The organism is Streptomyces sp. NPDC046727, assembly GCF_040645635.1.
Classification (GTDB): Bacteria; Actinomycetota; Actinomycetes; order Streptomycetales; family Streptomycetaceae; genus Streptomyces.
Genome location: NZ_JBEYYR010000053.1, coordinates 1 through 51,548, shown reverse-complemented (window position 1 = coordinate 51,548; position 51,548 = coordinate 1). Strand labels below are relative to the sequence as shown.

The following is a 51,548-nucleotide window of genomic DNA, read 5'->3' as shown; positions in this document are numbered from 1 at the left end:
GACTCCGCCACCACACCCGCGACGCCAACCGTCCACTGATCACCCTCGGCATCATGTGATCAACCAGGACACATCACCTGAACGACGCGGCCCTGGGGATCACCGCCCCCAGGAATCCCCACCGCCAAAAGCCGGCAGAAACCTTTCCGGGAAATACCCCGACTTCCGGGCATGGCGATCTCGGAACCCGCGCTGCTACGCTCGCGCCGTTGCCTGCGGTGACCTCATTCACGGCTCGGGGGGCGAGGGTCCATGAAGGTCGGCGTCACTCTGCCCTTGGCGGAATATCCCGGAAAACAGCCCTCGTACGAAGAGATAAGAGCCCTCGCCCGGCAGGCGGAAGCAGCCGGTTTCGACTCCCTCTGGTGCTTCGACCACCTGCTCTTCCGTGAGGACGGGGAGCCGGCCGAGGGCATCTGGGAATGCTGGACCACCCTCAGCGCGCTCGCCGAGGCCACCTCCCGTATTCAGCTCGGGACACTCGTCCTGTGCACCGCGTTCCGGAATCCCGCCGTCCTCGCGAAAATGGCGGTCACGCTCGACTCGATCAGCAATGGCCGGCTCATTCTCGGACTGGGCGCGGGCTGGCACCAACCGGAATTCGAGGCGTTCGGCCTCGATTTCGATCACCGGGTGGCCCGCTTCGAGGAAGCGGTGCACATCATCGCGTCACTGCTGCGCACCGGAAAGGCGGAATTCGACGGCCGCTACTCCTGGGTCCACGGCGGGGAACTCCGGCCACGCGGCGTACGCCCGGCCGGCCCGCCCCTGCTGATCGGCGGCTCAGGCCCCCGCATGCTGCGGGCGACCGCCCGCCACGCCGACCTGTGGAACGGCTGCTGGTTCGGGGACCCGGCCGGCTTCGCACCCGTGCTGCGCACCGTGCGCGAGTCCTGCACCGCCGCCGGCCGCGACCCGTCGACCCTGCGCATCACCGTCGGGGTGAACGTCGTACCCGCCGGCCGGCCGGAACCACCGGACCCCCGGCGCCCCGTCCTCAGCGGCACCCCCGCCGACCTCGCCGCAGGTCTCGCCGGCTACCGCGACCTCGGCGTCGACCACCTCGTCTGCAACCTGAACCCCCATCACGCGGCGGCGCAGCGCGCCCTGGCCGAAGCCCTGCGGTGCTACCGGCGCGAGCCGGACCCGACCGAGGAGGGACCCCTTCGATGACCTGGACGATCGACGAGGCGAGGGTGATGCCCTTCCTCAAGGCGGCCCACCGCCGGGATCTGCTCGCCGGGCTGCGCCGTGCCACGCCCGTCGCGCCTCCCGGCCCCGCACCGGAGCCGGAGCACATACCGGGCGCCGAGGCCAAGAGTTTCAAGGACGGGAAGGACTTCAAGGACGGCAAGGAATTCAAGGACTACAAAGATCGCAAGGATTTCAAGGACTACAAGGACCTGAAAGACCTGAAGGACCGCAAGGACGGCAAGGACCGTAAGGACACCAAGGACGGGAAGGACTTCAAGGACTCCAAGGACGTCACCGACGGCGCCTGGACGCCCACCGGGTCCGCCGCGCCGCTCGTCGCACGGCCCGTCGAGCAGACGGAGACGATGGCGTCCGGGTCCGCCGCCGGCGCCGAGGACAGCCTCCTGTCCGTCCTGCGCGCCTCCCGGGCCAGCCGGTTCCTCAGGGAGCGTGGCCTTGTCATCTGAAACGACACCTGAAGCAGCCTCCGAAGCCCCCGCCGACCTGGTCGTCGTGGCCGACCCGCAGGACCCCCTCGCCGTCGAACTCGCCGCCTACGTCACCGAGCAGGGCCGCTCCGTCGCCGTTCTCGACGTGTTCGACGCGGCCCAGCTGTTCACCGTCACCGTCCGAGCGGGCACGGCGACCGTCGATCCGGTGGTCCCGCTGGTCCTCCTGCTGCCCGCCCCGCCCGAACGCCGGACCGGCTTCGACGCCGAGTTCCACCTCGGCGAGTGCTTCGCCCAGCTGTGGGCGGTGGCCGCGCTCACCCCCGCCCCCGTGGTCAACCGCCCGGCGGGCACCCTCGTGGCCGGCCGCACCGCCCGCTCCGCCGCGGTGACCGCCCGGCGCGCCGGGGAGCACGGCAACGGCGAGCTGTTCTCCTGCGGTTACCCGCAGCCGGGCAGCCCCGAGGGCGAGGCCTTCTGGGTCGAGGACCTCGGCACCCTGCGCGCCCGCCGCTGGCCCGAACGGCCCCCCGGCACCGGCCCCTACCGGGCCCGCTGGACGGACACCGACCCCGCCACGGAGACGGTCGTCGTCCTCGGCGACCGCGCCTGGCACTGCACCACCGCCGACCTCGACCATCTCGACCTGGAATCGCGCAGCACGGCCGCCGCGACCGCCCTCGGCCTGGACCTGGCCGCCCTGGTGTGGCGGGTCACCGACGGCACGGCCACGGCGCGCCTGGTGCACGTCGAGCCGTTCCCCTCCCTGGAGCAGCTGCGCATGGTCTGGCTCGGCCTCGGCCCCCGGCTCATGGAGGTGCTGTTCCCGTGATCTACGCCCTCGGACTCGCCACGGACGGCACACTCGCCCACTTCGCCGACCGCGCCGCCGCGGACGTCACCCTCGTCGACCTCGGCGAACTGGCGGCCGACGGCGCCTGGCGCCTCGCGCTGCCCGACGACGGCGACAGCTGGCTGCTGGCCGGCGACCAGCGCCACGACCTCCGCCCGGGCGACGGCTACTACTGCCGGCTCGCGGACCTGTCCGCCCTGGAGGACGACGTCGTCCGCCGCGTCCGCTGGCGCGGCCTGATGGCCGCGCTCACCGCCTGGCTCGACACCGTGCCCGGCACCGTCGCCAACCGCCCCGGCACGGCCGGCGACAACGGCTCCAAACCGCTGCACGAAGTCACCCTGGCCCGCTGCGGTTTCACCGTCCCCGAGAGCCTGACCAGCTCGGACCCCGGCCGGCTGCGCGCGTTCGCCGCCGCGGGACCGGCCATCGTCAAGGCCCTGTCCGGCGTGCGCGCCGACAGCAGACTGGTCACCCCCGAGGAGTTCGACACGTTCGTACCGCACCAGGGGCCCGTGCACCTCCAGCGGTACGTGGCCGGCAGCGACGTCCGCGCGCACGTCTGCGGAGACGCCGTACACGCCGAGGAGGCCGTGTCCAGCGCGGTCGACTACCGCACGGCACCCCCCGAGGACGTCACCTTCCGCCCCCACGAGCTGCCCGCCGCCCTCGCCGCACAGCTCACCGCCTGCACCCGCGACCTCGGGCTCGCCTTCGCCGGCTGGGACTTCAAACGCGACGCGGACGGCACGTACTGGTGCCTGGAGGCCAACCCGATGCCCGGTTACGACTGGTACGACCGCCGGGCCGACGGCGCCATCACCGCCTCGCTGACGGACCTGCTGACGGGAGGCCCGGCGTGATCACGGAGCTGCCCCTGCTCTCCGCGGAGGACACCGAGGACGTACGCGGGCGTGTGCACGCGCTGCGCGAGCACTGGATCTCCCGCGGCGGCGAACCGCCCGCCTTCCTCACCCTCGGTACCCCGAGCTACCTGGACGTCGCCGAACGCCCCGAGACCGGCCACTACGAACGCCACGGCGTCGCCGCCCGCCCCCTGCTCCTGGAGCACTTCCAGGACCTGTACGACCTGATCGGCAAGGCCCTCACCGACCACCTGGACGCGCCCGTCCGCTACCCGGACCACCTCGCGCTGCCCGGCTTCCACATCTGGCTGGAGGCCGCCATCTTCACCCGGCCCCAGGCGCCCGTGCACTTCGACCTCCAGTACCAGGCGTTCGACTGGCCGCCGGGCACCGACACCGACCAGCTGCTGTCCTTCACCCTGCCCCTGCGGGTGCCCGCGGCCGGCGGCGGACTGAACCTGTGGGAGGCGACGTACCAGGACTTCCGCCGCTCCCTGGCACGCGGCTGGGTGGAGAGCGCCGCCGACCTGCAACGCTTCCACACCAAGCGGTACGTCCCCTACACACCCGGCCGGCTGTACGTCCACTCCGGTCACGTCCTGCACCAGGTCGCCCCGAGCGGCAGCGTCCAGCCCGGCGACGAGCGCCTCACCCTCCAGGGCCACGGCGTCCGGTGCGCGGACCACTGGCTGCTCTACTGGTGACCCCATGGCCGTTCTCACCGCCGCCGACCTGGACGACTTCACCGAGCGCGGCTACTGCGTGCTGCGCGGCGCGTTCGACGAGCGCCGTGCCGCCCCGGCCCGGGACGCCGTCTGGCGGCGCATGCGGGACAAGGCCGGCATCGACCGTGCCGACCCGCGCACCTGGCCCGCCGCGTACGACATCGAGGAGCGGCTCGACCTGCCCGAAGTCCGCGCCTGCTTCCCCGACGTCCTCGCGCGCGCCGTCGTGGAACTGGTCGGTCCGGGCCGCTGGCGCGGCGACCGGGACTGGGGGTTCTGGCCGGTGAACTTCGCCCACGGCGCGGACCGGCCGGCCGGGGCGGTGCCGGCGGAGGGCTGGCACGTCGACGGCAACTGGTTCCGGCACACGCTCGACGCGCCCCACCAGGGCCTGCTCCTGATCGGTCTGTTCTCCGACATCACCCCCGCCGGTGGCGGCACCCTGGTCGCCGCCGGCAGCCACCGCCGTACCGCCCACGTCCTCGCCCGCCACCCCGGAGGGCTCCGCCACCGTGAGCTGTTCGACCTGGTCCTGGCCGAACCGCTCGGCAATATCACCGAACTCACCGGCAGCGCCGGGGACGTGGTCCTCGCGCACCCCTTCCTCTTCCACACCCGCGGCTTCAAACACACCGGTCCGCCGCGGTTCATCAGCAACACCGAGGCGGGCCTGACCGCACCCCTGCGCCTGCACGGCGGCGACGGCTCGGCCTCCTCCGTCCTGGAGAGGTCCATCCGCTGGGCCCTCGCCGCACCCCCGCCGGTCTTCACCGACCCGGTGCGCTGCCGCTTCTGACCCGGTCCGGGCGCCGCGGGACGGCGTGCCCCTGTGGCGCCGCCCACCCTGTCAATGTGATGGTTTTCGCACATCGACCCGTGCGGGCACCCCCTAAGGTGGCCGCGAGTACGGCAGGGCGTGGCTGACACCAGGGTGTTCGTCGCCGGCAGGCAGCTGAAGGGAATCCAGGATGTTCCGCAAGGTGCTGGTCGCCAACCGTGGAGAGATCGCGATCCGCGCGTTCCGGGCGGGCTACGAACTCGGGGCGCGCACCGTCGCCGTGTTCCCGCACGAGGACCGCAACTCGCTGCACCGGCTGAAGGCCGACGAGGCGTACGAGATCGGGGAGCCGGGGCATCCGGTGCGGGCCTACCTCTCCGTCGAGGAGATCGTGGGCGCCGCCCGCCGGGCGGGCGCCGACGCCGTCTACCCGGGCTACGGCTTCCTGTCCGAGAACCCCGAACTGGCCCGCGCCTGCGAGGAGGCGGGCATCACCTTCGTCGGCCCCAGCGCGGCCACCCTGGAGCTGACCGGCAACAAGGCCCGCGCGGTCGCCGCCGCCCGAGCGGCCGGCGTGCCCGTGCTCGGCTCGTCCCAGCCCTCCACCGACGTGGACGAACTGGCGCGCGCCGCCGAGGAGATCGGCTTCCCCGTCTTCGTCAAGGCCGTCGCCGGCGGCGGCGGGCGCGGCATGCGCCGCGTGGCGGACCCGGCCCAGCTGCGCGAGTCCATCGAGGCCGCCTCCCGCGAGGCCGCGTCCGCGTTCGGCGACCCGACCGTCTTCCTGGAGAAGGCCGTCGTGGAGCCCCGCCACATCGAGGTGCAGATCCTCGCCGACGGCGCGGGCAACGTCATCCACCTCTACGAGCGCGACTGCTCGGTGCAGCGCCGCCACCAGAAGGTCATCGAGCTGGCCCCCGCCCCCAACCTGGACCCGGAGCTGCGCGACCGGATCTGCGCCGACGCCGTCCGCTTCGCCCGCGAGATCGGCTACCGCAACGCCGGCACCGTCGAGTTCCTCCTCGACCGCGACGGCAACCACGTGTTCATCGAGATGAACCCGCGCATCCAGGTCGAGCACACCGTGACCGAGGAGGTCACCGACGTCGACCTGGTCCAGGCCCAGCTCCGCATCGCCTCCGGCGAGACCCTCGCCGACCTCGGCCTCGCCCAGGACACGGTCACCCTGCGCGGTGCCGCCCTCCAGTGCCGTATCACCACCGAGGACCCCGCCAACGGCTTCCGCCCGGACACCGGCCGGATCAGCGCCTACCGTTCCCCGGGCGGCTCCGGCATCCGGCTCGACGGCGGCACCACCCACGCCGGTACGGAGATCAGCGCGCACTTCGACTCCATGCTGGTCAAGCTCACCTGCCGGGGCCGCGACTTCCACGCCGCGATCGGCCGGGCCCGGCGCGCGGTCGCCGAGTTCCGCATCCGCGGTGTGGCCACCAACATCCCGTTCCTGCAGGCGGTCCTGGACGACCCCGACTTCCAGGCCGGCCGGGTCACCACCTCCTTCATCGAGCAGCGCCCGCACCTGCTCACCGCCCGTCACTCCGCGGACCGCGGCACCAAGCTGCTCACCTACCTCGCCGACGTCACCGTCAACAGGCCGCACGGCGAGCGGCCCGACCTGCTCGACCCGCTGACCAAGCTGCCGCCGTTGCCCGCCGGCGAGCCGCCCGCCGGGTCCCGCCAACTCCTCGTGGAGCTCGGTCCCGAGGGCTTCGCCCGGCAGCTGCGCGAGTCGCCGACCATCGGCGTCACCGACACCACCTTCCGCGACGCCCACCAGTCCCTGCTCGCCACCCGCGTGCGCACGAAGGACCTGCTCGCCGTCGCCCCGGTCGTCGCCCGCACCCTGCCGCAGCTGCTGTCCCTGGAGTGCTGGGGCGGCGCCACCTACGACGTCGCGCTCCGCTTCCTCGCCGAGGACCCCTGGGAGCGGCTGGCCGCCCTGCGCGAGGCCGTCCCCAACATCTGCCTCCAGATGCTGCTGCGCGGCCGCAACACCGTCGGCTACACGCCGTACCCGACCGAGGTGACCGACGCCTTCGTGCAGGAGGCCGCCGCCACCGGCATCGACATCTTCCGCATCTTCGACGCCCTCAACGACGTCGGCCAGATGCGCCCCGCCATCGAGGCCGTACGGGAGACGGGCACGGCGCTCGCCGAGGTCGCCCTCTGCTACACCGGCGACCTCAACGACCCGGCGGAGCGGCTCTACACCCTCGACTACTACCTGCGCCTCGCCGAACAGATCGTCGAGGCGGGGGCCCACATCCTCGCGGTCAAGGACATGGCCGGCCTGCTGCGCGCCCCGGCCGCCGCCCGGCTCGTCTCGGCGCTGCGCCGCGAGTTCGACCTGCCGGTCCATCTGCACACGCACGACACCGCGGGCGGCCAGCTCGCCACCTACCTCGCCGCGATCCAGGCCGGCGCCGACGCGGTCGACGGCGCGGTGGCCTCCATGGCCGGGACGACCTCGCAGCCGTCGCTGTCCGCGATCGTCGCCGCCACCGACCACTCCGACCGACCCACCGGCCTGGACCTCCAGGCGGTCGGCGACCTGGAGCCGTACTGGGAGGGCGTCCGGAAGATCTACGCACCCTTCGAGGCGGGCCTCGCCTCGCCGACCGGCCGCGTCTACCACCACGAGATCCCCGGCGGCCAGCTGTCCAACCTGCGCACCCAGGCTGTCGCGCTCGGCCTCGGAGACCGCTTCGAGGACATCGAGGCCATGTACGCCGCCGCCGACCGCATCCTCGGCCGCCTGGTCAAGGTCACCCCGTCCTCCAAGGTGGTCGGTGACCTGGCCCTGCACCTGGTCGGCGCCGGCGTCTCCCCGGACGCCTTCGAGTCGACCCCCGACAAGTTCGACATCCCCGACTCGGTGATCGGCTTCCTGCGCGGCGAGCTGGGCACCCCGCCCGGCGGCTGGCCGGAGCCGTTCCGCACCAAGGCGCTCCAGGGCCGGGCCGCGCCCAAGCCGGCCCCCGAGCTGTCCGCCGAGGACCGGGACGGACTGCGGAAGGACCGCCGGGCCACCCTCAACCGGCTGCTGTTCCCCGGCCCGACCCGGGAGTTCGACACGCACCGGCAGAGCTTCGGCGACACCAGCGTGCTCGACAGCAAGGCGTTCTTCTACGGCCTGCGCCCGGGCAAGGAGTACGCCGTCGACCTGGACCCCGGCGTCCGGCTGCTGATCGAGCTGCAGGCGATCGGCGAGGCCGACGAGCGCGGTATGCGCACCGTGATGTCCACGCTCAACGGCCAGCTGCGGCCCATCCAGGTCCGCGACCGCGCCGCCGCCTCCGACCTCCCGGTGACGGAGAAGGCCGACCGCGCCAACCCGGGCCATGTGGCCGCGCCCTTCGCCGGTGTGGTGACCCTGGCCGTCGCCGAGGGCGACGAGGTGGCGGCCGGCGCCACGATCGCCACCATCGAGGCGATGAAGATGGAAGCGACGATCACGGCCCCGAAGGCGGGCCGCGTCTCCCGGCTGGCCATCAACCGGATCCAGCAGGTGGAGGGCGGCGACCTACTGGTCGAGCTGGGCTGACGGCCGGGCGAGGACGTCCTCGTACGTTGCCATGAGGCGTTGGCCGAGCTGCTGTACCGCTACGGAGTAGAGCATCTCGTGCGCGAAGCGGAACCGCGGCTCGGCCGACTCCTCGTCCTCCCGCGCGGTGAGGAGGCGTCCGACACTGCCCCGGAGCAGGGTCTCCAGCTGGTAGGGGGCCTGGCCCGTCAACAGAGCGAGGTCCGATTTGGTGAGCCCCGCGGGGCTGGCCGCGATCAGGCCGATCACGTTCTGATGGTCCGGCCCTGCTGTCAGTACGCTGTACAGCTCGCTGAAGGCGGCCTGGGAGATGTCCCGGGCCGACGGTGGCGGCTCAAGCGTGCGGATCCGGCAGTGGCGCAGCGGATGCCAGGGCGGAACGTCGTCCGGCAAGGGCATACGTCGGCCGGCCACGAGCACCCGAAGGCCCTCCTCCGGATTCTGCGGCAGCAGCGAGGCGATGCTGGTCGAACCGGTCCGTGGTCCACGGTCCTCGTCCAGGCCGTCCACCAGGAGGAGAAGCCGCCGGCCGTCGGCACGGGCCCGCGCCGCGGCGCGCGCGAGGAGCCGACGGCGCATCACGTCCCGTGCCTCGGAATGCATCGCCAGGGTCGCGGGGATCGTGTCATCGAGCCACCAGGCCAGTTGCTCGATGAGGGTGTCGGTGAAGGCCATGCTGTCGGCGGGCCCCGCGAGGCGATGAGCGGTGAAGAACGCCACGATGTCGACATCGGCGGGCGGGTGCAGCGCGAAGGACGAGAGCAGCGCGGTCTTGCCCGTCCACGGGGCGCCCTGCCACAGGGCGTACGGTTCGTCGCCGTGGCAGAAGGCCGCCAACTCGGTCAGCTCGGCGTCCCGGTCCAGCAGCCTGACAGGGGCCAGATCGCGCATACGGTCGAAGTAGGGGGCCACCGGCTCCGGTTCCGGACTGGGGACTTCCGCCAGCTCGTCGATCTGCCCGAGGCCCAGCAGCGCGGCCAGCTCTTCCTGATCCTTCGAACCGTTCAGGACGCGCTCGATCCGGACGGCTTCCAGGCGGCCGGTGCCATGCTCGGTGTCGTGTCGGTTGATGACACCCACGATGCGGCCTTCGGCCCACACGGGTGCGCCCCCGAATCCCGCCCAGGGGGAGGACACAAGACTGTTGGCGGGCCCGGCCGGCGCACCGGTCACGTTGATCTCCAGTGTGCCGCTGTGCAGGTTGGACAGGCTGGATGTGGTGCCGAAGAGGTGGGCCAGGTCCGTGACGGTCCGGGCGGCGGATGCGTCGTGGCGCGTCTTGAAACGGGGGAAGCCCGCCGCTTCCACGGACACCACCGCCGGCCGGCCCGTGATGCGGCCGTAGCGAACGGGAGGGACGACCGGCGCGTGGCTGGGCGGTTCGAAACGCAGGACGGCGACGTCGGCGGTTTCGTCCACCCACGCGACGGTCGCCGAGCCGGCCCACTCCTCGCCGCGGAAGCGGAGCCACACAGAAAACTCGGCCGTCTCCCGCACCACATGAGCCGCGGTCAGCACGCAGTCGTTCGTCACCCGATAGCCCGAGCCGGCGCGGTAGCCTCCCCCGTTTGAGCTCAGCCCCCGGACCTCGGCGATGCGCTCGGCGTCCAGATGCTGCGAGTAGTCGGGGCGGGCGGCTCCTGCTCGCGGCGGCGGCACGGCTTCCGCGGCCTCGGCCGCCGTCGGGAAGATGGTGACCGTGATCAGGCCGTGCCGGATGACGACCACGGGCTCCGGCGAGCCCACGGTCTGGCAGTCCGCGACCGAGCGGGGCAGCCCCGCTCCCACGGACTCGACCAGCTTCACCCAGGTGAGCAGCCGGGCCAGACGGAAGTTGCGCGGCTGGGACTGGCCTTCCAGCGCGCTGAGCCGCACCTGACCGTCGGGCACCTCCGACGGGCCGCCCCAACTGCCGGGACTGATCACCTCGATCCGGTCGTCGAAGACGTGGACCTGTACGCACGCGTCCTGTTCGGCGTAGTCACGGTGGACGACCGCGTTGGCGATGATCTCCCGTACCGCGATCATCGGGTAGCGGTAGGTCGTCTCGCTGTACGCACTGGTGGCGGTGGGCGACTCGCCGAGCTGGGACGACCTCGCCACGAAGTCCCGGGCCTTGACGATGAGTTCCGGAATCGTGCCGTGGAGATCGAGGCTCTCCACGGGGTCGGTCTTGTGGGTGCCGCGGAACCGGACGCACCGCACCATCGCGGAGGGCAGCAGCGCCGTCGGGTTCTGCCCGAACAGCAGCACCCCGGCGAGGGTGGGCTGGCCGTCCGTCAGGAGTCCCGCGCGCTGCAGGAACTCGTCGCACGTCAGCTGGTGAGGCAGGGTGGCCGCCATGTCGTCACGCAGGTCACGTCGGAACGCTTCGATCCGCTGCTGGCTGAGCGCCGCGCCTCGCGCGATGTCGTCCAGGGGAGCGGAGCGGGGTTCGGAACGGCGGACGGTGCCGGTGGTCCCGGGCCGCTCCTGCCGGGGCAGGGGGACGGCCGGCTCCTCGGCCGACGGTGCCGGACGGCGGGCGATGGGGACGGCCCCCGCGCCGTCGAACTTGCGGTGCGGCCGGTGACCGTCGAACTTGACCTGCACGAGGTGCGTGAAGAGGTCGTCCAGATCGACCCTCTGATCGGCGTTCCGGTCGACGGCTCGGGTGAGCAGGCCGTCGACCAGTGCGCGGGTGAAGGGGCTCGGTTCGCCCCGTGCCGCGGCGTCGGCCGCTTGATCCGTCGCCGAGGTGGCGGCGATCACGTAGCGCCCCTGGCCGGACAGCTCGTCGAGGACGTCGTCGCCGCCCTTGAAGCCTCCGCTGAAGCAGCAGTCCAGGATGACGATCTTCACCTGGGCGAAGCTGTCGGCGATCACCTCCGACAACAACGACCCGGGGAGCGTGGTGGCGGGCAGTCTGTCGGCTCTGGTGTTGCCCGCGCACAGATAGAGCCGCCGGTTGCGGTTGCGGCCGTGACCGCTGTAGTAGAACAACAGCGTGTCGTCCGGCTCCGCGGTGCTGAAGAACTCGTCGACGGTCTCGACGATCTCGGTGGAATCGGCCTCGGGCAGCAGGCGTACCTCGCTGCGGTCGAAGAGACCGGCCGACTGGTCCGTGAGTGCGTCGCGCAGCAGGATGCCGTCCGCCTTCGGGCCCTGCAGTTCGGGCAGGGCTCCCGGGTCCCGGGGATACCGTGAGTTGCATACGATCAAGGCCCGGTACATGCAATCCCCCGGTGCTGACAGCGTGGTTGGCGGCCGACAGCCAGCCTAGCCAGTGCCCGTCGGTGTTCACCACACACTCGCCGCCGGCCGCATCGGCCGGCGGCGAGCACGGGGTGAGGGTCACCCCCGCCCGATGAGATGGCGCAGGTGGGCGAGATGCAGGTTGGGGTCGCGCCGGGTGGAGGAGGCCGAGCTGGGCACGTAGACGGTCCGGCCGCGCACGGCCACGGACGTCGGGTTGGACAGGCCGTCCCGTGCGGTGAGCAGGTCCGAGAAGGTGCCGTCGGCCCGCACCAGGACGACCTTGCTGCCGGAGTTCAGCGCGGCCAGCACGCTTCTGCCGTGTCCGGGGAAGGCGAAGTCGTCGATGCCGTTGAGCCCCTCGGCTCGGGTCTCGACAGGGCCGGCGGCGCCGTCCGGGCCGACGGGGATGCGCAGCAGGGTGGCCCGGTCGGTGTTGGAGACCCACACGGCGTCCCGGCGGACCTTGATGCCGTTGGCGCCGTAGCCGGAGCCGGTCGGCGCCGGGAGCGGGGCCAGCTCCGCGCCCGTCGCCCAGGCCGTGGCCGTGCCGCCCGTCCGCGGGACGCGCCAGACGGTGCCGTGCACCGAGTCGGCCGCGTAGAGCATGCCGCGGCGCTCGTCGAGGGCCAGCCCGTTGGGCAGCCCGTCGGCGGGCAGCGCGGCGATCTGCTGCGGTGCGCCGCCGTCGGGGGCCAGGCGCCAGATGCCGGTCTCGCTGGTGCCGGTGGCGTAGTTGACGTACAGCGTGCCGTCGTCGGCGCGGGCGATGCCGGTGACGACGGGACTCTGGACGAGCGGGGTGGCCCGGTCCGTGACGGCGGGCAGGGTCGCGCGGATCCGGGTGCTGCCGTCGGGGGTGACATGGGCGACCTGCCGGGCGAAGGCGAAGGTCAGGTCGGCGGAGCCGTCGCGGTCGAGCGCGATGTTCTCGGGCGTCTGCCCGCCGGCCAGGTCGAAGTGGGCGACGATGCGCGCGTCGGTGACGAGCGGCTCGTCGCCGGTCGCGGGCGCGGCGGTGACCAGGCCGAGCGCGAGCGCGGCTGTGGCGGCGCCGGTCAGGCGGGGGAGTCGGGGCATGTGACCTCTCTTCGTGCGGCGCCGCGCGTGGCGCCGGCGTGCGGGGTCACACCAACATGACGGGGGTCGGGCCGCCGGTGGCGGGAGCCGGGCCGCGGGATCGCCCGCGCGGACCACCTTCCCGCACCGTACGAGGCATCTCCGGGGGGCGTCCGGCCGTGCGCCGTGCTGTGCGGCCGTGCCGTCCGGACCGGGCCGTCAGTCCCAGAGCGGGTAGGTCATGACCGGCTTGAAGCCGTCCGGACGGGCGCCCGGGTAGATGAGGCTCATCCGGCTGTAGCGCTGGAATTCCGGATGCTTCTTCCAGGTCTTCTGGCCGTCGAGCCGGACGGTCACCGGGTACGCGTGGAAGCTGCCGGCCGCGCAGTACGGCTTGCAGTCGTTGACCATGTTCACGCCGACGGCGGTCGCCCCGTGCGGACTCCACTTGTCCCAGTGGAGTCCGGTGAGGCGGCTGTTGCCGTCGCCGCAGGCCAGCATGAAGTCGTCGGGGCGGACGGTGCGATGCCACAGGCAGTCGACGAGGACGGGCTGCGACGCGGTGGTCCGGGGAGGCGCGGTGGCACTGGCCGGAGGGCTGGCCGTGGCCGTTGTCATGGCCGCTGTCAGCAGGGCCCCCGCCGCGAGGGTGACCGCCGTTCCCGTCACTGTTGCGCGCATGGTCGCTCCCGCCCGTCGTGCCGTGTCCGACCGCGTGCCCTCGACGCTACGACCGTCCCGCCGTTTGCACCAGTCGCGCAGGTCGGGCCGCGTGTCAGCCGTGGGAGACGGTCAGCCCGTGGAAGCCCACGCGGGCGCCGGCGGGGCCCTGGAGCCGAGCGGACCAGGATGCGTTCAGCATGGTGAACTCTGAACGCATCCTTGGGCGCTAGTGACCCGAGAAGCCAACGGTCTGAACCTGACACGTCGAGAGGGTCAGCAGGCGCCCTCGTCCTGCCACGGCCCCCACTCCGAGGCGCCGGGCGCCTCGTTCTGGGTCCACCACTTGGCCTTCCAGTTGTGCTTGTTGTACGAGACCTCGTTCCCGGCCGTGTACACCGACGAGGCGCTCCAGGCCGTCTTGCAGGAGGCCGGAGTCGGCGTCGGTGTCGGGGTGGGTGTGGTGGTGGGCGGGGTGACCCCGGCGAACTGCACCGAGTACCTGGCGAAGTCCCACGCGTTCTGGGTCACGCTGGAGCAGGTGCCCGACGTGCGGCCGCCGTTGTCGGCCGGGGTGCACTGCCGGTCGCGGTTCAGCGACCAGAACGTGAACCGGTCCATGTGGTGGCTCGTGGCGTAGTCGAGCACGGTCCGGAAGTCGGCCTGGGTGAAGTACTCGCCGGTGTCGCTGCGGCCGTTCATGCCGGAGAAGCCCTCGTGGGCGTAGGCGGTCGCCTCGTCCCAGCCGAAGGTGGACCGGAGGATCGCGTTGAAGTTGGTGAGCGCGCCGGTCTGGCTCGCCGCGCCGTTGAAGCCGCCGTCGAACGGCATGATGGAGAAGTTGTTCGGGGTGAATCCCTGCGACTTGGCCTCCAGCAGCATCTGCTTGCCGAACCAGCCGGTGCCGTCCGCCGTCCCGGCCGTGGTCACGGACACGTACAGCCCCGGGTTGTTCTGCTGGAGGATCTTCGCGGCGCCGATCTCGTTCTTGATGGCCGCGCTGTTCTCGTACTCCGGTTCTTCCAGGTCGAAGTCGATGGCGTGCAGCCCGTACTTGGTGATGACCTGCTGGTAGGCCGCCGCCGTGGACGCGGGGTCCGCGCAGGTCTGGCCGAGCTTGGTCCCGCCGTAGCCGCCGATGGAGACGGAGACGTCGCCGCCCTTGGCGCGGACGGTGTCGATCACCGACCGGACGGCGGTGTCCGAGGCGACCGGCGCCGTGCCGCCCCAGGTCGGGGTGCAGCCGCCGCCGTCGGGGGCGAGGACGAAGGCCAGCTGGAACGCCTTCAGGCCGGTGGCGTCCATGATGGCGGCCGGGTCCGGCGGGTCGTTGTCCAGCGGCATCAGATAGGGGGCGGCGGCGTACCAGCGGTTGCTGAGCGCGGTGGTCGCGCCCGAGGCGTTGCCCGCGACCAGCGCGGTGGTGCCGGCGGCGGCGAGGGTGACGGCCGCCGCCGCGCCCAGACATGCCCGAAGACGTCTCATGCGTGCCTCCAGAGGGTGGGGACCCCGGAACGGGGAGCCCCACCCTCTGGGAGCTGTTGCGGTCACGTCAATGAGTTGGACTAGACCAACTCACTCTTTGGACTAGACCATACGCTCTCTTTACTTCTCGTCGACCAGTCGCACGGTGAACCCGTGGCCCAGCGGCAGGCTCGGCGTGCTGACGGTCGTGACATGGGTGCCGGCGTTGTACGACCAAGCGGATTGCGGTAGTTGACGCCCGTCGAGCAGGACCCGCGCGGGTGCCGCGTCGCCGTGCACCGTGAACCGGTACGACCTGCTGTCCACCTTGCCCGCGTAGTCGCCCCTGCTCGCGCCGGCCGTCACGGTCGTGCCCCCGGCGTCGCCGCGCACCGACACCCGCTGGGTGGCCGCCGCGCCCTTGGCGAAGTCACGGGTCACGCCGTCGTCCTCGTACAGGGTGTAGTGGCTGGTGCCGTGCGCGGCCGGGTACAGGTCCCAGTCCAGCTCGTGCCGGTCGCGGGTCTGCCAACTCGTCGTCCCCTTCGGCCACATGGGTACGATCGCGCCCTCGCGCACGAACAGCGGAAGGGTGTCCAGCGGGGCGTGGTAGCCGTTGACCGTGGTCGGGCCCTGATAGGTGCGGCCGGTCCAGTAGTCGGTCCAGGTGCCCTTGGGCAGGTAGATGCCGTCGCGGGTGTCGGAGTTCTCGTACACCGGCGCGACCAGGAAGTCCGGGCCGGACAGGAACTCGTACTTCGCCTGTGTGCCCAGCGTGTTCGGGTCGTCCGGGTACTCCAGCCACAGCGGACGCACCGCGCCCACGCCGGTCTTCGCCGCCTGGGCGGACAGCGTGTACATGTACGGCAGCAGCCGCTCCTTCAGCTGCAGGTACTTGCGGTTGACCGAGGTGTACGGCTCGCCGTCCCGCCACGGCTGCTGGTCGGCGGGCTTGCCCGTGGTGATGTCGCTCGCCCAGCCGTCCATGGTCATGATGGCCGGCAGGAACGCCTTCCACTGCAGGTCCCGGGCGTACATCTTGGCGTCGTGGCGGTAGATGCTGCCCACGTCGCCGGTGTTGTAGGCGATGCCGGACATCGTCGCCCCGGCGTACGTCGGGATCTGCCAGCGGATGTAGTCCCAGGACAGCTTCTGGTCGCCGCTCCACAGCACCCCGCAGCGCTGGGCGCCCGCCCAGGACACCGGCAGCCAGACGAAGCCGCGCGCGTCGCTGTTGTCCTCGATTCCCTTCTTCGCCGCGTCGCAGGCGTCCAGCGCGAATCTGTAGCCGTTGCCCACCCAGGCCACGTCCAGTTTGGCCACCCGCTGGCCCGCCTTGACCTGGTCGGCGAGCTTGTCGATGCCGTCCTGGGTCCACAGGCCGAGCTGGGCGTGGTGGTCCTGGAGGCCCTTGGCGGTCTGCTCCAGGTTCTCGTACCCGCAGCCGTAGCCGTCGTTCACCAGCATCCAGCCGAGCGGCATCTGGTGCTCGGTGTACCCGTCGGCGATCTTCAGCGCGTCCAGCGTGTGCCGCTCGCCCCGGTTGGCGTTGTGCAGATAGCAGTCGGAGTCGCCCGGTTCGAGGCCGTACACCGGGGGCATGAACGGCTTGCCCACCAGCTGGGTGTACTTGCCGATGACCTGCTTGGCGTCACCCAGGAAGTAGTAGGCGTCCAGGCGTCGTTCCTGCTGCCCGGTCGTCACCGGCGAGCCGAAGGTGTACACGCCCGGCGCGAAGGTGTTGCGGAAGACGCCGTAGCCCGCGCTGGAGAGGTAGAACGGCTGGGAGTTGTTGTAGCCGCCCTCGTTCCAGTCGAAGCTGTTCGCGACGTACATGGTCCGATCGCGGTGCGAGAGACCGCCGTTCTGCTCGCCGCCGCCGAAGAACTGCTCGTCCGCGCCGCGCACGAGGCTCTGCCGCATGCCGCCGGTCGACCAGCGCAGCGGCTTGTCCTCCTGCCAGATCCGGGTGCGGTTGTCGGCCTTGTACAGCCCGAACCGCAGCGGCTTCTTGTACACGCGCAGCACGGCCTCGGGGGACCGGATGCCGTAGTAGTCGCCCGCGTCGAAGGACGAGGTGTGCCGCTGGAGCGCGGGCCGGCTGCGCACGATGGCGGTACCGGCCGGGTCGCTCAGGGAACCGGACGGGTCGGCCTGGAGTCGCAGCTGACCACCGGTCAGGAAGTCCGCCCGGGCGGTGAGCCGGCCGGCCTCGAAGGTGTAGCTGCCGTCGCCGCCCGAGAAGGACGTGAGATCACCGGCGTCCGTGGTCGCGGGCAGATAGGCGGTGCCGGTGAAGGAGTTGTCGTGCACGTCGTACGGCACGACGAGCACGTGGTACGTCCCCGAGGCCCGCGGGATCACCGTGGCCTCGGGGTCGGCGGTCCCCGCGCTGGACGCCACCTGCTTGCCGTGGTCGTCGTAGACGTACAGGTCGAAGTCGTCCGAGGGGTGCTGCCAGGTGATCGACAGCGGGACGCCGCCCTCGGGGTTGTCGTCCCAGTAGCCGTCCGGTACCGAGACGGTCAGGTCGAAGCGGTCGCAGACCTTGTTGTCGGGGTCGGCGGCGGCGTCGGGGCACTTCTCGGGGCCGCCGCCGGTGCCCTTGGCGTAGACCGGGCTCTGCCGGCTGACGCTGCTGTGGGCGGGGTCCAGTACGGCGCCTGCCGCGGTGGCGGCGGCCCGGGCCGGGGCCGGGGCGGCGAGCGCGGTCCCGGCCAGGACGCTCGCCAGCGCCAGCGGTATCCAGGCCGGCCACGGCACACGGTGGCGTGGTCTTCGTGGTCTTTGCACGGCGGAACAGCTCCCCTCGCACCCTTGCGGACTGACTGTTCTTGCGACTGAGCTGCCCGGTGATGCTCGGAACCGCTTGAAATGAGCGTCAATCGAGCAACTTCACGCACGAAGCCTCGGGGTTGACGCAGGTTCATGTCAATACCGCCGCCGGTGGCGGCCCGGTCAGTCCGCGCCGGGCGTCTGGAGCATGGCCAGGGTCAGCACGGTGCCGCCGATGCCCCAGCCGCCGTCGGTCACCTCCTCGACCAGGACCATCGTGTTCGCACGGGCACGCTCGCCGTAGATCTCGACGTACAGCTCCGTGGCGCGGGTGACGATCAGCTGCTTCTGCCGCTCGTCGAGGCTGCCCGCGGGGACCTTGAAGTTCGCGAAAGGCATGACGTTTCTCCTGGGTCGAGTGGGGGTCGGCGGGAACTGGCTCCAGCGGTTTCGGCGCGCTCAGACGATGCCGCCGTTGGCGCGGACCACCTGGCCGTTGACCCAGTGGCCGGCCGGGGAGGCGAGGAACGCCACCACCTCGGCGATGTCGGCGGGCGTGCCGAGGCGCTCCAGCGGCGGCTGGGCGGCCAGCCGCGCGACGGTCTCCTCGTCCTTGCCGTCCAGGAACATGTCGGTGGCCGTGGGTCCGGGCGCGACGGCGTTCACGGTGACGTCCCGGCCGCGCATCTCGCGCGCCAGCACCAGGGTCAGCGCCTCGACCGCGCCCTTGCTCGCGCTGTAGGCGCCGTACCCGGGGAACGCCAGGCCCACCACGGACGTCGAGAACGTGATGAGCGCCCCGCCGCGGCGCAGCGTGCGGGCGGCCTCCCGGGCCACCACGAAGGTGCCGCGGACGTTGACGCGGTGCAGCGCGTCCAGTTCCGCGAGGTCCAGCTCGGCCACCGGTGCCAGGTACATCCGGCCCGCCGTGTGGACGACGACGTCGACTCCGCCGAACTCGGCCGCGGCGGCCTCGAACAACGCGGCGACCTGCTGTTCGTCGGCCACGTCGGCACGGACGGCGATCGCGCTGCCGCCTGCCGCGGTGACGTCCTCGACGGCGGCCCCGGCGAGTTCACGGTTGCCCGCGTAGCCGACCACCACGGCGAAACCGTCGGCGGCGAGCCGCGTCACCGTCTCGCGGCCGATACCGCGCGAACCACCGGTGACGACGGCGACACGCGGCCGGGCGGGGGTCTCCCGAGCGGACGGCTGTGCGGTGCCGTTGTCCTGAGCGGGCATGGCGGACTCCTGCGGAAGAGCCGGACGATCAGTGCCCTCACAGCCTGCGGCGGGCGCCCGGCGGTAACCACGGCTGTCCTCACCCTGGGGTCGGCAACCCCTGGCTCCGGGCGCGCGCAGGCGTGACCATGGAGGGCGTGAACCATTCCGAGCTGGCCGCATTCCTGAAGTCCCGACGCGACCGGGTCCGCCCCGCCGACGCCGGCCTGCCCGTCGGGCCCCGCCGCCGGGTGCCGGGCCTCAGGCGCGAGGAGGTCGCCCAGCTCGCCGGGCTGTCCGCCGACTACTACACGGAGCTGGAGCGCGGCCGTGGCGCCCAGCCGTCCGCGCAGGTGCTGGCCGCACTCGCCCGCGCGCTCCGGCTGAGCGGCGACGAACGCGACCACCTCTTCCACCTCGCCGACCGCCCGCTCCCGGCCGCCGCGCACGGCGCCACCGCGCACGCCCAGCCCGCCCTGCTCGGCCTGCTGGACCGGCTCACCACCACCCCCGCCCGGGTCATCACCGACCTGCACGAAACCCTCGTGCAGAACCCCCTCGCCGTCGCCCTCCTCGGCCCGGCACCGGTCGGACGCGGGCTCGAAGCGAGCTTCGCCTACCGCTGGTTCACCGACCCCGCCGCCCGGGCGCTGCACCCGGCCGAGGACCACCCGCACCACTCCCGGGTGTTTACCGCCGACCTCCGGGCCGTCGCCGCCCGGCGCGCCAAGGACCCCGACGTCACCCGGCTGGTGACCGCGCTGCTCCGGCGCAGCGAGGAGTTCACCGCGCTCTGGGAGCAGCGGGACGTGGCCCTGCGCCGCACCGACCACAAGCGGATCGTCCACCCTTCGCTCGGCGTCATCGAACTGGACTGCCACAACCTGTTCAGCGAGGACGGCCGGCAGCGTCTCCTGTGGTTCAGCGCCCCGCCCGGCACCGAGGGGGCCGCCCAGCTGGAACTGCTGTCGGTGATCGGCACCCAGGACATGCAGCCGGACACAGGTCGCCTGGGGCACCCTTGACAGGGTGCGAGCTGTTTCGCGAGGTTTGAGCCTTGTCCTACGGTTCGGGACGCGCCCGGCGCGTCATGGGGGGAGGCCGATGTGGAGATCACCGTCCACAGACCCGGTGAGCTGACGGCCGGGCTGCGCGGGGCCTGGCACCGCGCGATGGACGAGTCGCCCGAGTACGCGAACCCCTTCCTGGCACCGGAGTTCGCGATCGGGGTCGGCCGCTTCCGGCCCGGGGTGCGGGTGGCGGTCCTCCGGGAGGGCGGGGAACCGGTGGGCTTCCTCCCCTACGAGCGGGGGCCGCTCGGCACCGGCCGGGCCGTCGGGCTGGGCCTGTCCGACTGCCAGGCCCTGGTGCACCGGCCCGGGGTCACCTGGGACACACAGGAGCTGCTGCGGGCCTGCGGGCTCGGCATCTTCGAGTTCGACCATCTGGTGCGGGAGCAGCGGCCGTTCGAGCCCCATGTCACCGGCACCTTCGCGTCCCCGGTGATCGATGTGAAACCGGGCGACGGGACGTACCCGGAGTGGCTGCGCGGCACCTACCCGGGGCTGGCCAAGACGACCCTGAAGAAGGAGCGCCGGCTCGGCCGGGACGTCGGCGAGGTGCGGTTCGCGTTCGACGAGCGCGATCCGCGGGTGCTGCGCACCCTCATGCGCTGGAAGTCCGCGCAGTACCGCAGGACCGGCCGCATGGACCGGTTCTCCCGGCCGTGGATCGTCGGCCTGGTCGACCACCTCTTCGGCGCCCGAGAGGAGCACCTCACCGGAGTGCTGTCCGTGCTCTACGCGGGCGACCGCCCGGTCGCGGCCCACTTCGGCCCCCGGTCGAGCACGGTCCTGGCGGCCTGGTTCACCGCCTACGACCCCGGACTGGCCGCCTACTCGCCGGGTCTGATGATGCACCTGCGGACCGCCGAGGCCGCCGCCCGGCACGGGGTGACCCTGGTGGACCTCGGTCGCGGCGACAAGGAGTACAAGGACTGGCTGAAGACCCGGGAACTCCGGGTCGGCGAGGGCTTCGCCGCCCGCCCGCACCCGGTGGCCCTGGCCCGGCGCCTGTGGCGCCGCCCGGTGCGCGGCCTGCGGAACACGGTGCTGGCCCACCCACGGCTGCGCGAACCGGCCGACCGGCTGCTGCGGACGGTGGGCACGCTGCGGACGCGCGGGCAGGAGCCCGCCGCCACGGTCCGCGCCCGGCCGCCACGGTCGGCCTGAGCGCGGGCCAGGCGCGCTCCGCCCGGACCGGTGAGGTCCGGCCGGGGTGCGCTCTCGCGGCGCGATCCGCGGTGACCGACACCTCCTGCCCGGCCGTCGACGGTGACCGGGCCGGGCGCCGGCGTCCCGGCCGACGATCACGGACATCGCCCTCTCCCGCACGCTGAGCCGTACGCAGTGCCCGTGCCTCGAACGGCGTACTCCTGCTCGCGCGTCCGCCCCGCTGCGGGTCGGCTGGCAGGCAGGGGGACCGGATCGGCCAGGAGGCACGGTGGCGGAAGGCAGCGCGCACGGGGACGACCGTAGGGAACGGTCCGACATGCAGGAACTGCGGGCCCGCGTGGCCGCCCTCGAAGGCGCGCGGGCCCGGCCCGCCCGGCACCACGTCAGGTCCTTCGTCGCCGCCGTACTCATCGTCATCGGCTGCGTCCTCGCCCCGCTCTCGGTCGTCGCGGCATGGGCGGCGGACGAGTTGGACGACACCGATCGCTACGTGGCCACGGTCGCCCCGCTCGCCTCGAACCCCGATGTGCAGAACGCCGTCGCCGGCCGGGCCACCGACGCGCTCATGACCCGCATCGACCTGCCCTCGCTGCTCGCCGAGGCGGCCCCCCAGGACCGGCCCCGCCTGCGGAAGGCGCTGGGCGGCAGGCTGGGTGACTCGCTCGAAGGGGCCGTGCGCAGCTTCGTCCACGACAAGGCCCGGGCCGTCGTCGCGTCGGACGCCTTCAAGACCGTCTGGACCGAGGCCAACCGCAGGATCCACAGCTCTCTCGACAAGGCCCTCACCGGCAAGGGCGGCGGCGCGGTGCAGCTGCAGAACGACGCGGTCACCCTCGACATCGGCCCGGTCCTGGACCGGGTCAAACAGCGGCTCGTCGACTCCGGCATGACCGTGGCCGCGCGCATCCCCGCGGTGCACACCGACTTCACCCTGGTCCGATCCGACCAGGTCGGCAAGGTCAAGACGTACGTGCGGTTGCTCCAGCTCGCCGGCAACTGGCTGCCGGTGCTGGCCGTCCTGCTGGTCACCGCCGGCGTACTGCTCTCGGTCCGGCGCCGCCGGGCCCTGGTCGCGGGCGCCCTCGGCATCGCCGTCGCCACCGCGCTCCTCGGCATCGCACTGCGCGTGTTCCGCGCGATCTACCTGGACCGGCTGCCCGCCGATGTCTCCCCGGCCGCGGCCGGCGCCGTCTACGACGCGCTGACCCACTTCCTGCGGACCACCGTGCGGATGGTCGTGGCCCTCGGCGTCATCGTGGCGCTGGGTGCCTGGCTCACCGGTCCGGGCCGGTACGCCGGGCTCGTACGGGGACTGTGGACCTCGGGCATCGGCGCGGTCCGCGCCACCGCCGACCGCGCCGGCCTGCGCACCGGGCCGGTCGGTCCCTTCGTACGCCGCCGCCGCGCCTGGCTCACCTGGATCCTGGTCGTCGCGTCCCTGCTGGCCTACCTGCTGTGGCCGTACCCCACCGGCTGGGTGGTGGTCGGCATCGCCCTGTGCCTGCTGTTCCTGCTGGCGGTGGTGGAATTCCTGGCGGCGAGGGCACCTTCCTGATGCCCGGAGCGCACCGGCGGGGCCGTCAGTACCGTACGGCGGTGCCGACCTCGGCCTTCACCGTTCCGGACAGCTTGTGCGTGCTGCGCGCCGTGGCGGTGCCGGACCTGCCCGCCGGCACGTCGCGGACCGTCACCACGACCACGTCCCGCAGGTTCCCGCCGGAGCCACGGAAGTCGACCTGAACGGCGAAGGACTTCTCGGTGTCCGTGGTGTTGTGCGCCGTCACGGTGACGGTGCCGCGCCCCCTGTCGTCCGTACCCGTGGCACCGAGCTTCACGTCGTCCTTCGCGTCGACGCCGCCCCTGATCGAGTCCAGCCTGCGGCGGGCCTCCGCGGTGGCCGAGGCCAGGGCGTCGGCCGCCCGGGAGCCCACGGACGCGGCGGCGGAGGCCGCCTTGCTCGCGGTGTCCGAAGCGGTGCCGCCGCCGTCCCCGCACCCGCTCGCGCCGACGGCGAGAACCGCCGTCAGCACGGCGACCGCCGTACGACGTCCCACGCGTCCGGTCATGGTCCGGCCTCCTTGCTCGCGCCTTCTTCCTGCCGTACACGCCGGTCTGTCCGGTCAGGCCGCCGACGTGACCGGCCCCTCCGCCCAGATCGTCTTGCCGCGGTCCTCGTAACGGGTCCCCCAGCGCTGCGCGAACTCCGAGACCAGCAGCAGACCCCGGCCGCCCTCGTCGGTCGTCCGGGCGTGCCGCACGTGCGGAGCGGCGCTGCTGCCGTCGGAGACCTCGATGCTCAGCGTCCGGTCGCGGATCAGGCGCAGCTGCACCGGCGGCTCCGCGTACCGGATGGCGTTGGTGACCAGCTCGCTGACGATGAGCTCCGTGGCGAACGCCTCGTCGTCCATGGCCCAGGTGCTCAGCTGGCGTGCGGTCAGCGAGCGGGCGGTGGCGACGGCCGCCGGATCGGCGGGCAGCACCCAGGTGGCCACGCGCGCGGGACCGAGCGGACGGGTACGGGCCACCAGGACCGCCGCGTCGTGCGCGGGATCGGGCGGAACCAGCGCCTCCGTGAGCCGCAGGCAGAGGCCCTGCGGGGTCCGCCGGGCCTCGCACAGCAGGCGCGCGAGTTCGCGGTGCCCGGCGCCGCCGGTGAAGGCCTGCAGCAGCCCCGGGGTGAACAGCACCAGCCGGCTCCCTTCGGGCAGCTGCATCGTGGTCTTCGCGAAGGGCGGCCCGGGCCGGCCGAGGGGCGGACCGGCCGGTACGTCCGGGAAGGACACGACGCCGTCCGGGTCCACCACCGCCAGCTCCGCGGGGCCGGCCGCGGCCGCCGTGCACCGGCAGCTGACCGGGTCGTAGACCAGGTAGAGGCAGGTGGCGTCGACGGGGCTGTGGGGCGTCGGGGCGGCGGTCTCGGCGTCCATCTGGCGGACGAGGTCCTCCAGCCGTGCCATGACCTCGTCGGGGGCCAGATCCAGGGCGGCCAGGGTGTGCACGGCCGTACGCAGCCGCCCCATCGCGGCGGCCGTCCGCACACCGCGACCGGGCGTACTGCCCGCCACCAGAGCCACGCGGGCCCCCGGCAGGGCGATGACGTCGGTCCAGTCGCCGCCCGCACCGGAGTGCACCCAGTGGTGGGCCGCCTGCACCGCGTCGGCGGTGGGCAGGACCTGGGGCAGCAGACCACGTTGCAGCGAGAGCACCGCGTTGCGCTCCCGCGCGTAGCGGCGCGCGTTGTCCAGGGCCATCGCGGCGCGGGCGGCGATGTCCTGGGCCAGGAGGAGGTCGTCGTCGTCGAACGCGCCGCGGTCGCTCCACCGGTAGAGGGCGACGAGTCCCAGCGCGCCGTCGCGGACGAGGAGAGGGACCACCATCAGCGAGTGGACCCGCTCCGCCAGCATCCGTGGGCCACGGACCCGGTCGGCGCGCACCCACGCGCTGTTCGCGTCGACCACGGGCACCAGCCGGGGTCTGTGGTCGGTGAGGACCTTGGCCGCGGGCGCCGCGGCGGGGTAGCTGCTGTCCTCGCCGATCCCGTACGCGGCGCCCTGGGCGGCGTCGGCGTGGACGGACCGGGAGGCGGCGCGCCGCAGGTCCCAGCCCGCCCGGCCCGGCCCCTCCGGTACGTCCTCACCGGCCAGCACCGGCTCCAGGAGGTCCACCGCCACGCGGTCCGCCAGCCCGGGAACCACCACGTCGGCCAGTTCACGCGCGGTGCGCAGCATGTCGAGGGTGGTCCCGATCCGGGCACCGGCCTCGGCGGTCAGCGCGAGCCGCTCCTGGGCGCGGTGCCGTTCGGTCACGTCGACCACCACGTCGGCCACGCCGAGGATCCGGCCCTCGTCGTCCTCCAGCCGGAAGGCGGACGCCGAATAGACGTGCTCCCGGCCGGGGTCGCCGGGCGGACGGCCCCGCTTCTCGAAGGAGAGGACCGGCTGCCCGGTCCGGAGCACTTCCGTCATCACCCGCTCGGCCGCCTCGGCGCTGAAGCCGGGCCATACCTCGGTGGGCCGCAGCCCGAGTCCCTCGGTCACCCGGGTGCCCTGCATGCCTTCCGCCGTGGCGTTGTACCGCATCAGACGCAGCTGGGGGTCGAGGACGAACAGGCCGACCGGGGAGCGGGTGAACAGCGCCTTCACCAGCGCCCGGTCGACGGCGGCGCACGCCGCTTCCTCGCTGGGCACCGCCTCGACCCTCCAGCGCAGCACCCTCTCCGCGTCGTGCTCGGCACTCACCCGCACCCGGCAGCCGACGCGCCGCCCGTCCCGGTGGCGGAGCACGACATCGGACGCGTCCCGGCCCGCCGTGGCGTCCTCGACCACCAGATCTCTGGCCGCCCGGCCGAGCATCTGGTGCGCCGGGTAGCCCAGCAGGGCCTCGGCGGCCGGGTGCCACGCGACCACGACGCCCTCGTCATCGACCACGAAGGACGCCGTCCCCTGGCTGCTGCCTGTCGACTCAGTCATGATCACCGACCGTTCTCGCGCCGGCCCGGTGCGGCCGTATTCCCCAGTCTGACCAAGGCGGCTCCGGTCGCCACTCCGCTCCCCAGAACCTCGCCGTCCGAGCCAGGGGATCAGCCGTCGCCCCGTACCGCCCGCCCCACCTCCGTGCGCAGCGCCACGAAGGCGGGCAGGCCGCGGGTGGTGATCTGGTCGCGCTCGGCGGGCAGGCCGACCGGCAGGTCGCGGACGATCCGGGAGCCGGGCCCGGGGGAGAGGACGACGACGCGGTCTCCGACGTAGACGCTCTCGTCGATGTCGTGGGTGACGAACACGATGGTCGTGCCGTCGCCGCGGTGCACCTCCAGGAGCAGGTCCTCCAGATCCTCGCGGGTGCGGGCGTCCAGGGAGCCGAACGGCTCGTCCATGAGCAGCAGGGACGGCCGGCTGACGAGGGCGCGGGCGATGGCGACGCGCTGCTGCATACCGCCGGAGAGTTCCCGGGGCCGGCGGCGGGCGACGCCGGGCAGGCCGACCCGGTCCAGGATGGCCTCGGCCGCTTCCCGGCGGGCCGCCCGGCCGAGGCCCCGGCGGCGCAGCGGCAGGGCCACGTTGTCGCGGACGGTGAGCCAGGGCAGCAGCGAGCGGCCGTACTCCTGGAAGACCACCGCGAGCCGGTCGGGCACGCCGGTCACCGACGTCCCGTCGACCGTGACCGTGCCCTGCTGCGCGGGCAGCAGCCCGGCGATGGTGCGCAGCAGTGTGGACTTGCCGCAGCCGGACGGCCCGACCACGCACAGCAGCTGGCCGTCGGGCACGGTGAGGCTGATCCGGTCCAGGACCTGATGGTCGCCGAAGTGCCGGCTGACGGAGTCGAGGCGCAGCATCCCTCACCCGGCCCAGGGCTCGTAGAGGGTGCCGGCGCTGCCGGCGACCCGCAGGTGCAGCAGGAAGGGGCCCGCGTCGTCGCCCCGGCCCAGGGCGTGGTCCAGGGCGGCCGGCAGCTCGCCGGGGTGCTCGGCGCGGGCCGCCGGACAGCCGAAGGACTCGGCGAGGGCCGCGAAGTCGATGCCGCCGATGCCGGTGCCGGGCACGGGCGCGATGCCGATCCGGTGGCCCAGCGCGCGGACGGCCGCGTAGCCGCCGTTGTCGAGGAGCACGAAGGTGACCGGTGCCGCGTGCCGGGCCGCGCTCCACAGCGCCTGCACCGAGTACAGCGCCGATCCGTCACCGGCGACGCACACCACCCGGCGCCGGTCGGCGAGTGCCCGGCCGACCGCGAGCGGCAGGCCCCAGCCGAGGGCCCCGCTGCCGGTGGTGAGGAAGCCGCCGGCGAGGTCGACGGGCACGCGCGCGTGCAGGGCGTCGCGGTGGCTCGGGGCCTCCTCGACGAGGACCCGGTCGCGCGGCAGCCGGGCGCGCAGCAGGTCGAAGAACAGCTCCGGGGTGAGGTGGGCCGTGGCGGGGGCCGCCGGGGGTGCCGGGCGGGGCGGCGGCGGGTCCCGGTCCGCTTCGGCCAGCAGCTCCGCGAGCCGGCGCAGGGCGGGGCGCAGTGTGGTCACGATGCTGGTGCCCGTCGGCAGCCAGGCGGCCTGGCCCGGATCGCAGTCCAGATGGAACAGCTCGGTGCCCGGCGCCAGCGGCGGGCTCTCGTCCGCCACGTGGTAGACGAACACCGGGGTGCCGAGGGCGACCACCACGTCGTACGGGGCCAGCCGCGCCGCCAGCTGCCCGGCGACCGGGGGCAGGAACCCCTGGAACAGCGGATGGGACTCCGGGAACCCGGAGCGGCCGGACAGCGGGCTGATCCACACCCCGGCCCGGATCCGCTCGGCCAGGGTCCGCGCCAGAGCCAGCGCGTCCTCGTCGTCCACGCCGGGACCGACCACCAGCGCCGGGCGCGCGCAGGCGGCCAGCCGGGCGGCGAGGGCCGCGAGGGCCTCCGGGGCCGCCGTGAACGCCGTGTGCACCGCGCGCGGAACGACGGGCTCCGCCGGCCGGTCCCAGTCGTCCTCGGGCACCGACACGAACACCGGGCCGCGAGGAGGCGTCATCGCGATCCGGTACGCCTCCGCGAGCACGGCCGGCACGTCCGCGGCCCGCTCCGGCTGGCGGGCGGACTTCACGTACGGGCGCGGGAACAGCGCCGGCTCGTCGGCGCCCAGGAAGGGCCGCAGCTGGACGAGCGAGCGTGCCTGCTGGCCGGCCACGATCACCAGCGGCACCCGGTCCCGGAAGGCGTTGAACACCGCGCCGAGCGCATGCCCCACTCCGCCGGCCGAGTGCAGACTCACGAAGGCCGCGCGCCGGGTGCCGAGCGCGTGACCCGCGGCCATGCCGACCGCGACGGACTCCTGCAGGCCCAGCACATAGGCGAAGTCCTCCGGCCAGTCCCGGAACATCCGCAGTTCCGTGGAGCCGGGATTGCCGAACACCGTGGTCATGCCGGTGTCCCGCAGGAACCTTACGACCGCCTCCCGCACCGTGACCGTCATGCCGCCCTCCCTCGGCCGACCAGCCGTCTCTCGGCCGCCAGCAGGCCCGTGTTGAGGAGATACCCGAGCGCACCGAGCAGCAGCAGCGCCGCCCATACGGTGAGCAGGTCCGAGCGGGTCTGGGCGTCGGTGAGAGCGAAGCCGATGCCGTTGTCGCTGCCCGGCAGCAGCTCCGAGAAGACCATGAGGATCAGGGACAGCGACAGGCTCAGCCGGAGCCCCGCGAAGATCCGGGGCAGCGCCGACGGCAGGATCAGGAACCACAGCCGTTCGGGCGCGGTCAGCCGCAGCACCGCGGCCACCTCCAGCCGCAGCGGATCCGTGGCGCGGGCGCCCTCCGCCGTGTTGACCAGCACCGGCCACACCGCGCTGAACACGATCGACGCCACCTGCATCGGCGTACCGAAGTCGAAGACGACCACGAACACCGGCACCAGCGCGGGCGGCGGCACGGCCCGCGCGAACTGCAGCACCGGGTTGCACAGCGCGTACGCCCGCCGGGAGCGGCCCACGGCGATCCCGAGGGCGGTCCCGGCCACGGCGGCCAGCCCGAACCCGGCCGCCATCCGGCCCAGGCTCGGCAGGATCGTGTCGACGGCCGCCCCGGTGAGGAACAGATGGCCGACGGGCCCGGAGAACCACAGGTCGTACGCGTGCCGGGCGATGCGCAGCGGCGGCGGGGCGTACACGCTGCCGCGCGCCCGCGCGCCCGCCTCCCAGAGGCCGACGGCGAGCAGCAGCACCGACCAGCGCAGCAGGAAGGGCACGGCGGCCGGACCGCGACCCGCCTCCGCGCTCATACCCGCTCCTCCTGCCGTCCCCGTGCCGACTGCCCATCGACGTCGGGACGTTCATGGGCCCAGGCGAACAACCGCCGTTCCGCGCCCACCAGTACGCCGTTGATCACCAGCCCCAGGGCCCCCGCCCACACCACCCCCGCCAGCACGTCCCGGGTGCCGTCCGTCGCCGTCTGCGCCTGGGCGATGAAGATGCCGAGCCCCTCGCCGAACCCGGAGAGCAACTCGGTGGCGACGGCCAGGATCAGGGCGACCGCGGCGGAGATCCGCACCCCGGCGGCGATGAACGGGGCGGTGCCCGGCAGCTCCACCCGCAGCAGCACCGCGAGCCGGCCGAAGCCGAAGGCGCGCAGGGTGTCCTTGGCCAGCGGATCGGTCTCGCCGAGGCCGTAGACGGTGTTGAACAGCACCGGCCACAGGCACGCGTACGCGATCAGCGTCACCTCCGTCCCGGTGCCCGACCCGAGCAGCAGCGACACCAGCGGGATCAGCGCCACGGACGGCAGGGGCCGCAGGAACTCGACGATCGCGCGGACGGCGGCCTCGACGACCGGCACCGCGCCCAGCAGCAGCCCGAGCGGTACGGCGATCAGACAGGCCAGGCCGAGGCCCAGCGCCCACGCCCGCAGCGTGACTCCGACGCCGTCCAGGAAGGCCCGGTCGCCCGCCAGCCGCACGGCCCGGACGAGGACTTCGGAGGCGGGCGGCAGGTAGCTCTGCCGGACGATCCGGGCGCGGGCGACCGCCTCACAGACGCCGAACGCCAGCAGCGCGCCCAGAAGTCCCAGCAGGAGTTCCTGACGTCGTGTCATCGACGTGGTCACTTCACCAGCAGCGGCGTCGGATCGACAGCCCTCTTCAGCATCCCCTGGTCACGCATGAGCCGGGTGAGCCGGCGCAGCTGGGCCGGGTCGGCGGTCACCGGGTAGGTGGGCAGGTGGAGCTTCTCGGCCTGCTCCGCGGTCACCTTGGAGTACTTCGGCAGCTCGGCGCGTACCGCGTCCGGGTTCTCGGCGGCGAGCCGGGAGGCCGCCTCGATGGCGCGCCGGAAGCCCGCCGCGGCCTTCGGGTGCTTCTCGACGAAGTCGCGCGTGGTGACGTACCCGCTGGCGGGCAGGCCGCGCGCCGGACCCGATCCGCCGTCCAGCAGCACCCGCGCACCCAACTCGCCCTGGATCGCGGTGCTGAAGGGCTCGACGGCGTGTACGGCGTCCACCTGCCCCTTCTCCAGAGCGGGGCCCATCTGGGGGAAGAGGATCTGCCGGTAGGCGGGCCGGCCGGCGCCCCGGCTGTCGAGGATCGCGTTCAGCGTCAGGGACTGGATGTTGTTGAGGACGGCGACCGCGACCTTCTTGCCCGCGAGGTCGGCGGGCGTCCTGAGCGCCGAGTCCCCGGGCACGAGGACGTCCATCATGTGCGGGGCGATCCGGACGCCCTCGGCGAGGATGCGGAGGTCCAGGGTGCCCTTCTCGTACGCCTGGAAGTAGGTCACGTAGTTCGCGCTCGCGATCACGCCGACCTGGCCCTTGAGCAGCGCGGGCAGCGCCTGGATGCTCTGCTGCACCTGCTGGACGCGGACGTCCAGGCCCTCCTTGGCGAACAGCCCCCGGTCCCGGGCGAGATAGAGGGCGGCCGAGTCGGTGAGCGGCAGCGCCGCCACGGTCAGCCGCTCCCGCCCGTCGTCGGACGACGATCCCGCGCTGTCGCAGCCCGCGAGGACCAGGGCCGCCGCGGCCAGGAGGGCGGCGAGGCGTTGCGTTCCCGATCGTGATGGTGATCGACGTAAGGCCATACCGGCATGCCTACCCTTGATTTGTCATGATCGCTACATGTTGGGCACCGTTTCGGAGGCCGGACGGCGCATCACGCGGGCGGACCGGCGATGCGCAGGGCCGCCGCGGGGGCCGGCGCCGCGTCGGCGGTCTCGCCGGTGGCGTCCGTCCACCAGTCGGCACCGTCCTCGATGTAGCGCAGCAGCACGCCCTCGCGGATCGCCCAGGGGCAGACGACGGCGCGGGGCAGGCCCATGAGCTTCAGCGCCGTGTACCCGACGACCGCTCCGGCCAGGCTCTGGGCGGCGCGCGGCGCGGAGATGCCGGGCAACTGGGCGCGTTCGGCGGCGGGCAGCGCGGCGAGCGCGCGCACCGCCTCACGCAGGTCCCCGCTGGCCAACTCCCGTGCCACGAACGGGCCGTACCGCCCCGGCGCCGCCCCGCACAGCCGGGCCAGCTGCTGGAACGTACGGGAGGTGACGGCCGCCGTGCGCGGACGCTCCCAGCGGATCCGCGCGGCCACGTCCCGCAGTTCATGACGGATGCGGCGGCGCAGCTCCTTCAGCTCGGCCGGACCGGGCGGGTCCTGGACGCCCAGATGCTCCTGGGTCAGCCGGTTCGCGCCGAGCGGCAGGGACACGGCGAAGCCGGGCAGCCGTCCCCGGCCGAAGGCCACCTCCAGCGAGCCACCGCCGATGTCGAGCAGCGCCAGGGGTCCCGCCTTCCAGCCCAGCCAGCGGCGGGCCGCCAGGAAGGTCAGCTCGGCCTCCGTCTCACCGGGCAGCGTGTACATGCGGATCCCGGTCCCGGACGCCACCCGCTGCAGCACCTCATGGCGGTTCGGGGCGGCACGGACCACCGCCGTGGCGAAGGCCAGCGGGCCCGCCGCATGCCATGTCCGGGCCGTGGCGCCCGCCGCGGCCACCGCCTTGACCAGTCGCTCCACCGCCTCGTCGGCGATGGTGCCGTCCGGGCCCACCTGTTCGGAAAGGCGCAGCTTCCACTTGACGGTGTGCACCGGCAGCGGAACGCCACCCTCCACATCTGCGATCACCAACCGGACCGTGTTCGACCCCGCATCCACCACGCTCACCCGCATGGCCGGGGGAGTACCCACTCCATCGGCGACCACCCTTCGCACGGGGGGCGTGCCGGTGCACGGCGCTCCCGGCACGCGCCCCGGGACCGGGTCGCGCGGCGGTCCGACGCGGAGGAGCTGCGCGGGGCGCACGGGCTGGGCGCGGGACGGCGCCTGCTCCTGCGGCGCTGCCTCGCGGCTCGGGCGGGTGGCTGCTCTTGCGGTGGTGGGTGCGTGTGGCGTCCGTCTTGGCCCCGGTGGGTGGCTGTTCCTCCGGCGGTGCGCGCACACGACGTCCGCCTCGGCTCCGGCCGGCACCTGTCGCTGCGGTGGCGCGCACATCACTTCCTCCTGGGCGCGGGGGAGGAGCGCCCGTTCCTCCGGCAGGTATCTGGCCCCCACACCGCACCCACTCCGGCGCCGGCCCGCGCAGCCGCGCCGCGGTGAGCCCATGGCAGCGGCTCCTCCGGGCATCCGGGGCTGACCGTCCGCCCTGTCCGGATCTCGGTCCTCGCAGTCCCGCCGGCCCCCACGCTGCCGTTAGATGGTCTTGACGACTGCCGGCGCGGAGAGGCGGCTGATGACCGGAGCGGATGCGATGAGGGTGCTGGTGATCGGCGGTGGCATCGCGGGGACCGCGGCCGCGCTGGGGCTGCACAAGGCCGGTTTCGACGTCACCGTGTTCGAGGCACACCCGGACACGGCAGAGGACATCGGCGCCTTCCTGACCCTGGCGAGCAACGGCATGCGCGCGCTGGCCGAGCTGGACGCCACGGACGCGGTCACCGCCATCGGTTTTCCGCTGACTTCGCTGCGGCTGCTCGACAGCGAGGGTGCCGAGGTGATGCACGGACCGCTCGGCGAAAGCGAGGACCCCGCCCTGCGCTACCGCTGCCTGCGCCGCGGCGAGCTGAACGCGGCCCTGCAGGGCGAGGCGGTCCGGCGCGGCATCCGACTGCGCCACGGAGCCCGTCTGGTGTCGGTGACGGACGGCCCGGACGAGGTCACCGCCCGCTTCGCCGACGGTACGACGGCCACCGGAGACCTGCTCATCGGCGCCGACGGACTGAACTCGACCGTACGCCGCCTGGTCCTGCCCGAGGTACGGCCCGTGTACGCCGGACAGCGGGTCTACTACGGGTACACCGGCACCGCGCCCGTGTCCGGCCCGGACGGCGCCATCACCATGGTGCGGGGCAGCGGCACCGCCTTCGGCTACGCGGTGTCGCCGGCGGGCGAGACGTACTGGTTCGCCCGCGCCGGTGGCGACCCGCTGCCCGTCGGGGCGCCCGCCGAGCCGTCGGCCGTGCTGCGCGAGCAACTGCTGACGCTGCTACGGAAGGACGCCACCCCGGCCGCAGGCCTGGTCGAGGCATCCGCCGGCGCCATCATGGTCACCAACGCCACGGAGCTGCCGCTCGGCACCGGTTGGCACGCCGGGCGGGTCCTGCTCGTCGGCGACGCGGCCCACGCGGCCTCCCCGGCGACCGGCCAGGGTGCCTCGATGGCCCTGGAGGACGCCGTCGTCCTGGCCAAGGCGCTGCGCGACCTGCCCGGCCCGGCGGCTGCGTTCGCCGGGTACGAGCGGCACCGCCGGCCTCGGGTGGAGCACAACATCAGCGTCAGCGGCGGCCTCTCCCGCGGCACCCGAACCCCGTCCCGCCCGGCCCCCGTCATGGCCCGGCCCGCCGAGCCGGACGAGCGGCTCATCGGCCAACTCGCCTGGGACGTCCCGCTGTCCGCCGCCCCACCCGAGCCACGCTGAACCGGGACCTGCTCGCAGACCGATCGCACCGGCGGTCGCCGAGACGCCTCAACCGCCGGGCCGACATGTACAGTTCTGCTCCGCGGTCGCACGGACGGTTGCCGGAGGGGATGGGTCATGTTCGCCGTGATCTACAGGTGGCGGTTGCACGAAGGCAAGGAGCAGCAGTTCGCAGCCGGCTGGCATCGCGTGACCGAGGCGATGCACCAGCACTGCGGCAGCTACGGATCACGCCTGCACCAAGCCGATGACGGCACCTGGGTGGCCTACGCACGGTGGCCGGACGCCGAAACGCGCGACGGGTGCCCGGACGTCGATCCCGAGGGAGAAGCCATGATGCGTGAGGCGATCGCCGAACACCTCCCCTCGATCCGGTGCCAAGTGATGGACGACCTTCTCGCGGAACCGCGCGCTCAGGTCACGTCCGAAGTCATGACTCCGTCGCCGGGGACTCCCACCTGATCTCGCCTTCGTGCCAGTGACCGGTGGGAGCCAGGCCGGCAGCGGTGGCCACGGCAGCGGACGCGTGGTGCTCCGGGTGAATGTGGGCGCGGATCAGCCGCACATCGTGCTCCCGCAGCCAGGCAGCCAGTCCCCGTGCCGCCTCGGCGGCGATCCCGCGCCGTTGCCACGGAGTCCCGACCACCCAGGCGACCTCCGCCGCACACCCGCGTTCCGCGGCAGTGAGCGTCGCCTGCACCGTCCCGGCGAGGCAGTTCTCCCCGCGGACCCGGATCACCCAGTTCCACCATGTCTGCGAGGGGTCGGGGGAGCCGGCCACCAGGCGTTCGTAGCGTGAACGCAACGCCGGTGCGGAGAGCGGGACACCGCCGATGAAGGCATGGAGAGCCGGGTCGGAGAGCACCTCGGCCATCTCGCCCGCGTGCTCCACGGCGAGCGGCACGAGGCTCAGCCTCTCGGTCTCGATGGCTTCGATCTTCATGGCGTCCATGCTGCCACCTGTGCTGTGGTGCATGCGCGCGCGAAAGTGCAAGAGGCGGAGCACGGGAGTCCATTGCCGGGGCCGCGCCGGGGCCGGATCGTTCCGTGGAACCGGCCCTTCGGCAACTAGGAGCACCCGTGCGACTGTTGAGCAGAGCGGGCGGCGCCGTGGTCGCGGCTGCCGCCCTGGTCCTGGGCAGCGGCACCGCGTCCCCCGCCCGGTCGGCCTCCCCCGGCGACGCCGGCTACACGGTGACCGTGGGGACCCCGGTACCGTTCACCCACCCCACGGACACCCCCGCCACCCCGTACCTCGACCGGGACGGCACCTTCCACTACCAGCAGTCCGCCGCGCTCTACGGCGCCGGCGACCCGCGGGTCTGGGACTTCTACACCGGCAAGGACTTCGACACCGCCACCTACGACCGGACGCTGAGCGAGGCGGTCGACCCGGCCAACCCCGCCGACCGCAACGACGACACCACCTGGCGGTGCAACAACAGCCCCACCGGACGGGAGGCGACGTACGCGCCGAGCGGCTCGGGCTACGCGCAGAAGAACTACTGCGACCTGTCCGGGGTGTGGGTCGACCCCGACACCGGTGACTGGTACGGCCTGGTGCACAACGAGTTCACCCCGCGGCCCTTCGGCGACGGACTGCACTACGACGCCATCGACTACGCCGTCTCCACCGACCGGGGCCGCACCTGGACCATAAGAGACCATGTGATCACCTCGCCGTACAGCACTGAGCGAGGGGACACCACGGCCTTCCCGCACCAGACGTACTCCTACGGCGACGGCGACCAGCGCCTGTTCGTCGACACCGCCTCCGGCTACTTCTACGTCTATTACGGCTCCCGGATCATCGACAAGAGCGGTGGCTGGAAGGCGTTCTACGAACACGTGGCACGCGCCCCGATCTCCGCCAAGATGGACCCCGGCTCCTGGCGCAAGTGGTACGACGGCGCCTGGTCCCAGCCCGGCGCCGGTGGCCGGGAGAGCAACATCGTCCCCGTCGACGCGAGCCACCCCACCGGCTATACCCCCGTCTCCGCCGAGTACGACCCGGCCAACACCGGTACTGCCGCCGAGCAGATCGCGGCCGGCACGATGCCCCCGACCTCGCCGCTGTTCGTCATGAACATCGCCTACGACGCCCATCTGGGCCGCTACATCGGCACACCGCAGGCCGTCGACCAGAGCGGCGACTCACCGCAGTACCTGTACGCCACCGACGATCTGGCCACGCAGAAGTGGGAACTCATCGGTGACACCGGTGACTACACCACCGCCTCCTGGTACCGCTGGTTCCTGGACCGCGCCGGCCGCACCGGCTCCGCGGTCGTCGGCAGGACCTTCCGCGCCTACTGCTCCTTCGGCTGCTCCCACGACGCCTCCGGCGAGTACGTCGACCTCACCGTCGACTCCGCCCGGCCCGCCGCCCCGCCCGTGGACACCGGCCGCGACTACCGCGTCGCCGCCGGCTCGGGCCGGATCCTCGCCCAGGCGTCCAGTGGCTCCACCGTCACCTCGGTGGCACGATCCACCCGCTCCGCCCGCGCGTCCTGGTCCTTCGCGCCCATGGGCGACGGCGCCTTCACCCTCACCAACGCGGCGACCGGCCGGCTGCTCGGCGTCGACTCCGCGAGGACGGCCGGCCGCGCCTGGGGCGCCAAGCCCGCGGCCACCACGGCCCGGGCCGGCGGACCGACCGTCGGACAGCAGTGGTTCGTGATCCCGAGCGCCTCCGGCGACGGCACCTACCGCCTGGTCAACCGCTACAGCGGCCTCGCCCTCGCCCTCTCCGTGACCTCCGGCCGGCTCGCCGAGACCACACCGCCGCGGACCTGGACCGACACCGGCCGCAGTCCCGTCGGCGACGGACGCACCGCGGCCGAACAGACCCTGACCTTCACCCCGGCCGTGGCCTAGCAGGACGCGGCCGGGCCCTGGCAGGCCCGATCGCCGCCGGTCGGGCGACCTCCCCTATCCTGCGGTCATGTCGATCACCAACGGGGAGTCCGACGCCCAGCTGGCCGTGACCGCGGCCCAGGCGGGTGCGGCTGTGGTGCGTGAGCTGTACGGACGGCGGCTGGACCGCTACGAGAAGACCGCCGGCGACTTCGCTACGGCAGCGGACCTCGCCGCCGAGCGAGCCATCCTGGACGTCCTGCGCGCCGCCCGCCCCGAGGACGCGGTGACGGCCGAGGAGAGCGGACGCACCGGCGCCGCCGGAGCCCGCCGCCGCTGGCTGGTCGACCCGCTGTGCGGCACCCTCAACTACGCGGTGCACACCATGCTCGTCGGCGTGAACGTCGCGCTGCGGGTGGGCCCGGAGGTGACCGCGGCGGCGACGGCCGATCCGTTCAGCGGCGAGGTGTTCTGGACCGACGGCGAGCGGGCCCGGGTCCGCCGGGACGGCGACGACGAGGAGCTGACGCCCGCGGCCGGGTCCGCGCTGGTGGACGTCAACCTCGACCCGCCGTTCCCGAACGCGCCCGGTTTCCAGGCGGTCCGCCTGCTCGCCGACCCGGGCTTCGCGGAGCGGTTCCGGCCCCGGGTGATCTCCAGCACCCTCGCGGTGGCCTGGGTCGCCGCCGGGCGCCGGGCCGCCTATGTCACCGACGGCCACCTGGCCGACAGCGTGCACTTCGCCGCGGGCATCGCACTGTGCCGGGCGGCCGGCTGTACGGTGACCGGCCTGTACGGCGAGCCGCTGCACACCGGCGCCGGCGGGCTGATCGCGGCGGCCGACGCCGAGACACACGCCGCCCTGCTGGAACTGGTCAAGAACCGGACGCCACCGGCGCGTTGACCCGAGGCGGTTGAAGGAACTGATGTCCGAAGGCTTGTGGCCCGCTTGGTTCATCACTTAAATCAAAACATGAACTAAGCCGTGGGGTCAGGAGTTTCGATGCCCCACTGTCCTCTGGAGCCGCCGCATGAGACTGAGATCCCTGGGCGTCGCGCTGGCCGCCACAGCCGCGTTGATCGCCCTGCCCACCGCACACCCCTCGGCCACCGCGGCCGAAACCCCCTTGTCCCAGGGGAAGACGGCCACCGCGTCGTCACAGGAGAACGGCGGCACCGCCGCCGCCCAGGCCGTCGACGGCGACACCGGGACCCGCTGGTCCTCCGCCGCGAGCGACGACCAGTGGCTCCGGGTCGACCTGGGCAGCACCGCCACCGTCACGCAGGTGGTCCTGAACTGGGAGACCGCCTACGGCAAGGACTACAAGGTCCAGATATCCGCGGACGGGACCACCTGGACCGACCTCAAGTCCGTCACCGGCTCCGACGGCGGCGTCGACACGCTCGACGTGTCCGGCCAGGGCCGCTATGTCCGGATGCTCGGCGTGCACCGGGCCACCTCATGGGGCTACTCCCTCTGGGAGTTCCAGGTGTTCGGCAGCACGGACGGCGGTCGGACGGGCTGCGGAACGGCCAACGCCGCCCAGGGCAGGCCCGCCACCGCCTCCTCCATCGAGAACGCCGACACGCCCGCCTCCGCCGCGTTCGACGGCAACACCGCGACCCGCTGGTCCAGCCGGGCCGCCGACCCGCAGTGGCTCCAGGTGGACCTCGGCGCCGTCCGGCACCTGTGCGAGGTCGACCTGAACTGGGAGGCCGCCTACGCCAAGGACTTCCAGATCCAGGCATCCTCCGACGGGCAGAGCTGGAGCACCCTGAAGAGCATCACCGGGGCGAGCGGCGGCACGGCGTCGTACGACGTCAGCGGCTCCGGCCGGTACGTCCGGATCAACGGCACCGCCCGCGGCACCGGCTACGGCTACTCCCTGTGGGAGGTCGCCGTGCACACCGGCAGCACCGGCGAACCGCCGATCGAGGGCGGCGGCGACCTCGGCCCGAACGTCATCGTCGTCGACCCCTCCACGCCCGACCTCCAGCAGAAGTTCGACGACGTCTTCGCCCGGCAGGAATCCGCCCAGTTCGGCACCGGCCGCTACCAGTTCCTCCTCAAGCCCGGCACCTACAACGGCATCAACGCCCAGCTCGGCTTCTACACCTCGATCTCCGGCCTCGGCCTGAACCCCGACGACACCCGGATCAACGGCGACATCACCGTGGACGCGGGCTGGTTCAACGGCAACGCCACCCAGAACTTCTGGCGTTCGGCGGAGAACCTCGCCCTCAAGCCCGTCAGCGGCACCGACCGCTGGGCCGTCGCCCAGGCCGCGCCGTTCCGCCGCATCCATGTCCAAGGCGGCCTCGACCTGGCCCCCAACGGCTACGGCTGGGCCTCCGGCGGCTACATCGCGGACTCGAAGATCGACGGCACGGTGGGCCCGTACTCCCAGCAGCAGTGGTACACCCGGGACAGCTCGGTCGGCGGATGGACCAACGGCGTGTGGAACATGACCTTCTCCGGCGTCCAGGGCGCCCCGGCCACCGACTTCGACACCGGCCCGTACACCACCCTGGACAACACCCCCGTCTCCCGCGAGAAGCCGTTCCTCTACCTGGACGGCTCGACCTACAAGGTGTTCGTCCCCGCCAAGCGCACGAACGCCCGGGGCGTCTCCTGGCCCGCGAACGCGGGTACGTCCATCCCGCTCGACCGGTTCTACGTCGTCAAGCCGGGCGCCACGGCCGCCACCATCAACGCGGCCCTCGACCAGGGCCTCAACCTGTTGTTCACCCCCGGCGTCCACCACCTCGACCAGACCATCGACGTCACCCGGGCCGACACCGTCGTCCTGGGCCTCGGCCTCGCCACACTGGTACCGGACAACGGCATCGACGCCATGCACGTCGCCGACGTCGACGGCGTGCGGCTCGCCGGGTTCCTGATCGACGCGGGCCCGGTCAACTCCGACACACTGCTGCGCATCGGCACCCCCGGCTCCTCCGCCGACCACTCCGCCGACCCCACCACCATGCAGGACGTGTTCGTCCGCATCGGCGGCGCCGGACCCGGCCTCGCCACCAACTCCGTGGTCGTGAACAGCGACGACGTCGTCATCGACCACACCTGGATCTGGCGCGCCGACCACGGCGACGGGGTCGGCTGGGACACCAACCGCGCCGACCACGGCCTGCGCGTCAACGGCGACGACGTCCTGGCCACCGGCCTGTTCGTCGAGCACTTCAACAAGTACGACGTGTACTGGAGCGGAGAACGCGGCCGGACGATCTTCTTCCAGAACGAGAAGGCGTACGACGCCCCGAACGCCGCGGCCGTCACGCACGACGGCATCGTCGGCTACGCGGCCTACAAGGTCGCCGACACCGTCACCACCCACGAGGCGTGGGGCCTGGGCAGCTACTGCAACTACACGGCCGATCCGTCGATCGTCCAGGCACACGGCTTCCAGGTGCCGGAGACCAGCGGCATCAAGATGCACGACCTGCTGGTGATCTCCCTCGGCGGCAAGGGCCAGTACGCGCACGTCGTGAACAACACCGGCGCACCCACCTCCGGGACCAGCACGGTCCCGTCCAAGGTGACGTCCTTCCCGTAGCCGACCCCGCGTCCCGTACGGAGCCCCGCTCCGCACGGGACGCGGCCCAGTCGCCTGCCAGGGTCTCGTGTCAGGCCCGGCGGTGGGTGTCCCGGACGGGTCAGGTGGCGCACCGCCGCTGCGGAGCGCGGCCGCTGGCGGAGCGGTCGCACCACCCGCGAGTCGCCAGGGCCCGAGGCAACGTGGTGCTGTCCGCGCTCAGGCCCCGGGCCGGGCGCGCCGTGCCGGGCCGGGGTGCCACCCGAACGGCCCCCTGCCCCGGCACCGCGTGTTTGCGCGCGCGGGCGGTCAGGAGGGGGGGTGCGGCGCCGATCGGAGAGGGCGGTGGGCCTGGACGGCTTCGGTCGCTGCCTGCCGGGCGTGCCCATGACCGGTCCGTTCCGAACTGCGTCGGCCGGTGCCAGCGCCTAGGGTGGCCTGTGCGGGCGGCCGGGTGTGCGCCTGTTCCGGGTCAAGAAGCCGGCCCTGCTGACGAAAGGGTCCTCGGTAGGGGGCGCTTGGCCCGGCCGGCGGTCCCCGGGTCCGGACCAGTGCGTCCGGCGGGCCTGCCGTCCCGGCAACTCGATACGAGACGGCCCGACTTCACCCCGACCGGGAAATCCCCGTGATGACCGGTTTCGGACGCCCCGGCCCGGGGACCCCGGTACGGAAGCCGCCGACCCCACCCGCCCGTGCCGGAACCGCCCCGTGACCAGCTAAGGAATTGGTATCGATGAGCGAGACGAACCCTCTGAAGCGCGCGGCGGACAAGGTGGCGGACGCCCTGCAGGGCGGACCCGCGGGCCCGGAGGACGGCATCCCCGGCAAGCCGGGGCCGAAGTCACCGCCGGTCGCCGAGCCGACCGACCCCCATGAGCCGTATCCGCCCAAGCCCGACCAGACCGGCCCGGACACCGTCTCGCCGACCGGGCAGCCGACCGGCGCCGACCAGGCGCGGATGGCACAGAGCGGCAGCTATCTGACCAACGCCCAGGGCACCCGGCTCCCCGACACCGACCACTCCCTCAAGGCGGGACCGCGCGGCCCGGTGCTCCTGCAGGACCACCATCTGCGCGAGAAGGTGATGCACTTCGACCACGAGCGCATCCCCGAACGGGTGGTGCACGCTCGCGGCGCCGGAGCGCACGGCGTGTTCCGCAGCTACGGCACCGCGGCGAACGTGACGAAGGCCGCGTTCCTCGCCGAGGACATCGAGACACCGGTCTTCGTCCGCTTCTCCACCGTGCTCGGCTCCCGGGGCTCCGCCGACACGGTCCGCGACACCCGGGGCTTCGCGACGAAGTTCTACACCAGCGAGGGCGTCTTCGACCTGGTCGGCAACAACATCCCGGTGTTCTTCATCCAGGACGCGATCAAGTTCCCGGACGTCATCCACGCCGGCAAACCGCACCCGGACCGCGAGATCCCCCAGGCGCAGAGCGCCCACGACACCTTCTGGGACTTCGTGACCCTGCACACCGAGGCCACCCACCACACCCTCTGGAACATGTCCGACCGGGGCATCCCGCGCTCGTTCCGCACGATGGAGGGCTTCGGCATCCACACCTTCCGCCTGGTCAACGCCGCCGGCGAGACGACCCTGGTGAAGTTCCACTGGAAGCCGAAGCTGGGCGTGCACTCCCTGGTGTGGGAGGAGGCGCAGATCATCAACGGCGTCGACCCGGACTTCCACCGCCGGGACCTCGCCGACGCCATCGAGGCGGGCGCCTACCCGGAGTGGGAGTTCGGCATCCAGACCTTCCCCGACACCCCCGACCAGACCTTCGAGGGCATCGACCTGCTGGACCCGACGAACATCGTCCCCGAGGAGCTGGCCCCCGTGCAGCGGATCGGGCTGCTCACCCTCGACCGCAACCCGTCGAACTTCTTCGCCGAGACCGAGCAGGTCGCCTTCCACCCCGGCCACCTCGTCCCCGGCATCGACATCACCGACGACCCGCTGCTCGCCGGGCGCCTGTTCTCCTACCTGGACACCCAGATCACCAGGCTGGCCGGACCCAACTTCGCGCAGATCCCGATCAACCGCCCGCACGCACCCGTCAACGACATGACGCGCGACGGCTTCCACCAGTCGGCCGTGCACCGGGGCGTGGCCCCCTACCGCCCCAACTCCCTCGACGGCGGCTGCCCGTTCACCGCCGGTGCCGACGCCGGCGCCTTCGTGGAAGTGCCCCTACGGGTGCCGGAGGCGACCAAGGTGCGCGAGGCACCCGCGTCGTTCGACGACCACTTCAGCCAGCCGCGCCGGTTCTGGCTCAGCATGAGCCCGCCCGAGCGCGAGCACATCATCGGCGCCTACACCTTCGAACTCGCCAAGTGCTACGAGCAGGCCGTCCGGGAGCGGGCGCTGCGGGTCCTGGCGAACATCGACCCGGAGCTGTGCGCGGGCGTCGCCGCCGGCCTCGGCCTGCCCGCCCCCGAGGCCACCGTGCCCCTCGCCGACGTGGCGCCCAGCCCCGCCCTCTCCCAGATCGGGCGCACCTGGCCCACCGAGGGCCGGGTCATCGGCATCGTCACCGGCCCCGACGGCGACCTCGACGGCGTACGGGCCGTACGCCAGGAGATACTCGACGGCGGCATGGTCCCGCTCGTCGTCGCCCCGGCCGCCGGCACCCTCGGCGACGGCTCCGACGCCCTGGCCGTGCAGCGGACCTACGCCACCGCACGCTCCGTGGAGTTCGACGCGCTGCTGGTGGCCGGCACCCCCGGGGTCGGTACCGACGCGTACGGCGCCCGCGACGCCAAGGCGGGCCAGCCCAGCGTCCACCAGGCCACCCCGGACCCACGGGTGGGGCTGCTGCTGACCGAGGCGTACCGGCACGGGAAGGCCATCGGCGCCGCCAAGGGCGGAGAGGCCGCGCTGGAGGCGGCCGGCATCCCGCTCGACGTGCCCGGTGTGATCGCCGGCGACACCGCCACCACCGTCCTGGAGGAGCTCACCCGGCTGCTCGGCGCCCACCGGGTCTGGGAACGCTTCCCGTCCGCCGCCTGAACAGCCGACCGAGGGAAGCCGGGCCGGGGTGCTGTCCGAACGGCCTACCCGGAGAGGCGGACCACGCATGCCCCCGCTCTGATGGAAGCGTTCCGACGCCTACCAGTGAGGGCAGCTCATGCGACTTCGCAGCATCACCACGACAACCGTACTCACCGGGGTTCTCGCACTGACCGGCGCGGCGAGCGCCTTCGCGGCAGACCCGGCCCCAGCCGTCGCCGTGGCCGTCCCGGGTGTCGTCTCCGGCAACGTCATCGAGGTACCGATCGGGATCCTGTCCCATGTGTGCGGCAACAACATCAACGTCGTCGGAGTGCTGAACGTGACCCTCGGCAACACCTGCGTCTCGTAGTGACGCCCCTCGTGCGCCGGCCCCCGCGACCGGGACCGGCGCACGGCCGTTCACACGATGGAGGCCCCGGACGGGGCTCAGCCGCTCGTCGGAGCCGGGGCCGGCCGGCGGCGGCGCAGCAGCAGTCGGCGTGCCGGGCGCTCCACACCCTCGTACAGGGCCCAGGACAGGGCGAGCGACACGGTGAACGCGGCCGTGGTGACGGCGGCCCCCGCGAGCAGGCCGAAGTGCGGCTTCCTGCCCAGCAGGTCCGTCGCGGCGCGCAGCACCAGCAGGTGGATCATGTAGAAGGCGAAGGACAGCTCGCCGAGCCGCACCATCCGGCGGTGCCGCCACAGCGACGGCAGCCCGTGCAGGTCGGCGACCGCCGCCGCGGGGATGAGCAGGGCGAACCCGGCGAGCGTGCACACGGTGGCGGAGTAGCCGGGCGTGACCTGCGGAACCAGGAAGTAGCCGATGATCGCCAGGGCGAGCGACGCCTCCAGGCCGGGTCCGCGCCAGCGGCCGAGCAGCACCAGCCGCGCGGTGACGGCGCCGAGCACGAACTCGGGCAGCCGCGCGGCGGGGAACGAGTAGATCGACTGGGTCCACCAGTGATGGGCATCGGTCCAGGCCAGCACCAGGACCGCCGCCGCCGACAGCCCGCCCAGCGCGGTCGAGCCGCGCGCCCCGAGCCGGCGCAGCACCAGGATCAGCAGCGGGAAGGCGGCGTAGAAGAAGGCCTCACAGGCCAGGGACCAGCTGACCGGGTTCAGCGTCTGCCACCACGGGTGCCACCAGGAGTGCAGCAGCATGGTGTTCGCCACGGCCTGTTTCGCCGTCGGCCGCGCCTGGTGCGCCAGCGTGTACGACATGACGAACGCGACGGCGAGGGTGACCAGGTGCACCGGGTAGATCCGCGCGATGCGCCGCCGCCAGAAGGCGAGGGCGCGGTCGTGGGGCCGGGCCGACCAGGTCAGGACGAATCCGGACAGCACGAAGAAGAACGACACTCCGGTGGCGCCGGCGCCGAAGCCCCAGAACATGAGGCGGCCACCTCTGCCACCGAAGTAGCCGAAGTTGTTCACATGCAGTCCGAACACCAGCAGCGCCGCCATCCAGCGCAGCCCGGTGAGGGACGGCAGGGAGGGCAGGGCGCCCGGTGGGGAGACCCCGGTGGCAGCCGCGCCGGTCCGGGTGGGCGGCGTCCGGAGCGCCCGGGTCGTCGCCGTGGTCATCACATCACCTGCCGCAGGAGGGTCGCGTGGGGCATGACGGGGAACGTTGCCCGTCCACCCCCGGTCCATCACGTCGCGTGGCAAACATCACACTGCTGCCGAACGACGGACCGCCGCCTATGCCACGGACGGCGGGACCGGGTGCACCCGCACGAGTGATGACGCTCACCGCGGTGACGGGCGCACCCGGCGCTCCGCCGGCGGGCCGGCTCCTTGCGGATCCGGTCCAGCATGGACGCCGAGGACTCGCGGGCCCGCTCCTCCCGGGCGAACACGCAGGCGGTGGCCACACCGCCGAGGGCGAGGGCGTACGGCAGGTCATGCGGTACCTCGTGGAACTCGGCCACCGCAGGATCGTGCACCTCGACGGCGGACGCGGCCCCGGCTCGGCCGAGCGCCGGCGCGCCTGCCGGGCCGCGATGCGCCGCAACGGACTGCAGGCCGAGCAGCGGGTCGTCCCCGGCGACCGCACCGAGCGGTCCGGCGTCGAGGCGGGCCGGCTCCTGCTCGCCGAACGGGACGCCGGCACGCCCCTGCCGGCGGCCGTCCTCGCGGGCAACGACCGCAGTGCCATGGGCCTGTTGATGGCGGTCCGCTTCGCCGTCCAGCGCCCGGAGAAACCGGAACTGGAGCCCAGGGAGGTGGAGTTGGATCCCAAGCAGGTGGTCCGCGGGACGACGGGACCGCCGCCGGCCTGACCCGGTCAGGCCGCGGCGCCCTGGCGCTCCAGGGCCTCGATCAGCTCCTCGCGCGTCATCTTCGAACGGCCCGGCACGCCCGCGTCGCTCGCCCGCTCGTACAGCTCCGCCTTCGACAGGGACGCCAGGTCCTCGGCCTCCTTCCGGCGCGCGGGCCGCTTCCCGCCGCCGCCCTTACGGCCCCGGGACCGGCTCTCCTCGACGCTGCGGTTGAGCACCTCCATGAGGTCGATGACGTTGGTCGCCTCCGGCGGCTCCGGCTCGCCGACGACCTCCTCGCCCTTCCGCTTCGCGGCGACGAGCCGCTTGACCCGTTCCTCGTAGGTGTCGCGGTAGTCGCGGGGATCCCAGTCGATGGTGAGGGCGTCGATCAGCTGCTCGGCCGTCCGCAGCTCCTTGCTGTCCGTCCGGGTGCGCCGCTCCGGCAGCTGGTCGACCACCCTGGCGGGGTCGCGTACCTCGTCGGCCCAGTGCAGGGTGTGCAGGACGAGGACGCCCGGTTGCGCGCGCAACGCGGTCAGGTACTCCTTGCCGCGCATGGTGAGCGTGGCGATCCCGGCCTTGTCCGCACGCTCCAGTGCCGCCCGCATCAGCTCGTACACCTTCACGTACTCCTTGCCGCGCGGGCCGACGTAGTACGTGCGGTCGAAGTAGACGGGCTCGACCTGGTGGAGGTCGACGAACCCGGCCAGGTCGATCACCTTCGACCGCCCGGGCGCGATCTCCTCCAGCTCCTCCGGTTCCACGACCACGTACTCGCCCTCCTCCAGCTCGTAGCCCTTGACGATGCGGTCGCTGTCGACCTCCTTGCCGGTGCGCTCGTTGACCCGCTTGTTGCGGATCCGGTCCGAGGTGCCGCGCTGGAGCTGGTGGAAGTGCACGGTGTGGTCCTCGGTGGCGGTGTACAGCCCCACGGGCAGGGTGACCAGCCCGAAGGTCAGGACCCCGGTCCAGATCGGTCTCGCCATGGCTCCTCGCCTCCTGTCCCGCCGCTAACCGGCGGCCTGCCGTTCCAGCCGCGCGGCGGCCGTCTCCGCCCGGCGCCGGGCCTCCCGGACGGCCCGGTCGGCCCGCCGGGCCCGCTCCCGCGCGTCCTGTTCGGCGGACCGTGCCCGCCGCTGCTCCTCCTCCGCGTGCCGCAGCCGCTTGTGCAGGTCACGGACCTGCTCCTCCGTCTCGGTCAGCCGGGCGCCGGCCTCCTGTGCCGCCCGTCGGGCGTCGTCGGCCTCCGCGTCCCGCGCGCGCAGCTCCCGCTCGGCCTCCGCCTTCCGTGCGCGCAGCTCCCGCTCGGCCTCGCGGGCCTCGGCCAGGCGCCGGCGGTGTTCCTCGTCCCGCCTGCGGTCCTTGCCGTCCTCGGAGCCTCTGCGGTCTTCGCGGCTCTTGCCTTCTTCGCGGTCCTTGCCGTTCTCGCGGTCCTTGCGCCGGGCAGGTCTCTTCGGCGCGGCCGGGGGCCGACGGCTTAGCAGGGCCTCGTCGGCCACCGGGAAGCCGGCCGTCGAGCCGAGCGGTTTCACCAGCCGGCCCGCCGCCCACTCCCGGGCGGCCTCCGGATCGGCGAGCACGGCGTGCAGGGTCTCCTCGACCTCGCGCTGGACGCCGTCGCCCACCTGATGCCCGGCCTGTGCGGCCAGCTTCCGGGCCTGCCGGCCCAGGGTGCCGATCACCTCGTTCTGCCGCCGGGCCAGCTTGCGCAGCTGCGCCCCGTCCAGTTCCCGGTGCGCGCGGCGCAGCTCCTCGCCGAGGCCGAGCAGCGGCTCGACCTCCTCCGGCCGGTGGCGTACCAGCAGATTGCTGACCCAGGCGGCCAGGCTCGGCCGCCGCAGCGCGCCGATCTGCTTCGCGAGGGCCTGATCTCCGGCCTCGCGGGCGTCCAGGGCACGGCGGTCGCGGGCGGCCACGAACTCCTCCGGCCGCAGCCCGTACAGCTCGTCGGCGACGGCGTCCAGGTCCACCAGGGTCCCTCTCTCGACGGCCACCTCGATGACGGAGTCCGAGTTTCTCACTCCGGGGGGTTCATGTGCCTTTTGTGGCTGTTCGAGAAGGGGGTGTGCCGCGACTTTCGGCGGCGGATTCCCGCCCTTCGGGCCCGCCTTCTAGACCGTCGGCGGACGGCGCCGGTGCGGCCGGCACCGGCAGGGTGATCGTATGCAGAGGACCAAGGGGATCAAACGCGCACAGTTCCTGGCCGGCATGGCGTCCGCGGGGCTGGCCGCCGCAGCGCTGCCGGCGGGCCGTGCCCGGGCGGCGGAAGGCGGTGCGGGGCAGGCCCGCACCGCGGGGCGCGGACTGCGCCACCACGGGGTCGTGTACACCGTGGGCGAGGGGGAGACGCCGGGTACGGCCTTCAGCACGGCCCGGATGCGGAAGGACATCCGGGTCATCCGTGACGAGCTGTACGCCGACACCGTCGACGTGACGGGTGACGGCGTGGAGCGCCTCACGGCCACCGCCGCCGAGGCGGCCGAACGGGGGCTGCGGGTCTGGCTCCAGCCGACCCTCGGCGACGTCCCGGAGCGGGACATCCTGGAGCACCTCGCCGAGACCGGCCGGTTCGCGGAGCGACTGCGCCGGCAGGGCGCCGCCGTGGACCTCGGCGTGGGCTGCGAGTTCTGGCTGTTCGTACCCGGCATCGTCCCGGGCGACGACGTCTTCGAGCGCATCCGGAACCTGCTCGCCGGCACGGTGGACCCCGTCGCGATGCAGCGCCGCCTGGACCGTTTCACGGCGAAGGCCGCCGCGGTCGGCCGGTCCGTCTTCCACGGCCGGCTGAGCTACGCCGCCGCCCAGGACGACCACGTCGACTGGCGCCTCTTCGACATCGTGGGCATCGACTACTACTCGTACTTCCCCCACAAGGCCGACTACGTACGGCAGTTGAACCGCTACCTGCGGTGGGGCAAGCCACTGGCCATCACCGAGTTCGGCACCTGCGCCTACGTCGGGGCGCCCGAGACCGCCGGCATGGGCTGGGACGTCGTCGACCGTGACAAGCAGGAGATCAAGGGCGACCTGGTCCGCAGCGAACGCACCCAGGCGACGTACCTCACCCAGCTCCTCGACGCGTTCTCCTCGATGGACCTGTACGCGGCGATGGCCTTCGAGTTCGTCACCCCCGACGCCCCGCACCGGCCGGGCGACCCGCGCCACGACCTCGACCTGGCGAGCTACGCCCTCACCAAGACGATCAAGGACCGCCCGGACGACCCCGCCTCCGGCTGGCACTGGGAGCCGAAGGAGGCATTCCACGCCCTGGCCCGCCGCTACCGGTCCGCGCGAACGGGCCGCCCGCACGCCCACTGACCCGGACCCGGGCGGCGGGCCCCGGGGGAGGGTGACCTCCCGGCTCGCCGCCGTGAGGGGGCGCGCAACCGTCACCGCAGCCGGCGTGCACACGCACGCCGGCTCACCCGTTCGGAGGGCGGTCCGGCTCGCCGTGTAACTGTCGCCGATCCATGGCCGGATGATGCGGGCGGGCCGGACCGCCCCGACAGCCGGCGCAAACCCGGGAGCAAACGCTCGGGCGGACCGGCAGACGGATCCGCACCGGCGCGCGCAGCTGGACGCCGGGCGACGACACACGGCCAAAATTGCATCCTTCGTTTTCTTGAACCACTCGTGTTTCTGACGGTAGGTTCGCCCTCATGACCGCCTCCCCGACCCCGACCACCGCCGAGGAGCTCCGCGGTGCCGGCCTGCGCGTGACGGCGGCCCGCGTCGCGCTGCTGGAGACCGTCCGGGACGGCGACCACCTCGGCGTCGAGGCGATCGCCTCCGGAGTCCGCGATCGCGTAGGCCATATCTCCCTGCAAGCCGTCTACGAGGCGCTTCACGCGCTGACCGCCGCGGGTCTCGTGCGCCGCATCGAGCCGGCCGGTCACCCGGCCCGGTTCGAGGGGCGCGTGGGCGACAACCACCATCACATCGTGTGCCGGTCGTGCGGTGCCGTTGCCGACGTCGACTGCGCCGTCGGCGACGCGCCCTGCCTGACCGCCTCCGACGACCGCGGCTTCGCCATCGACGAGGCCGAGGTCGTGTATTGGGGCCTGTGCCCCGACTGTTCCACCGGCCACAGTTCCTGAGCACCGAGTTCCGCACAGTTCGGAAGGATTGCCATGACTGAGAACCATGACGCGAACGTCGCAGACGCGAATGCGGAGGGAGCCGGCGGCTGCCCCGTCGCCCATGGCCGCGCCGCGCACCCGACCCAGGGCGGGGGCAACCGCCAGTGGTGGCCGGAGCGGCTCAACCTGAAGATCCTTGCCAAGAACCCGGCCGTGGCCAACCCGCTCGGCGAGGACTTCGACTACACCGAGGCCTTCAACTCCCTTGACCTCGCCGCGGTGAAGCGCGACATCGCCGAGGTGCTCACCACCTCGCAGGACTGGTGGCCCGCCGACTTCGGCAACTACGGCCCGCTCATGATCCGTATGGCCTGGCACAGCGCCGGTACGTACCGCATCAGCGACGGTCGCGGTGGCGCAGGCGGCGGACAGCAGCGCTTCGCCCCGCTGAACAGCTGGCCGGACAACGTGAGCCTGGACAAGGCCCGCCGTCTGCTGTGGCCGGTGAAGAAGAAATACGGCCAGAGCATCTCCTGGGCCGACCTGCTGGTCCTCACGGGCAATGTGGCGCTGGAGACGATGGGCTTCAAGACCTTCGGCTTCGCCGGCGGCCGGGTCGACGAGTGGGAGCCCGACGAGGACGTCTACTGGGGCCCCGAGACCGTCTGGCTGGACGACCAGCGCTACACCGGTGAGCGCGAGCTGGAGAACCCGCTGGCCGCGGTCCAGATGGGTCTGATCTACGTCAACCCCGAGGGCCCGAACGGCAACCCGGACCCGATCGCCGCGGCCCGCGACATCCGCGAGACGTTCCGCCGCATGGCGATGAACGACGAGGAGACCGTCGCCCTCATCGCCGGTGGCCACACCTTCGGCAAGACCCACGGCGCCGGCCCGGCGGACAGCGTCGGCGCGGACCCCGAGGCCGCCCCGCTGGAGCAGATGGGCCTCGGCTGGAAGAGCACCCACGGCACGGGCGTCGGCAAGGACGCCATCACCAGCGGCCTGGAGGTCATCTGGACCGACACGCCGACCCAGTGGGGCAACGGGTTCTTCAAGAACCTCTTCGAGTACGAGTACGAGCTGACCAAGAGCCCGGCCGGCGCCCACCAGTGGGTGGCCAAGGACGCTCCGGAGATCATCCCGGACGCGTTCGACCCGGAGAAGAAGCACCGCCCGCGGATGCTCACCACCGACCTCTCGCTGCGCTTCGACCCGATTTACGAGCCGATCTCCCGGCGCTTCTACGAGCACCCCGAGGAGTTCGCGGACGCGTTCGCCCGCGCCTGGTACAAGCTGACGCACCGTGACATGGGCCCGATCGCCCGCTACCTCGGCCCGGAGGTCCCCAGCGAGGAGCTGCTCTGGCAGGACCCGCTGCCGCAGCGCACCGGTGAGCTGATCGACGCCGCGGACGTCGCCTCCCTCAAGGAGGAGATCCTCGGCTCGGGCCTCACGGTCCCGCAGCTCGTCTCCGCCGCGTGGGCCGCGGCCTCCTCCTACCGCAACAGCGACAAGCGGGGCGGCGCCAACGGCGGCCGTATCCGCCTGGAGCCGCAGCGGAACTGGGAGGTCAACAACCCGGACCAGCTGGCTCAGGTGCTGCGCACCCTGGAGGGCATCCAGGAGTCCTTCAACGCCAAGGGCGCCAAGCAGGTCTCGCTGGCCGACCTGGTCGTGCTCGCGGGCTCCGCGGCCGTCGAGAAGGCGGCCGAGGACGGCGGCGTCGCGGTCGAGGTGCCGTTCACGCCGGGCCGTGTCGACGCCTCGCAGGAGCAGACGGACGTCGAGTCGTTCGCCGCGCTGGAGCCGACCGCCGACGGCTTCCGCAACTACGTCGGCAAGGGCAACCGCCTGCCGGCCGAGTTCCTGCTGGTCGACAAGGCGAACCTGCTCAACCTGAGCGCGCCCGAGCTGACCGTCCTCGTCGGTGGCCTGCGCGTCCTCGGCGCCAACTACAACGGCTCCAAGCACGGCGTCCTCACCGACCGGCCGGGCACGCTGACGAACGACTTCTTCGTCAACCTGCTCGACCTGGACACGGAGTGGAAGTCGACGTCCCCCGCGCAGGACGAGTTCGAGGCCCGTGACGCCTCCGGTGCCGTCAAGTGGACCGGTACCCGTGCCGACCTGGTCTTCGGCTCGAACTCCGAGCTGCGTGCCGTCGCCGAGGTGTACGCCAGCGACGACGCGAAGGAGAAGTTCGTGAAGGACTTCGTCGCCGCGTGGGTCAAGATCATGAACGCGGACCGGTTCGACCTCGTCTGATCCGGCTCGCCCGCACCACGGACCTCCGCCGCCGGCGGCCTCCAGCTGCCCGCCGTGGACCGGGTGCACCGCACCATCGACGGCTATCTGCGCTACGCCGAAC

General features: G+C 72.8%; 38 protein-coding genes and 4 pseudogenes. 22 read left to right on the top strand and 20 right to left on the bottom strand.

The genetic code is table 11. From position 1 onward, the window contains the following. The first annotated feature begins 252 nt into the window (after positions 1-252). From ABZ937_RS39785 to ABZ937_RS39755, 7 genes are all read left to right on the top strand, one after another. A complete protein-coding gene (locus tag ABZ937_RS39785) occupies positions 253-1,173 on the top strand; it encodes an LLM class flavin-dependent oxidoreductase (RefSeq protein WP_361699742.1) in 921 nt (306 codons plus the stop codon). Further along, a complete protein-coding gene (locus ABZ937_RS39780) occupies positions 1,170-1,661 on the top strand; it encodes a hypothetical protein (RefSeq protein WP_361699740.1) in 492 nt (163 codons plus the stop codon). Before ABZ937_RS39785 ends, ABZ937_RS39780 begins: the two co-directional genes overlap by 4 nt. Continuing rightward, entirely contained in the window at positions 1,651-2,475 is an 825-nt protein-coding gene (locus ABZ937_RS39775; RefSeq protein ID WP_361699738.1) for a hypothetical protein, read from the top strand. Before ABZ937_RS39780 ends, ABZ937_RS39775 begins: the two co-directional genes overlap by 11 nt. Then, positions 2,472-3,359, top strand: coding sequence for a hypothetical protein (locus ABZ937_RS39770; RefSeq protein ID WP_361699736.1), 888 nt, complete (start codon positions 2,472-2,474; stop codon positions 3,357-3,359). The genes ABZ937_RS39775 and ABZ937_RS39770 overlap by 4 nt, the downstream gene beginning before the upstream one ends. After that, positions 3,356-4,066: a hypothetical protein gene (locus ABZ937_RS39765; RefSeq protein WP_361699734.1), complete on the top strand. Its 711-nt coding sequence runs from the start codon at positions 3,356-3,358 to the stop codon at positions 4,064-4,066. The genes ABZ937_RS39770 and ABZ937_RS39765 overlap by 4 nt, the downstream gene beginning before the upstream one ends. A gap of 4 nt (positions 4,067-4,070) precedes the next feature. After that, entirely contained in the window at positions 4,071-4,883 is an 813-nt protein-coding gene (locus ABZ937_RS39760) for a phytanoyl-CoA dioxygenase family protein (RefSeq protein ID WP_361699732.1), read from the top strand. A gap of 172 nt (positions 4,884-5,055) precedes the next feature. After that, positions 5,056-8,430 (top strand): pyruvate carboxylase, encoded by a 3,375-nt coding sequence (locus ABZ937_RS39755; RefSeq protein ID WP_361699730.1) that lies wholly within the window; start codon positions 5,056-5,058, stop codon positions 8,428-8,430. Here ABZ937_RS39755 and ABZ937_RS39750 read toward each other — a convergent pair. The 7 genes and pseudogenes from ABZ937_RS39750 to ABZ937_RS39720 form a co-directional block, all read right to left on the bottom strand. Next, positions 8,410-11,631, bottom strand: a complete 3,222-nt coding sequence (locus ABZ937_RS39750; RefSeq protein WP_361699728.1) for a caspase family protein — start codon at positions 11,629-11,631, stop codon at positions 8,410-8,412. The two genes, ABZ937_RS39755 and ABZ937_RS39750, sit on opposite strands and share 21 nt — an antisense overlap. A gap of 132 nt (positions 11,632-11,763) precedes the next feature. Then, positions 11,764-12,744: a hypothetical protein gene (locus tag ABZ937_RS39745; RefSeq protein WP_361699726.1), complete on the bottom strand. Its 981-nt coding sequence runs from the start codon at positions 12,742-12,744 to the stop codon at positions 11,764-11,766. A gap of 198 nt (positions 12,745-12,942) precedes the next feature. Further along, positions 12,943-13,404, bottom strand: coding sequence for a hypothetical protein (locus tag ABZ937_RS39740; protein WP_361699724.1), 462 nt, complete (start codon positions 13,402-13,404; stop codon positions 12,943-12,945). A 255-nt stretch (positions 13,405-13,659) separates the two neighbouring features. Further along, positions 13,660-14,868 (bottom strand): carbohydrate-binding protein, encoded by a 1,209-nt coding sequence (locus tag ABZ937_RS39735; protein ID WP_361699722.1) that lies wholly within the window; start codon positions 14,866-14,868, stop codon positions 13,660-13,662. Between the two features lie 222 nt (positions 14,869-15,090). Further along, positions 15,091-17,127: pseudogene (locus ABZ937_RS39730) on the bottom strand (TIM-barrel domain-containing protein); the annotation flags it as partial. Positions 17,128-17,805: 678 nt separating this feature from the next. Continuing rightward, entirely contained in the window at positions 17,806-18,021 is a 216-nt protein-coding gene (locus ABZ937_RS39725; RefSeq protein ID WP_361699720.1) for a 4-oxalocrotonate tautomerase family protein, read from the bottom strand. Between the two features lie 60 nt (positions 18,022-18,081). After that, on the bottom strand, positions 18,082-18,864 hold the full coding sequence (locus ABZ937_RS39720; RefSeq protein ID WP_361699718.1) for an SDR family oxidoreductase: 783 nt from the start codon (positions 18,862-18,864) through the stop codon (positions 18,082-18,084). Positions 18,865-19,001: 137 nt separating this feature from the next. On the opposite strand from ABZ937_RS39720, the gene ABZ937_RS39715 reads away from it, so the two are divergent. The 3 genes from ABZ937_RS39715 (at position 19,002) to ABZ937_RS39705 (ending at position 22,632) form a co-directional block, all read left to right on the top strand. After that, positions 19,002-19,868 (top strand): helix-turn-helix transcriptional regulator, encoded by an 867-nt coding sequence (locus ABZ937_RS39715; protein ID WP_361699716.1) that lies wholly within the window; start codon positions 19,002-19,004, stop codon positions 19,866-19,868. Positions 19,869-19,949: 81 nt separating this feature from the next. Continuing rightward, complete coding sequence (locus tag ABZ937_RS39710) at positions 19,950-21,074, top strand: GNAT family N-acetyltransferase (RefSeq protein WP_361699714.1); 1,125 nt, start codon at positions 19,950-19,952, stop codon at positions 21,072-21,074. 319 nt (positions 21,075-21,393) lie between these two features. After that, positions 21,394-22,632 (top strand): hypothetical protein, encoded by a 1,239-nt coding sequence (locus tag ABZ937_RS39705; RefSeq protein ID WP_361699744.1) that lies wholly within the window; start codon positions 21,394-21,396, stop codon positions 22,630-22,632. A gap of 25 nt (positions 22,633-22,657) precedes the next feature. Here the strand turns inward: ABZ937_RS39705 and ABZ937_RS39700 are convergent, their stop codons facing one another. The 8 genes from ABZ937_RS39700 to ABZ937_RS39665 all read right to left on the bottom strand — a co-directional run bounded on the left by ABZ937_RS39700 (position 22,658) and on the right by ABZ937_RS39665 (position 31,685). Beyond that, positions 22,658-23,143 (bottom strand): hypothetical protein, encoded by a 486-nt coding sequence (locus tag ABZ937_RS39700; protein ID WP_361699712.1) that lies wholly within the window; start codon positions 23,141-23,143, stop codon positions 22,658-22,660. Between the two features lie 54 nt (positions 23,144-23,197). Next, complete coding sequence (locus tag ABZ937_RS39695) at positions 23,198-25,546, bottom strand: SpoIIE family protein phosphatase (protein ID WP_361699710.1); 2,349 nt, start codon at positions 25,544-25,546, stop codon at positions 23,198-23,200. 110 nt (positions 25,547-25,656) lie between these two features. Beyond that, positions 25,657-26,409, bottom strand: coding sequence for an ABC transporter ATP-binding protein (locus tag ABZ937_RS39690; protein ID WP_361699708.1), 753 nt, complete (start codon positions 26,407-26,409; stop codon positions 25,657-25,659). A gap of 3 nt (positions 26,410-26,412) precedes the next feature. Then, a complete protein-coding gene (gene mdlC, locus ABZ937_RS39685) occupies positions 26,413-28,017 on the bottom strand; it encodes a benzoylformate decarboxylase (protein WP_361699706.1) in 1,605 nt (534 codons plus the stop codon). Continuing rightward, positions 28,014-28,817 carry an ABC transporter permease subunit gene (locus ABZ937_RS39680; RefSeq protein ID WP_361699704.1) on the bottom strand — a complete coding sequence of 268 codons (804 nt, stop codon included), beginning with the start codon at positions 28,815-28,817 and terminating at the stop codon, positions 28,014-28,016. The genes mdlC and ABZ937_RS39680 overlap by 4 nt, the downstream gene beginning before the upstream one ends. Continuing rightward, complete coding sequence (locus tag ABZ937_RS39675) at positions 28,814-29,626, bottom strand: ABC transporter permease (protein WP_361699702.1); 813 nt, start codon at positions 29,624-29,626, stop codon at positions 28,814-28,816. Before ABZ937_RS39675 ends, ABZ937_RS39680 begins: the two co-directional genes overlap by 4 nt. Before the next feature lie 8 nt (positions 29,627-29,634). Then, complete coding sequence (locus ABZ937_RS39670; protein WP_361699700.1) at positions 29,635-30,606, bottom strand: ABC transporter substrate-binding protein; 972 nt, start codon at positions 30,604-30,606, stop codon at positions 29,635-29,637. A 71-nt stretch (positions 30,607-30,677) separates the two neighbouring features. Beyond that, a complete protein-coding gene (locus ABZ937_RS39665; RefSeq protein WP_361699698.1) occupies positions 30,678-31,685 on the bottom strand; it encodes a Ppx/GppA family phosphatase in 1,008 nt (335 codons plus the stop codon). Between the two features lie 559 nt (positions 31,686-32,244). On the opposite strand from ABZ937_RS39665, the gene ABZ937_RS39660 reads away from it, so the two are divergent. Together ABZ937_RS39660 and ABZ937_RS39655 are read left to right on the top strand one after the other, a co-directional pair. After that, a complete protein-coding gene (locus ABZ937_RS39660; protein ID WP_361699696.1) occupies positions 32,245-33,429 on the top strand; it encodes an NAD(P)/FAD-dependent oxidoreductase in 1,185 nt (394 codons plus the stop codon). Between the two features lie 117 nt (positions 33,430-33,546). Then, positions 33,547-33,891 (top strand): antibiotic biosynthesis monooxygenase, encoded by a 345-nt coding sequence (locus ABZ937_RS39655; protein ID WP_361699694.1) that lies wholly within the window; start codon positions 33,547-33,549, stop codon positions 33,889-33,891. On the opposite strand, the gene ABZ937_RS39650 is transcribed toward ABZ937_RS39655, so the two are convergent. Then, positions 33,860-34,381, bottom strand: coding sequence for a GNAT family N-acetyltransferase (locus ABZ937_RS39650; RefSeq protein ID WP_361699692.1), 522 nt, complete (start codon positions 34,379-34,381; stop codon positions 33,860-33,862). The two genes, ABZ937_RS39655 and ABZ937_RS39650, sit on opposite strands and share 32 nt — an antisense overlap. Positions 34,382-34,509: 128 nt before the next feature. Here ABZ937_RS39650 and ABZ937_RS39645 point away from each other — a divergent pair, with 128 nt between their 5' ends. The 5 genes from ABZ937_RS39645 to ABZ937_RS39625 all read left to right on the top strand — a co-directional run bounded on the left by ABZ937_RS39645 (position 34,510) and on the right by ABZ937_RS39625 (position 43,201). Continuing rightward, positions 34,510-36,306, top strand: coding sequence for an RICIN domain-containing protein (locus ABZ937_RS39645; protein WP_361699690.1), 1,797 nt, complete (start codon positions 34,510-34,512; stop codon positions 36,304-36,306). 67 nt (positions 36,307-36,373) lie between these two features. Continuing rightward, positions 36,374-37,189 carry an inositol monophosphatase family protein gene (locus ABZ937_RS39640; RefSeq protein ID WP_361699688.1) on the top strand — a complete coding sequence of 272 codons (816 nt, stop codon included), beginning with the start codon at positions 36,374-36,376 and terminating at the stop codon, positions 37,187-37,189. 127 nt (positions 37,190-37,316) lie between these two features. Next, entirely contained in the window at positions 37,317-39,857 is a 2,541-nt protein-coding gene (locus tag ABZ937_RS39635; RefSeq protein ID WP_361699686.1) for a discoidin domain-containing protein, read from the top strand. A 712-nt stretch (positions 39,858-40,569) separates the two neighbouring features. Then, positions 40,570-42,849, top strand: coding sequence for a catalase (locus ABZ937_RS39630; RefSeq protein ID WP_361699684.1), 2,280 nt, complete (start codon positions 40,570-40,572; stop codon positions 42,847-42,849). Between the two features lie 118 nt (positions 42,850-42,967). After that, entirely contained in the window at positions 42,968-43,201 is a 234-nt protein-coding gene (locus ABZ937_RS39625; protein ID WP_361699682.1) for a chaplin, read from the top strand. Positions 43,202-43,278: 77 nt separating this feature from the next. On the opposite strand, the gene ABZ937_RS39620 is transcribed toward ABZ937_RS39625, so the two are convergent. Both ABZ937_RS39620 and ABZ937_RS39615 read right to left on the bottom strand, forming a co-directional pair. Continuing rightward, a complete protein-coding gene (locus tag ABZ937_RS39620; protein WP_361699681.1) occupies positions 43,279-44,418 on the bottom strand; it encodes an acyltransferase in 1,140 nt (379 codons plus the stop codon). A 203-nt stretch (positions 44,419-44,621) separates the two neighbouring features. Further along, positions 44,622-44,711: pseudogene (locus tag ABZ937_RS39615) on the bottom strand (sugar phosphate isomerase/epimerase); the annotation flags it as partial. Here ABZ937_RS39615 and ABZ937_RS39610 point away from each other — a divergent pair. Beyond that, positions 44,706-45,116, top strand: a pseudogene (locus tag ABZ937_RS39610) (substrate-binding domain-containing protein); the annotation flags it as partial. The pseudogenes ABZ937_RS39615 and ABZ937_RS39610 sit on opposite strands and share 6 nt — an antisense overlap. 5 nt (positions 45,117-45,121) lie before the next feature. On the opposite strand, the gene ABZ937_RS39605 reads toward ABZ937_RS39610, so the two are convergent. Next, positions 45,122-46,084, bottom strand: a complete 963-nt coding sequence (locus ABZ937_RS39605) for a Ku protein (protein WP_361699679.1) — start codon at positions 46,082-46,084, stop codon at positions 45,122-45,124. A gap of 24 nt (positions 46,085-46,108) precedes the next feature. Then, entirely contained in the window at positions 46,109-47,119 is a 1,011-nt protein-coding gene (locus tag ABZ937_RS39600; protein ID WP_361699677.1) for a hypothetical protein, read from the bottom strand. A 142-nt stretch (positions 47,120-47,261) separates the two neighbouring features. Here ABZ937_RS39600 and ABZ937_RS39595 point away from each other — a divergent pair, with 142 nt between their 5' ends. The 4 genes and pseudogenes from ABZ937_RS39595 to ABZ937_RS39580 form a co-directional block, all read left to right on the top strand. Then, positions 47,262-48,416 (top strand): abortive phage infection protein, encoded by a 1,155-nt coding sequence (locus ABZ937_RS39595; RefSeq protein ID WP_361699675.1) that lies wholly within the window; start codon positions 47,262-47,264, stop codon positions 48,414-48,416. A gap of 341 nt (positions 48,417-48,757) precedes the next feature. Beyond that, positions 48,758-49,195, top strand: a complete 438-nt coding sequence (locus tag ABZ937_RS39590) for a Fur family transcriptional regulator (protein WP_361699673.1) — start codon at positions 48,758-48,760, stop codon at positions 49,193-49,195. 33 nt (positions 49,196-49,228) lie between these two features. Next, positions 49,229-51,445 (top strand): catalase/peroxidase HPI, encoded by a 2,217-nt coding sequence (gene katG, locus ABZ937_RS39585; protein WP_361699671.1) that lies wholly within the window; start codon positions 49,229-49,231, stop codon positions 51,443-51,445. A 21-nt stretch (positions 51,446-51,466) separates the two neighbouring features. Next, a pseudogene (locus ABZ937_RS39580) lies at positions 51,467-51,548 on the top strand (TetR family transcriptional regulator); the annotation flags it as partial.

What these genes read in the sequence shown, in the direction of transcription:
- ABZ937_RS39650 (WP_361699692.1), bottom strand. Translation starts at nt 34,381, where the DNA reads ATGGACGCCATGAAGATCGAAGCCATCGAGACCGAGAGGCTGAGCCTC.
- ABZ937_RS39745 (WP_361699726.1), bottom strand. Translation starts at nt 12,744, where the DNA reads ATGCCCCGACTCCCCCGCCTGACCGGCGCCGCCACAGCCGCGCTCGCG.
- ABZ937_RS39620 (WP_361699681.1), bottom strand. Translation starts at nt 44,418, where the DNA reads ATGACCACGGCGACGACCCGGGCGCTCCGGACGCCGCCCACCCGGACC.
- ABZ937_RS39670 (WP_361699700.1), bottom strand. Translation starts at nt 30,606, where the DNA reads ATGGCCTTACGTCGATCACCATCACGATCGGGAACGCAACGCCTCGCC.
- ABZ937_RS39655 (WP_361699694.1), top strand. Translation starts at nt 33,547, where the DNA reads ATGTTCGCCGTGATCTACAGGTGGCGGTTGCACGAAGGCAAGGAGCAG.
- ABZ937_RS39630 (WP_361699684.1), top strand. Translation starts at nt 40,570, where the DNA reads ATGAGCGAGACGAACCCTCTGAAGCGCGCGGCGGACAAGGTGGCGGAC.
- ABZ937_RS39690 (WP_361699708.1), bottom strand. Translation starts at nt 26,409, where the DNA reads ATGCTGCGCCTCGACTCCGTCAGCCGGCACTTCGGCGACCATCAGGTC.
- ABZ937_RS39640 (WP_361699688.1), top strand. Translation starts at nt 36,374, where the DNA reads ATGTCGATCACCAACGGGGAGTCCGACGCCCAGCTGGCCGTGACCGCG.
- ABZ937_RS39665 (WP_361699698.1), bottom strand. Translation starts at nt 31,685, where the DNA reads ATGCGGGTGAGCGTGGTGGATGCGGGGTCGAACACGGTCCGGTTGGTG.
- ABZ937_RS39735 (WP_361699722.1), bottom strand. Translation starts at nt 14,868, where the DNA reads ATGAGACGTCTTCGGGCATGTCTGGGCGCGGCGGCGGCCGTCACCCTC.
- ABZ937_RS39675 (WP_361699702.1), bottom strand. Translation starts at nt 29,626, where the DNA reads ATGACACGACGTCAGGAACTCCTGCTGGGACTTCTGGGCGCGCTGCTG.
- ABZ937_RS39605 (WP_361699679.1), bottom strand. Translation starts at nt 46,084, where the DNA reads ATGGCGAGACCGATCTGGACCGGGGTCCTGACCTTCGGGCTGGTCACC.
- ABZ937_RS39700 (WP_361699712.1), bottom strand. Translation starts at nt 23,143, where the DNA reads ATGACCGGACGCGTGGGACGTCGTACGGCGGTCGCCGTGCTGACGGCG.
- ABZ937_RS39590 (WP_361699673.1), top strand. Translation starts at nt 48,758, where the DNA reads ATGACCGCCTCCCCGACCCCGACCACCGCCGAGGAGCTCCGCGGTGCC.
- ABZ937_RS39740 (WP_361699724.1), bottom strand. Translation starts at nt 13,404, where the DNA reads ATGCGCGCAACAGTGACGGGAACGGCGGTCACCCTCGCGGCGGGGGCC.
- ABZ937_RS39660 (WP_361699696.1), top strand. Translation starts at nt 32,245, where the DNA reads ATGACCGGAGCGGATGCGATGAGGGTGCTGGTGATCGGCGGTGGCATC.
- ABZ937_RS39780 (WP_361699740.1), top strand. Translation starts at nt 1,170, where the DNA reads ATGACCTGGACGATCGACGAGGCGAGGGTGATGCCCTTCCTCAAGGCG.
- ABZ937_RS39720 (WP_361699718.1), bottom strand. Translation starts at nt 18,864, where the DNA reads ATGCCCGCTCAGGACAACGGCACCGCACAGCCGTCCGCTCGGGAGACC.
- katG (WP_361699671.1), top strand. Translation starts at nt 49,229, where the DNA reads ATGACTGAGAACCATGACGCGAACGTCGCAGACGCGAATGCGGAGGGA.
- ABZ937_RS39785 (WP_361699742.1), top strand. Translation starts at nt 253, where the DNA reads ATGAAGGTCGGCGTCACTCTGCCCTTGGCGGAATATCCCGGAAAACAG.
- mdlC (WP_361699706.1), bottom strand. Translation starts at nt 28,017, where the DNA reads ATGACGGTCACGGTGCGGGAGGCGGTCGTAAGGTTCCTGCGGGACACC.
- ABZ937_RS39595 (WP_361699675.1), top strand. Translation starts at nt 47,262, where the DNA reads ATGCAGAGGACCAAGGGGATCAAACGCGCACAGTTCCTGGCCGGCATG.
- ABZ937_RS39695 (WP_361699710.1), bottom strand. Translation starts at nt 25,546, where the DNA reads ATGACTGAGTCGACAGGCAGCAGCCAGGGGACGGCGTCCTTCGTGGTC.
- ABZ937_RS39725 (WP_361699720.1), bottom strand. Translation starts at nt 18,021, where the DNA reads ATGCCTTTCGCGAACTTCAAGGTCCCCGCGGGCAGCCTCGACGAGCGG.
- ABZ937_RS39705 (WP_361699744.1), top strand. Translation starts at nt 21,394, where the DNA reads ATGCAGGAACTGCGGGCCCGCGTGGCCGCCCTCGAAGGCGCGCGGGCC.
- ABZ937_RS39625 (WP_361699682.1), top strand. Translation starts at nt 42,968, where the DNA reads ATGCGACTTCGCAGCATCACCACGACAACCGTACTCACCGGGGTTCTC.
- ABZ937_RS39635 (WP_361699686.1), top strand. Translation starts at nt 37,317, where the DNA reads ATGAGACTGAGATCCCTGGGCGTCGCGCTGGCCGCCACAGCCGCGTTG.
- ABZ937_RS39760 (WP_361699732.1), top strand. Translation starts at nt 4,071, where the DNA reads ATGGCCGTTCTCACCGCCGCCGACCTGGACGACTTCACCGAGCGCGGC.
- ABZ937_RS39755 (WP_361699730.1), top strand. Translation starts at nt 5,056, where the DNA reads ATGTTCCGCAAGGTGCTGGTCGCCAACCGTGGAGAGATCGCGATCCGC.
- ABZ937_RS39680 (WP_361699704.1), bottom strand. Translation starts at nt 28,817, where the DNA reads ATGAGCGCGGAGGCGGGTCGCGGTCCGGCCGCCGTGCCCTTCCTGCTG.